Below are 57,355 nucleotides of genomic sequence, written 5' to 3'. Positions count from 1 at the left end.
CCCGAGCGAGGCCCTGGAGGACCTGGCGCTGTATCTCGACCGGATGCTGCAGAATGAAGCGCCGGCGCAGGATCAGCCTGCTGCGGGCACCGTGCTGCGCAAAAAGCAGGACCACGACCACCATGAGCAGGATGCCGCCGCGGCCCGTCTCAAGGTATCGACGCAGTGGCTCAAAAGCGTGGTCCCCTGCACGGACTACAGCTACGAAGAGATCGACGGCAAAAAGTACATCCGGGAGTACTACTGGTCCCGCGACCTTATCGAGAACCTGGTCCGGATCAAGTCCACGAAAACGACCCCTGAAGACCTGCAGTACGTAGCCAAGGAATGCTGCGACGGAGACTTGGACTGGGCCAAGGATCTGATAGCGCGGTTGAAATCCCCGAACCGCCCGGAACCTGCCCCAAAGGATCAGCCGCAGAAGGGTGGGCAGAAGGGACAAACCCAGGCAAAACAGGGAGGGCAGACCCAGGCGAGAGTCGCAGGGCAGCCCCAGGCAAGACCAGCAGCGCAAGCTCAGGTGAGACAGCCCGGACAAGGCCAGGCGAAGCAGGCCGCTCCCGGAGAACGGGTGCGCAGCCGCTCCAGGAACAGGAGGCCGTTCCGGCAAGGAGGCAAGGACGGCCAACGCAAGCCCGACCAGCCCGCCGGCCCCAAGCCGCCGCAGGCATGATATAGCGAAAAAGGGAGACGCCACAGGCGCCTCCCTTTTTTATTCTCATTCCTCGCCTTTGCGGCGCCGGGGCTTCAGGCCTCAGGCTTGAGAGCGCAGGTACCCCGCGAACGCCATGTCGGTTTTGCTGATGTGCTGCACCAGCCACGAGGAGAGGGTCTTGTTGGTCTTGATTACCAGAGGAAGCGTCGCCCCCTCTGCCGCGAATTCGCACGCCAGGCGCTCCACCTCGGCTATGAAGCTCGCATGCTGCGCCTTGTGCTCCGCGTACTGCGGGTAGGCCTCGCGCAGTTGCAGCCGCTCCTCCGCCGAAAAGTGCTCCTTCACGTAATCCTGCAAAAACAGCAGCAGCCGCAGCACCTCTTCTTTCCCTTTACCCTCGCTGCAGGCGTTGAACAGACGGTCGAACCTGGCGAAAATCTCCTTGTGCTGGTTATCTATTTCCGCTACTCCTGTCGCTAGATCGCTGGTCCACTGCATACTCATGTATTTGCTCCTCTGAAATGAAAGTTTTACTTTAAAGATCTGCGACGTTTTCCGGCGTTTCCTGTGCCGTTTCCGTTTCCCCCGGCAAGACAATCTTGAAGCAGGTACCGGCTCCCGGCGTGCTGGAAACCTGGATGTCGCCGCCGTGGTCCCTAACGATGCCGTAGGAAACGGAGAGGCCAAGCCCGGTGCCGCTGTCCCTGGTGGTGAAAAACGGGGTGAAGATCTTTTCCAGATGCTCGGCAGGGATACCTTTGCCGGTGTCGCGGATCTCAACTTCGCATCCGTTGCCGGGGCCGTGGGGCCGGGTGGTGAGCCTGAGGGTTCCTCCCTCGGGAAGCATCGCCTGCACCGCGTTCAGGATGATGTTGCTGAATACCTGCCGCAGCTGGTCGGTATCCCCAGTAACCGCACCCAGGTTCATGTCGTATTCCCACTGCACCGAGATGGCGTCCATGGGAACCTGATGCCTGATCTGCGTCACGATGTCGTCCAGGATCTCGTGCACCATGAACTCCCTCTGGTTCAGGGATTTCTGGCGCGCGAAGGTGAGCAGGTTGCCGACGATCTTCGCCATGCGCTCGGTCTGCATGCTGATGATCTCGACCTCCTCATGGTTGGGATGCTCGGGCGGAAGGCACATCTCCAGCACCTCGGCGTTGCCGCGGATGATGGCAAGCGGGGTGTTGATCTCGTGGGCTACGCCGGCGGCGACGATCCCCAGGTCGGCAAGCTTCTCGGCGCGGGCCAGGTCCGCCTGGGTCTGCAAAAGCAGGCGGTTCTTGTCGGAGAGTTGCGCGGTCCGCTCCTCCACCTTAAGCTCCAGCGCGCGGTGCAAGAGACCTATTTCGGCCTCCTGGCGGCTCAGGGCTCTGGTCATCAGGTTGAAGGCGTCGGCCAGGTCCCCGACCTCGTCCTTTGTGTGCACCTCCATCTGCAGGTTGCGCTCACCGCGCGCCACCCGGTGCGCCAGCTTCTCCAGCTCCTTGATGGGACGGGCGAGGAGGGTGGCGATGAAGCCGGAGACCGCAAGCCCGATCAGCGAGGTGACGAAGAGCACCATGTACAGGATCGAGTTGACGCTTTTTTGCATGTGGGTGTAAGGCTTCTCCAGCATCCCGACGTAGAGCGACCCGATCGCCTTTCCATGCAGGTCCAGGATCGGCTCGTAGGCGGTGAAGTACCAGTCGTTCACCACGAAGGCGCGCCGGATCCACTTCTTTTTCTCCACGATCACCCGCTGGTACACCTCTTCGGATACCCTGGTCCCTATGGCGCGGGCGCCGTCGGTCAGGCGGACGTTGGTCGCGATCCGGGCGTCGCCCAAAAAGATGGTGGCGCTTCCCACGTCCGTGCCGTTGAACTGCACCCCCTCGTACACGATCTCTTTGATCTTGTCGACCAGGGCGTTGTTGTTGTTGAGCAGGACCGCGCCGTACAGGGCGCCTATGATCTGCCCGGCATGGTTTCTCAAGGGGGCGGCGGAGACCATTACCATCCCCGTTTTTTCGATCGCGTCGTTGCGCGGACGGGCATGCGGCGTGGAGACCAGCGGAATGGTGGCGCGGCTGGATAGCGCCACACCCTCCCGGGCCAGTTCCTGCTCGCCCATAAGCGCCGTCCCCGTTACCGCCACCCCTTTCAGCGCCTGCTGCACGAAGTAGCTCTTTTGCAGGTCGCCGGCAAGGCTCGGGGTGTGGGCACGGTACAAAACCCGCCCCTTCGCGTCCACGGCGGTCAGGATGTCCAGCCGTTTCTTGTAGAGCCGCTGGCGCAAAAGAGCCTGGATTTCATGATCGCCGGCGACGATGGAGGAGGAGTTGTAGGGGTTGGTGGCGGTGAGATCGATGAACTCGCGGATCCGGTCCAGCTCGTTTCTGTAGACCTCACGCGCGGAGTTGAGGTCGGTGCGCACCTTTTCCTGCGCCTGGCTCGCGATCTTCTCGTTGATGATGTAGAGGCCGGCCAGGGAGCAGATGAAGAAGGCGACGAAAAGCGGCGCCAGCGCCCCGAAGGTGAGCTTGGCCTTGATCGGGAAACGCTTGAGCATCAGCGGGAGCCCCCGTCTTCCAGGCCGTACTCCTCGATCTTCCGGTCCAGCGTGCGCCTGGCTATCTCGAGGATCTTCGCGGCGCGGCTTTTGTTGTTCCCTGAGGCCTTGAGGACGTGCAGGATATGCTCGCGCTCCACCGTCTCCAGCGAGACCAGCCTGCTTACCCCCGTCTTCGCCTCCGCCGGCTGCGGGTTGCGCCAGACCGGCAGGGTCTCTGCGGTGATGGTGTGGCCGCGGGTAAGGATGGCCGCGCGCTCAATGGCGTTTTCCAGCTCCCTGATGTTGCCGGGCCAGTTGTAGGAGGTGAGTAGCTGCATCGCCTCACGGGTGAAGTCGGTGATCTCGCGCTTCATGCGGGCGGCGTACTTGGTAAGGAAGTGCCGGGCCAAAAGCTCGATGTCGTCGCCGCGCTCCCTAAGCGGCGGCAGGTGCAGGGAGATCACGTTGAGGCGGAAGTAGAGGTCCTCCCTGAAGCGCTTCTGGCGCACTTCTTCCTCCAGGTCCTTGTTGGTCGCCGCCACGAACCTGATGTCGACGCTTCTCGCCTTGGTGTCGCCGACGGGGATGAAATCCCCCTCCTGCAGCACGCGCAATAGCTTCGCCTGGATGGCCGGGCTCATGTCTCCCACCTCGTCCAGAAAGAGAGTGCCGTTGTTGGCCGCGTCGAGTAGCCCCTTCTGCGCGTTCACCGCGCCGGTGAAGGCTCCGCGCACGTGGCCGAAGAGCTGGCTTTCCAAAAGGGTGTCCGAGAGGGCCGCGCAGTTGATGGTAAGAAAGCGCTCCTTGGCTCTTGGGCTGTTGTTATGAATCAGGCTCGCCACCAGCTCCTTGCCGGTGCCCGACTCACCGAGAATGACGACGTTGGACTCGCTTTGCGCCACTAGCATCGCCATTTCGTGGACGCGCCTGAAACTCTCGGAGGAGAAGACGAGCGGCGTGGAAGGGGAGGGGATGCCGAGCTCGTCCTTCAGCGCGGAGTTCTCCTTCAGGAGTTCCTTGCGCTCCAGGACCTTCTCCAGGATCCCGAAGATCTTCTCCTTGGGGAACGGCTTGGTGACGTAATCGTACGCCCCCAGCTTCATCGCTTCGATGGCCGAGTTGATCGAGGCATAGGCGGTCATCATCACCACCGGGACCTCGAGGTTCATCTTCTTCACCCGCTGCAATATCTCAAGCCCGTCCAGGTCCGGCATCCTGACATCCAAAAGCAGCAGGTCCGCCGCGTCGACCCCGTGATTTTCCAGGAAGCTCATCAGCGACGTGCCGGAGCTGAACACCTCCAGGTCGAGCCCCTTGGCCGTCAGAATCTTGCTCAGATACCTGAGAATCTCGACCTCGTCGTCGCAAATGATCACCCTGCCGTTGTACATAGTCTCACCTTTATCTGCCGATGTGCGCCGCGGTTCTACCCCTGGCGTCGTGGCCTGCCCACCTTACCACCGGGCCGGATTTCGCAAAGGTTCAATATCTTTCGTGGGGGGCAAAATTGTCAAGGGAAATTCCTTTGCAGTCTAACCGGGAACACAGAGTACATGGCAGAACGCGGAGGCCTCGGAGGAAAGCAAATACTTTGAGAGACACGGAAACCTGTTATTTCTCTGTGTCCGCCCCCGTTTTTACCATGTGACATCTGTGATCCGCCTCCATCATGACGGGTTGATTCTCATAGTTTTGGAGTTTCTTTCCGTCATCCTTCCGCATTTTGTGTTATCTTTTTTCCTTTAACAATGCCGTGAGCTGCACATCAATCCAGGAGCGCACGGTTGTCTTCCTGGCAGAAACTATGGCAGTCCGTTATACAACGCTTTTTCAGATCATCCGCCTCGCACTCAGTCGGTCTTTCAACGCTCTTGCTCTGGAGAATCTTCATGCCTTGCCAACGTCCGATTATTCGTCGCTGCTTCCCGCTCGTCCTGTTCCTTTGCCTGTCACTGTCTGTCACCGCATTAGCTGCCTCAGGTGAAGTCAGACTCTCCCGGAGGCAAAGCGTCTACGTCCCGGTCTACTCCAACGTCTTCAGCGGTCCGCGCAGCCTTCCCTTCCAACTGGCGGCAACGCTGGGGATCCGCAATACAGACCCGGCCGCCTCCCTGCGCATCACCTCCATTGACTATTACGATACCAATGGGAGGCTGATCCGGCGCTACCTTGACAAGCCGGCCCTCCTCGGACCGCTGGCAACGCGCTACGTCCACCTGGAGGAAAAAGACGAAGCAGGCGGCTTCGGCGCCAACTTCATCGTCAGGTGGCAGGCCGACCGCGTCATCAACGCCCCGGTCATCGAGTGCGTCATGATCGGCGCCACCTCCGGCCAGGGGATTTCCTTCGTAAGCCCGGGACAGGAGATCCGCGAGGGCAACAGGTAGGAAGGTGACCGCATGAGCGCGCCCGATAATACCAAGCAGCAGCAAGCCTGGCATGTCCTGGAGGTCGAGGCAGTCTTGGCGGCGGTGGCGTCGACACCCCGGGGCCTCTCCTTCGAGGAGGCCCGCCAGAGGCTTGCCGAGCGTGGCCCGAACGAACTCGTGGCGGCGCGCCGTATCTCCCCCTGGTCCGTCTTCTTGCAGCAGTTCAAGAACGTGCTCATCGTCATTCTGCTGGTTTCCGCCGGGCTCTCCGCTTTTCTCGGCCACGCTGTCGAGGCGGCGGCCATTGCGGTGATCGTTCTTTTCGCTGCGCTCCTTGGCTTTATCCAGGAATACCGGGCGGAAAAGGCCATAGAGGCGCTGCGCGAGATGGCCGCCCCGGAAGCGGCTGTGGTGCGCGACGGCAAGGAGCAACGGGTGCCGGCGCGCGAGCTGGTACCGGGGGACATGGTGCTTCTGCGTGCCGGAGACCGGGTTCCCGCCGACCTCCGGCTGGTCGACGCCTACAACCTGAAGCTCGAGGAATCCGCTCTTACCGGCGAATCGGTGGCGGTGGAGAAGAATCAGGGCGTACTCGGGGACCCGACCCTTTCCTTGGGCGAGCGGAGCAACATGGCGTACGCCGGGACGGCGGCAAGCTACGGCCGCGGCAGCGGTGTCGTGGTCGCCACCGGCATGGAGACCGAATTCGGCAAGATCGCCGGGATGATTGCGGGGATAGAGTCGGGGCGGACTCCCTTGCAGGAGAACCTGGACCGGATCGGAAAGCTTCTTGCCAAGGCTGCCCTGGCAGGGGTGGCGGTGATCGTGGCCGCTGGGCTTTTGCGCGGCGAGCCCTTCGTGGAGATGCTGATCTTCGGCATCGCTTTGGGTGTCGCTGTGGTTCCGGAGGCCCTTCCCGCCGTGGTCACCATATCGCTTGCCCTCGGCGTGCAGCGCATGGTGAAGCGCCACGCACTGATGCGGCGCCTCGCCGCGGTCGAAACCCTGGGGAGCACCACCGTCATCTGCTCGGACAAGACCGGAACCCTGACCCGCGACGAGATGACCGTGCGCAGCTGCTTTGTCACAGGGGAATTCTTCGACTTTTCCGGCGCGGGTTACCAGCCGCAAGGGGAGGTGACCCAAAATGGGGCGGCCATCGAGCCGCCCCCTGCTCTAACGCTCCTTTTGCATGGGGCGGCGCTCGCCTGCGACGCCCACATCGAACAGGGAGAGGACGGGCGATTCATCGTGAAGGGGGATGCCACCGAGGGGGCGCTGGTGGTGGCCGCCGCCAAGGCGGGGCTGGCTAAGGCGGACCTGGAGGCGCGCTACCCGCGGGTGGACGAGATCCCCTTCACCTCGGAGAGCAAGCGGATGACCACGCTGCACCGGGAGGGGGAATCGATCGTCGCCTACGCCAAAGGGGCGCCTGAAGTGATCCTCTCTTCGTGCAGCTTCGAGCTTTCCGCGGAAGGGGAGCGCCCCCTGGACCAGGCGGCCAGGGAGCGGATAGGCGAGGTCTCCCGCGCCATGGCCGAGTCGGCGCTCAGGGTGCTGGCTGTGGCTCGCAAAAATGCTACGGACAGGAACGGGGCGGAAACCGGGATGACCCTCTTGGGCCTCGTGGGGATGATCGACCCACCGAGGCCCGAGGCGGCCGAGGCCATACGCACCTGCGGCGAGGCCGGGATCAGGCCGGTCATGATCACCGGAGACCACCCGGTCACCGCCGCGGCCGTGGCGCGCGAGCTGGGCCTTCTCACTAAAGGGCGTGCCGTCACCGGCGCAGAGCTCGAAGCCATGGACGAAGAGCAGTTCGAGCGGGAAGTGGAGTCGATACAGGTCTACGCCCGGGTGGCCCCTGCCCACAAGCTGCGGGTGGTCGGCGCGCTGCAGAAAAAAGGGCACGTGGTCGCCATGACCGGAGACGGCGTCAACGACGCCCCGGCGCTCAAAAAGGCGGATGTCGGCATCGCCATGGGGATCACGGGGACCGCGGTCAGCAAGGAGGCCGCCGCCATGATTCTCACCGACGACAACTTCGCCTCCATCGTGGCAGCGGTGGAAGAGGGGAGGGGGATCTACGACAACATCAAGAAATACCTGATGTACCTCCTCTCCTCGAACGCAGGCGAAATAGGCCTCATGGCCGGGGCGATGCTACTGGGGCTCCCCCTGCCGCTAAGCGCGGTGCAGATACTCTACGTGAACCTCGCCACCGACGGACTTCCCGCCTTGGCCCTGGCCGTGGACCCGGCCGAGAAAGACCTGATGCGGCGCCCCCCGCGCGACTCGTCCGGCGGCATCTTCACCCGCCCTGTGGTGACGCTGATACTTGCCGGCGGGGCGTGGTCGACGCTGGTGAACCTCATTCTTTTTTCCTGCGCGCGCGCCTCGGGGTGCAGCGACCGCGAGGCGATGACCATGACCTTCGTCTCGCTGGTCCTGATCCAGTTTTTCAAGGCGTACAACTTCCGCTCCGACCGCTACTCGGTGCTGAGAAGCCCCTTCGCCAACCGCTGGCTGAACTTGGCCGTCCTCTGGGAACTGGCTCTTTTGCTGGTAGTGGTCTACCTCCCCGCGCTGCAGCGCCCCTTCGGGACCTTCGCGCTGACTGGACGGGAATGGCTTATTATCGCCCTAGCCGCCGGGACCATTTTCCCGGTGCTGGAGCTGTGCAAGTGGCTTGAGCGGCGCGGGGCTTTTGGGAAAATCTGAAAAGCAGATAAAGGAAAGGCAGATAATGATTGAGATTAAGATTGAGATTAAGGAAAGGCAGATAAGGAAAGACAGATTGAGACTGAGATTAAGACTGAGACAGAGACTGATTGAGATCGGACGCGGTGGCGGAGGCGGGTAGCCCGCTGCGGCTTTCGTAAAGCAATATCTTCCCAGAGCGAGGTGGCATGGAATTCGTAGCATTAAGGGACATAGTGGTTCTTTTCGGGTTGGCGCTTTTAACGGTGCTGCTGTTGCGCCGTTTCAATCTCCCTTCCATCATAGGTTTTCTCATCACCGGGGTCGTGGCCGGCCCCCATGCCCTGCGCTTCATCAAAAACGCCCACCAGGTCGAGCAGATGGCGGAGATCGGCGTGGTGCTCCTTCTTTTCACCATCGGCATCGAATTCTCCTTGAAGGAGCTGATGCGCATCCGGCACATGGTGCTTTTGGGCGGCGGCCTGCAACTGGCGCTCACTATCGCGGTGGTGGCGGTCATCGGCACCCTTTACGGCTTTCCCATGTCTCAGGGGGTCTTTTTCGGCTTCCTGGTGGCCCTCTCCTCGACCGCCATCTTGCTGAAGCTGATGATGGACGCAGGCGAGACGGATACGCCGCAGGGAAAGACCGCGCTCGGCATCCTCATCTTCCAGGACCTCTGCATCGTGCCGCTCATGCTCTTCACCCCTTTTCTCGCCGGCGGCGGCAGCGGGCTGGTGGATATAGCGATCGTCTCCGCCAAGGCTGTCGCCGTCGTGGTCGGAGCCCATTTCGGGGCCAGGTTCGTCATCCCGTGGATCTTCGAGCAGGTGGTGAAGACCAGGAGCCGGGAACTGTTTGTGCTCAGCATCATCTTCATCGGCATGGGAACCGCTTGGCTCACCTCCCACGCGGGGCTTTCGCTTGCCTTAGGCGCCTTCATCGCCGGCCTTGCCATCTCCGAGTCGGAGTACAGCCACCAGGCCTTAAGCGACATCATGCCCTTTCGCGAAGCCTTCATGAGCCTCTTTTTCATCTCGGTGGGGATGCTGCTCAAGCCCACCATCCTGCTCAAGTTCCCCTTTTTGCTCATCGGGATGGTGCTAGCCATCATCCTGATCAAAACGGTCCTTTCTGCGGCGGTGGTGTTCGTACTGGGGCTCCCCATGCGCATCGCCATCATCGCGGCGCTCTCCCTGGCCCAGATCGGCGAATTTTCCTTCGTCCTTTCCAGAAGCGGCCTCTCGCACGGGCTCCTCACCCCCGAGACCTACCAGCTCTTTTTGGCCGCGTCCATCGCGACCATGGCGCTCACCCCCCTCTGCATGAAGGTCTCCGGCCCGGTCGCCGATTACCTGACGAAGCTGCTGCCGCACGAATGGACCCGGGGGAGGAGCTCCCTCGCGCAAAACGGAGATAAGGTTACCCTGGACGACCACATCATCATCGTCGGCTTCGGCGTGAACGGGAAGAATCTGGCCCGGGTGCTCAAGAACCTGGAGATCCCGCACGTCGCCATCGACACCAACCCCTTCACGGTCCGCAACCAGACCCGCATGGGGGAACAGATCATTTTCGGCGACGCTTCCAAACCCGAGATCCTCACCCACGCAGGTATCGAGCAGGCACGCATCGTCGTGGTCGCCATCTCCGACGCAGCCGCCAGCAGGCGTCTCGTCTCCCTGGCTAGGAAGATGAACCCGTCGATCCATGTCATCGTGCGTACCCGCTACCTCCTGGAGATGGAGCCTCTCTTCATGCTGGGGGCAAACGAGGTGATACCGGAGGAGTTCGAGACGTCGGTGGAGATTCTCTCCAGGGTGCTGAAGCGCTTTTTGATCCCGCAGGACGTGGTGGAGGAATGCATAGCCGACGTGCGGCGGGACGGCTACGAGATGTTGCGCACGGCGAGCAAAAGGCACAGCCATGCCGTCGGCATCACCGGCTTTCTATCGGGCGCCGAAGTGGGGAGCTTCAGGGTGCAGAAAGGGTCGCCGGTTGAAGGCGAGTCCTTGAGGGAGGGGCTATTGCGCGCGCAATCGGGGGTTACGCTGGTAGCGGTGAAGCGCGGCTCCGACATCACCCCCAACCCCGACCCGGTCTGGCAGTTCAGCGAGAACGACATCGCGCTCGTTCTCGGCACGCCCGAGCAGATGCGGGCGGCGGCAAAGCTCTTCGAGCCGGCGAGAGCCGCCGCCGGCGTAACCTGAGGTTACAGTTATCGTCGCCTCGAACCGAATAGTAGGTACACTGTAGCGGTTGCCGAATCCGGATGTCGGATTCCAGTTACCAAATTCCAGTATAAGGAGCATGACCGATGGCGAATACCGAAACTGACATCCTTTGCGCCCCCGGACTTGAAGACCTGCCTCCTCTGCCGATGGACGCGAAGAGCCTTGTGAACGATTTCACCCACCATTACTTTCATCACCTCGGAAGAGACAGGAATTGCCGCAACATCCGCTACAACTACCAGGCACTGGCCTTCACGGTCCGGGAGCGCCTGATCGAGCGCTGGAACAACACCCGCTACGCCTACATCGATGCAGATACCAAGACCGGTTACTACCTCTCGCTCGAATTCCTCATGGGGCGGGCGCTGGGAAACGCCATGCTGAACCTGGGGCTTGACGACGCCGCCCACAGGGCGATGGAGCAGCTCGGCATCCGCCTGGAGCAGGTGGCGGAGGAGGAGATCGACGCGGGGCTCGGCAACGGCGGCCTGGGAAGGCTCGCCGCCTGTTTCCTCGACAGCTGCGCCACCTTGCAGCTCCCGGTGATGGGGTACGGCATCCGCTATGAGTACGGCATGTTCCGCCAGCGCATCGAAAACGGCAGGCAGGTCGAGGAGCCGGACCACTGGCTGCGCGACGGCAACCCCTGGGAAATGGAGCGCCCCGAGTACACCCAGCGCATCCGCTTCGGCGGGCGGACCGAGTGCAGCCGCAACGACGACGGGAGCCTCACCCACCGCTGGCTCGACACCCACGACATCCTCGCCGTTCCCTACGACCTCCCCATCCCGGGGTACAAAAACGGAACCGTCAACACGCTTAGGCTCTGGAAATCTGCCGCCACCGACGCCTTCGACCTCCAAGAGTTCAACGCCGGGAGCTACACCGAATCGGTGGCCATGAAGAACGAGGCGGAGAACATCACCATGGTGCTCTACCCCAACGACGCCAGCGAGAACGGCAAGGAGCTGAGGCTCAGGCAGCAGTACTTCCTCGCCTCGGCGAGCCTGCAGGACGTCCTTGCCCGCTGGAAGCAACGGCAGGGAGAGGTGTTCGGCCACTTCGCCGAGAGGAACGTGTTCCAGCTGAACGACACCCACCCAAGCTGCGCCGTCCCCGAGCTGATGCGGCTGCTCATGGACGAAAAGGGTATGGGATGGGACGAGGCGTGGTCGGTCACCACCCGCACCATGGCCTACACCAATCACACCCTGCTCCCCGAGGCGCTGGAGAAGTGGCCGGTGCCGCTTTTCAGGCAGCTTTTGCCGCGCCTTCTGGAGATCATCCTGGAGATAAACGCGCGCTTTCTTGCCGAGGTCTCCAGCCGCTGGCCCGGCGACAACGAACGGCTGCGCAACATGTCCATCATCGAGGAGGGGCCGGTGCCGCAGGTGCGCATGGCCTACCTCGCCATCGTGGGGAGCTTCTCGGTGAACGGCGTCGCCGCGCTCCACTCGCAACTCTTGGTGCAGGGGCTTTTCAGGGACTTCTACGAACTTTGGCCGGAGAAGTTCAACAACAAGACCAACGGCGTCACCCCGCGCCGCTGGCTGGTCAAGTGCAACCCCGGGCTTGCCTCGCTCATTGCCGGCAGGATAGGGGAGGGGTTCATCGCCGACCTGGGAAGGATCTCGCAGGTGGCACCCCTGGCTGACGATCCCGAATTCCGCAGTAAATGGCACGCCGTGAAAAAGGCCAACAAGGAGCGGCTCGCCGCAGTTGTCCTCGACCAGTGCGGGGTCCCCTTCAACCCTGAGAGCCTCTTCGACGTCCAGGTAAAAAGGATTCACGAGTACAAGCGCCAGCTCCTGAACGTGCTGCACGTGATCCATCTCTACGACAGGATCAAGCGCGGCGACACCGGGGAATGGACCAACCGCTGCGTGCTGATCGGCGGCAAGGCGGCGCCGGGGTACCACATGGCGAAACTGATCATCAAGCTGATCGGCAACGTCGCCAAGGTCGTGAACGAGGATCCACTGGTCGGGGACCGGCTCAAGGTCGCGTTCTTCCCCAACTACCGGGTGACCGCCATGGAGGTGATCTGCCCGGGAACCGACCTCTCCGAGCAGATCTCCACCGCCGGCAAGGAAGCATCCGGGACCGGAAACATGAAGTTCATGATGAACGGCGCCATCACCATCGGCACGCTGGACGGCGCCAACATCGAGATCCGGGAGGAGGTGGGGGACGAGAACTTCTTCGTCTTCGGCCTGACCGCCGAAGAGGTGGAGCATCAGCGCCGCAGCTACAACCCGGCCGGCATCATCGCAGCCGATCCCGACCTGAACCGGGTGCTGCAGTTATTGACCAGCGGCCACTTCAACATGTTCGAGGCGGGGCTCTTCGACCCCATCATCCAGGCGATCGTGAACCCGGGCGATCCGTGGATGGTCGCGGCTGACTTCCGCAGCTACGTGCAGGCGCAAAAGCGCGCGGCCGCAGCCTATCTGGACCGGGAAGCATGGACCCGGATGAGCATCGTCAACAGCGCGCGCAGCGGCAAGTTTTCCACCGACCGGACCATAGCCGAGTACAACGAGGAGATCTGGCGCCTGAGGCCGGTACGCCCCTTGCCGCTCGTACCGTCGGAGCCTAATGGGAAGCTCTGACCGTTGGGCGAGCGGGACTCTTCGCTTTCATCGCCGGCCCGTACCGACGTGTAACTCTTTTTTCGCTTTAGAATTCGCCTATCCTGCCGATAATCAACAAGTAGGCAGCCAGGATCTGGGCCGAATTGCAAAAGACGATCAAGACATCCCCCGGAGGAAACACATGTCGACAGCCATAGTGCCGGTAAAAGCCGGCGAATCGAAAAGCGAACTCATCCAGCTGGTCAGCTTCAATCTCGGCGCCGAAGAGTACGCAGTCGAGGTGCTAAAGGTGCGCGAAATCATCAGGATGACGCCGATAACCCATATCCCCAATACGCCCCCCAGCGTGGAAGGGATCATTAACCTGCGCGGCAAGGTGATTCCCATCATCTCGCTTCGCAATCGCTTCGGGATGTCGAGCACCGAAGACGATCAGCACACAAGAATCATGGTAATGGACATCGACGGCAAGCTGATGGGGTTCATCGTCGACGGGGTGTCGGAGGTGATCCGCATTTCCAACGCCGAGATCCAGCCTCCTCCGAGCATCGCCGCCGGCGGCATAGATCAGGACTTCATCTGCGGGGTCATCAAGCACGCGGAGCAGTTGCTGCTTATGCTGCAGCTGGACCGGATGTTCACCAGCGAAGAGCAGGACGCCTTCGCCGGGATGGCATAGGGCTTAAACAAAGGGGACTGGCTCCGTCAGGTGCCTGTCCCCTTTGCGCCTGGGGAGGCTGGTTGAGTTGAAAGAAACGTTCCGATAGAGGGACAGGCACCTAAAGGAGCCTGTCCCTTCAACACCGTTAGCCAATACAGCAAAAAAAAGGACCCGGCGCCTGCCGGGTCCTTTTTTCATTCAGCTGTCTGTAGCGCAAGCTTCAGATGGAAAGCCTCCTGCAGCAGGTCTCCCTTGGCCTTCGCGCCGTACAACTCCACCGACATGTCCTCATCGCCTACCAGGGTCACGCGCAGCGTGTCGTCCGGCGCAAGCCGGCAGACAAGCTCTCGCACCACGCCGTTTCGGCGTCGGTCCAGCCCGTCGCAAAGCCGCAGTATCCCCCCCAGGCGCGAAACCAGCAACTGGTCGGCTGCCGGAAGCCGCACGAACTGGTCGTGCTTTTTCTTGGGGATCGATTTGCGGTGGTAGCGCGCGACGTTGGCGATCAATTCCCGTTCGCGCGGGGTGAAGCCGAAGAGGTCGGCATGGCGGATCAGGTGGTAGGAGTGCTTGTGGTGGCTGGAATAGTTGATGAAGTAGCCGACGTCATGCAAAAGCGCCGCGGCTTCCAGTAGCCGCAGCTCCCGTTCCGCCAGCTGGAATTTGGGCGCTAGCGCCTTCGCCACCTGCTGCGCCAGTTTGGCCACGTGCTCCGCATGATCCTGGTCGAAATGGCAGGAATGGCCGAACTCCTGCGCGGAGTTGCGCCAGGAGCGGGTCCTTTTCTCGTGGGGGAGCAGGTTCTGCCGCCGCAGCCCCCTCAATATCAGTCCTTCCCTGATGCCGCGCTCGTTCACCTTGAGCAGGTTCACCTGGAAAAAATCCATCAGTTCGTCGACTACGGTGACCCCGGCCACAATGATGTCGGAACGATCCGGGTTGAGCCCGGGGATGGTGCGCCGTTCCTTGTCGTTCTTTCTGACCAGCATGGCCAGAAGGTGAACCACCTCCGAGCGGAGGAGCTCGTAGCCGTGCACGGAGTCGTACTTCTCCTTCCTGGTGGCGGCAACCATGGCCGCGATCGTGGTGACGGTTCCGCCGGAGCCTACCAGGCACTGCATGCCACTGCGCTCACCGGTATAGGCTCGCTTCAGCGTCTTGCGGACGTGCTTGCGCAGCTTTTCGTGCTCGGAGGGGTGCACCGGGTCTCCCTTGAGGAAACTCTCGGTGAGGAAAACCGCTCCCAGTTCCAGGGAGATCATCTCCTCGGTATGGGAACCGAGCGCGGCAATCAGCTCCATGCTCCCGCCGCCGATGTCGAAGATAAGGTGCCTGACCCCTTCCAGCTCGAAATTGTGCGCGGCGCTTAAGGCCGCAAGCTCGGCCTCCTCCTCGCCGCTGATGACTTCCACCTCGACGCCGGTGGCGTCATTGATGGCCTGCACCAGGGCGGGACCATTACTCGCCTTGCGCATCGCGCTGGTGGCAACCGCCTCGATGGAGGCTACCCCGTAGCCGTCTATGATTTTCTTTTGTCGGGAAAGGGCTTCCAGCGCGCGGCTGCAGGCAGCGGGGGAGATGGCGCCGCTTTGGTGCAGGCCCTCGCCCAGCCGCACCAGCACCTTCTCGTCGTCTAGGATCTTGTATTTGCCGTTTCCGGAGGTCTCGATGATTATGCTTCGGATTGAGTTGGTGCCGATGTCGATGGCGGCAAGCCGGGTCTGCTTCAAGGGGTTCTCCTCGTGCCTGCCCCGCACCCTTTGCGCCGGGCAGTGGCACCAGATGCTATTGGGTCTCTTAGATGACAGGATGGCAGGGATTGTACCAAGAGAGAGCTCCTCTGGCAATGCAGTGAAGAACTGCAGACACAGTATCAGCGGAGGGCTTTCAGTACCGCCTTCTTTGCTCTCTTAAACCCCTTGCGGACTTTCTTGAGAGTTGCGTCCTCCAGCCCTGTGACTCTTTTCTCCGCCTTTAACAGCGCCTTGTCTGCGCGTTTGCCTCGTTTCTTGCCGAAATCGTGCATCTGGAGCAGCGCCATCTCGATCCGGTTCAGATCGGAGCTGAGTTTTCTGCCGCACTTGTCGCTCATCTCCTCGCCGAAGCGGTCCCGGGTTTTCTCCGCCAGGGTCTCCACCTTGCCCCGTACCTCGGCAACCCGCTGATGCATGGCGTCCGCAGGTTCGGTCTCCTGGTGCCGCTCCGTCCCGGCAAGCTGCCGTGATTGCACCACGATTGAGCTCATAGTACGCGGGCTCATGCCCCGAACCTTCTTCAGTCCTTCCTCGCCTGCCTCGGCTATCTTGGAAAAGCTGTCGAAACCTGCGTCAAAGAGACGTTTTTCGAGGGTTATTCCGACCCCCTTGAGTCGTTTCAGGTCCGCCGTTGACTGCACCATCGCGCACGCTCCTTGTCGTTCAATCGGTTGTGGTTTGAATGAAGCAGCTCATCGCCCGTCGTTTTGCAGGCGGTCCAGCGCCTTGCTGCGGGAGGTGATGATCTTCCCCGAACCGGTGACCATCTGGAGGAAAGTCGCCTCGCCCCCGTCGAACCCCCTCTTGAAGGAGATGGCACCCCCCTTGGGTAGCGCGCACGGCTCCTGCTCCCCTAAAAGCGTCTGAACCAGCAGGCCGAAGTCCGGCTCGTGTCCCACGAGGACGATCTCGCGCGCCTGCGGGTTGGTCTTCAGCAGGTCTTCCAGCGCTTCCGGCCGGAACCCCGGCGCCAACGTGCCGGATACGGCCAGCTCGCGCTTGTAGCGCAGCTTCTCCGCCAGGATGTCGGCGGTCTGCACGGACCTGACCAGGGGACTGGTGAGGATTATGTCCGGCTGGATTCCCAGCGTGTCCAGGCTCTTGGCGGCTTGCCTGAAGCGCCTTCTCCCGCGCCGGGTGAGGAAGCGGTGCTCCTCGGGTATCAAAGGACTTCTCTCTATTGCTTCTGCGTGTCTCACGATGTGTATGATCATGACAACCCCCTCATGTGAACCCGCTGAAGACTTTAACCAATCTGTATCAGTTTGCAACCGGCAGTATCAATTTGGGACTGATTCAGAGAGATGCGGCATAGCGCTTTAGAGGGGCTGTCATGGAGAAAATCGGCGGGGGAGGGGGAGCTATCTCGTCCGTATAGAGCGGAGGATCAAAGCGCCGCGCGCAGCGCAGGGACGAAAGAGGCATAAGCTGTGACTTCATTCCATGCAGTCACCGACTCAGCTCCAGCATCTCCTTGGTGCAACCAGTGAGAAAGTCGAAGACCTCAGCGCGGGTATTGAGGAAGCGGGGGAGATCCTGATTCATCAGGTCCTCCATGAAATGCAGCGTCGTAGCGTCGTCACGTTCCAGATGATCCATTGCCGCCTCAAGAACCGGTATGATGTCGTACAGGTCGTCCCGGTTGAAGGGCTCCCTGTCGCCGCTTCCGGCGAATTTGGGGGCGAACCTGGTCGAGACTACCTTCGGGTAACGGTACTTCAGATCCGATGCGCGTATGCTTATTCCCATGGCATTCCCCCGTCTAGTGGCAACCGCAGGTGGAACTGCTGCAACTGCTGCGGCAGGAAAGTTCATCTTTCGCCTCAGTTCTCTTGGGATCATAGTTTTCCACCGAGGCCCTGCTGATCATCCAGATGTCGCCGTAAAGTTCGCCCTCCAACACTCTCCGCTTCACCAGCATGAGGACCTTGGTTTCGGTGGTAGACAGCAGGACGGCTGTTTCGGCTGCGGATAAATATCGGGTTTCGTCTATGGATATGGGCATAGGGGCCACCTCCTTATGGCTGTGGAGGTAATTACACAGAACATGCCATCGCATAACTGCTTGTTTTTCAATACGCGGACAGTTCTGTACACTTGCGGGGCTCTCACAGTTGCCCGATTAACAGTCATGCCTGCACCGATGACGGCAGTTTACCGCCCGTTCAAATCACTTACTCCATGCAAATTTGTCGCAGGCTGCACATCGGCTGTTGATTAGATTTTTTATCCATAGTACCCTTGCGGCGTCCAGCGGCGCGACAGACGCTGTTATCCCCCTTACTGCCACGCAACCACAACCTCCGATACAGCAGGTGCGATTTCGTATGAACGACCAAGTAACCAGCGGCACTTTCACCGGCATGGTTGAAGCCGAACTCCCCTCCCTGGCCGCCATCTACCGACAGCTGCACGCTCAGCCCGAACTCTCGGGGCAGGAGGAGCAGACCTCGGCACTTGTCGCCGCCGAACTGCGCGCCTTGGGTTACACGGTGACGGAAGGGGTGGGAAGATACCGCAATTACGACTGGCCTGGCTACGGCGTCGTCGCCGTTCTTTCCAACGGCATCGGGCCCACCGTGCTGCTTCGGGCCGACATGGACGCGCTCCCGGTTCAGGAAAAGACCGGCCTTCCCTATGCCAGCCAGGTCAAGGGGACCTACCGCGACGGCAACGAGGTGCCGGTAATGCATGCCTGCGGGCACGATATCCATGTCACGGTCTTATTGGGCGTGGCGCGCCTTATGGCGCGGCTTAGGAGGAACTGGCAGGGATCCCTGGTTCTGGTCGCCCAACCCGGCGAAGAGGGGGGCGGCGGGGCAGACGCCATGTTGGATGACGGCGCCTACGGCTATTGCCCTAAGCCCGACTTTGCCCTGGCGCTGCACAGCACCCTGCACCTTAAGGCCGGCAGCGCCGGGTACGCCCCGGGGAACTTCATGGCGAGCTTGTGCGAGCTGGAGGTCGTAGTCCGCGGCGTCGGCTCCCATGGCTCGGCCCCCGAGTGCGGCAAGGACCCGGTCGTCATGGCCGCCCAACTGGTGCTCGCCCTGCAGACCGTCGTCAGCCGGGAGAAAAGCCCCAGAGAACCGGCAGTCTTAAGCGTCGGCTCCATTCACGGCGGCGCAGCCAGCAATGTGATACCGGACGAGGTCGTACTGCAACTCAGCGTCAGGACCTATGACGACGGCGTTCGCGACCGTATCGTCGAATCGGTGCGCCGGATGGCCGCCGGCGTGGCGCTGGTCGCCGGGGTGCCCGATGACCGGTCTCCGCTCGTGAAGGTGAAGGTCTCCCATCCGGCGATCTACAACGACCCGGAGTTGGCCGAACGGGTGGCGGCTTCGCTGCGCCTGGCCTTAGGCTCCGGCAACGTCTACCGCAGCGAACCGAAGATGGTGAGTGAGGATTTCGGCTCCTGGAGCCTGGAAGGGAAGATTCCCATCTGCATGTTCTGGCTGGGCGCAGCCGCCCCGGAAAGCTTCGAGGCGAGCCGGAAAAGCGGAATGCCGCTTCCTTCGCACCATTCTCCTCTGTTCGCCCCATTACCGGAGCCGACCATTCGGGCAGGTGTTGCCGGCCTTGCCACGGCGGCGCTGGATCTCTTCAAAACGACCTAAGAAAAAGAGGGGATAAGTCGATGACTTGTCCCCTCTTCGTTCCGATTCCTCTTTACCTTTTATCGAGTGTCTCTTTCCTCTCGCTGTCCCCCCCTCGGTTCCGCCCTTTCACCGCCGCCGCGACCGCCGCCTCTTCCAGCACCCTCTCCAGACTCGCGTTCAGGCCTTGAGGGGCGAGGCGTCTCGATCTCCCTTGGTGCATCCGGGGGTGCCGGCGCCGGAACGACCGACGGCCTGGCGGCCGGGGGTGGAGTACCCCTTCTCGGCGGTGTCTCCAGCACCCTCGCCGGCGGGGTCGCTGTGCTCGGCGCCGGGACGGTCGCGCGCGGGACCTCGGTGGTAGGCGCAACAGGCGGCCGGTTTATCTGCCTTAGTTGCTGGCGACGCTCCTTTTGCTCGGTGCCGGCTGGCTGCTGGCCTGGTGCCGCAGGCGCCTGTTGCACGGCCGGGGCCTTATGCTGCTCTATCCTCGAAGGGCGTTGCTGCTGGTTCTCGCCGGACGGCGCCGCCTCCATTCTTCCCGGGCGCTGCTGTGTCCGTCCCGGAGGTGCGCTTTCGGTCCTGCCGGGGCGCTGCTGTTCCACCCGGCCCGGAGTCGGCTGCGGTGTCTGCCCCTTGCGTTGCGGTTCAAACCGGCCCGGCCTGGGCTGGATTGCCTGCCCCGGGCGCCGCTGTTCGATCCTCGCACCCGGCGTAGCGGTTCCACGGCGCGTCTGCACGCGGGCGGGCTCGCTGCGTCCGCCTGTCCTGCCACGCCAGCGCAGCCCCTCGTCGCGCAGTTCGGTGCGATAGACCCGCGTGTCCCGCTGAACCACCCGGGTATTGACGGTTATGCTGGAGGCGCGCTGGTTGATGTAGATCCCGCGCCGGTCGTGGATGTGCGGGCGTGATCTGCTCACCCATCCGTTGCCGCGCCAGCCGTGGTAGTACACCCGGTGCTGTCGCCAGTCGCAGTCGCGGTTGAGCCAGGCCCCGATGGTGAATCCTACGCTGAAGGTGATGAAGGGGTAGGAGGGGGAGTAGGGCTCATAATAAACCACGTAGGGGTCGTACACCGGCAGGTAGACGTACTGCGGCCTGGCCGGAACGATCCTGATGATCCCTCCCTCGAAGATCACCGACTGCTGGGAGGTACTGTAGAGATTGCCGGCCGCCCGGGCGTCGTCGCGCAGCCTCTGGATAGCGTCCATGACCTCCTGGGGCTGTTCGATAAAGGCCTGCCCGAGCGACGCCGTCCAATCGAGGTTCTGATCCATCATGTAAAGGACCTGCGGGTAGTGGGCGATGGCCCTGACGCTTAAATCCCACCACTGGTAGTCGACCCGGCCGGGGCCGTAGCGCCTGACAAAGCGCGCCGCGTCGTCTATCTGGTCCACGAAGGTCGCAGCCGGCAGGATCTGCGCGATCAGCGGGTCGGGGTAGAGGGCGATGGGGGCCAGCAATTCGTCGAGTTCGTCCGGCATCAGGAGGTCCGCGCCCGGCTGATAATACTCCTGCTGATAGCTGTCAGCCCAGGCTGAAGTGCCTTGGTTCAAGATCAGTGGGACCATGAGCGCAAGCAAAAGAATAAGCAGTGACTTTTTCATTTAGAATCTCCTCGCCTGTCTTGCTGTTAAATGACTGTCCTAGTCTAGCAGACTGACTCTATTTGGGCAAAAAAAAGGGGCAAGGCTACTTATTGTGAAGTAGCTTGTCCCTTTTCTGTCTGGACGCGTGCAGCTATTGAAAGTCAGGCCGCCTGAATCTCCAGGATCTTCGCATGCAGCCCCTCCATGTTGAACGGCTTCTCGACGTAGTGCAGTCCTGGTTGAATGATGCCGTGGCTCGCAATGACGTCGGAAGAGTAACCGGTCATAAAGAGCACCTTGGTGTCGGGGCGCAGTGCGGCGATTCCCCGTGCCATCTCCAGTCCGTTCATCTCGGGCATGATGACGTCGGTCAGCACCAAGTCGATGAACGTGGTCAGATCCGCACAGATGGAAAGGGCGACTTGAGGCCCCTCGGCCTGGATGACGCGGTAGCCGATCTTTTCCAGCATCTGGGTCGCCATGGTCCGGAGCATGGGGTCGTCCTCTACGACCAAAATCGTGCCCGATCCTTTGGGCTGGTCGGGGCACGGTTTTGCTTCTTCCACGGGCTCGTCCTTCAGGCGCGGCAGGTAGATCCGGAACGAGGTTCCTTCTCCCGGCTCGCTGTCGACGTCGAGGAAACCGCCATTCTGGGTGACGATGCCGTAAACCGTGGCGAGCCCGAGTCCGGTTCCCTTGCCGACGTCCTTGGTGGTGAAGAAGGGCTCGAAGATCCTTTTGGTGAGTTCTCTGTCCATGCCGAAACCGGTATCCGCCACGGTGAGGCAGGCATACTCTCCCGGGCGCGCGTCGAGGCGGTAATCGCAGAATGCCTCGTCCACTGTAGCGTTCTCGGTGCTGATAGTCAGGCACCCCCCTTCGGGCATGGCGTCGCGGGCGTTGACCGCCAGGTTCATCAGGATCTGGTCCACCTGCGACGGGTCGATCTTCACGGTCCAAAGCGTAGTGGCAGGGATGAAGTTGAGCTTGATCTCCTCGCCGATCAGGCGGCTCAAGGTCTTTTCCGTCTCGATGCAGTGGATGTTCAGGTCGACCGCCCTAGGAGAGATGATCTCCTTACGAGAGAAGGCGAGCAGCTTTCTCACCATGTCGCGCGAGCGCTCGCCCGCCTTGACGACCTCCTGGAGGTAGAGCCAAAGCGAGCTGTTTTCCTCTACCTCTATCTGGCAGAGCTGGGCGTATCCCATGATCACGCTCAGCATGTTGTTGAAGTCATGGGCGACGCCGCCGGCCAACTGCCCGATGGACTCCATCTTCTGCGAGTGCCTGAGTTGCGCCTCGATCTTGCGGTGCTCGGTGATGTCGATCCCGAAACAGAGCGTCCCCAGCCGTTCGTCCTTTTCGATGATGGCGCTGTTGCGCCACGAGATGGTGCGTACCAGCCCTTCCTTGGTGACGATCTGATTCTCGAAGGCGCAGCGGTTCACGCTTTCGCCAACCATCCCCGGGATGGTGCACATCTTGTAGAAAGCTTCTGCCCCCATCACCGTCTCGAACCAGTTCTTTCCGATCAGCTCGTCGGTGTTGTACCCGGTCACCTCCTCGGCGGTGCGGTTCAGAAGGGTCACGTTCCCTTTCAGGTCGAGCCCCAGGATCATCACGCAGGCAGCCTGGATCAGGTTCTCGGTGTATTCCTTGGCGGCTTTGAGCTGTTCGACCGAATGCCTCCGCTCGGTGATGTTCTCCACCGAGAGCACCGTGCTGGCGATACGTCCTTCCTGGTATACCGGGGTCGCGCCGCAGGCGATGGCAATGGTGCTGCCGTCCTTTCTGAGCAGGTCGGTCTCGAACTTGACGATCTCGGCCTTGCCGCTCGACACCTGGCGCAGCTGCGCCAGGACCGTGTCGAACGATTGCGGGCAGAGCAGCCGGTCTATTTCCGAGCCGTACAGATCCTCGGGGCGGTAGCCGCTCATCTCGGTGCACCGGCCGTTAACCATGGCGATCTTGCCGTCCGGATTGAGAACGATCACCGCGTTGGCGCTGCTCTCCATGACTTTGGTAAGGAAATTGTACGAATCCTGCAGCTTACGGTTGGCGCGGTTGATGGCGCGGAAGGGGAGAAGTATGAATACCACCAGCCCGACGGAGAGACCGAAAACGGCCACCAGTGCGGTCTTCGTCAAGATAGGCCTGAGCGAGCGGCTGATTTTCATGCTGCCGGTGGTCTTCCCGGCGAAAAAGATGTCGTGCGACTTGGTGATCGTCGGTTGGGCAGGTGGCTTGCCCCTGGTGGCAAGCACCCGGCCGTCGGCGTCGAGGATCCTGCTGAAGTCCGGGTGTCCCGAATTCTGGTTCTGCGGAAGCATACCCCCCAGCCGGTGGGCCTGAGTATGCAGCGATCCGGGGGTGTCGTCGATCAACCCACCTACAATTCTGGCGTTGATCTCGGCTTCGGTCTCCAGGCTCCCTACCACATACTGGTAACTCACGACGAAGTACCCGGCAGGGAAAAAGAGCGCGACGAAGAAGGCCAGCAGCACCGTGCAGTTTGCGGTGAAATGGACTGCTTTATTTTCTGAGGCGGCCATTGGGTAACGCTCCTTGCATCAGCAAAGAAAGAATGGACTTTGGTGCGGAGGAAAACTGTTTCAACAGGTAGTGCCGGGCCATTGCAGGGCGAGACATTAACATCATTTTAAAGGAAAGAGAAGGGGATTTATTCGAAATCCTGCCGTCTAAATCTGAAGAGAGTTCTTCGTCTCCAAGCGCCTGACCAGTTTCAATACGACCCTCCAAGTAACATCGAAACCGTATACCCTATTACTGCCGTCTTGCCCCTGTTGCAGGGCAATATTGCGTTGACAGTGCTATGACCATCTTGTATATCTTGCGGTGTTACTTATGTGAGATTCGTGCTACGAGGGGGCTGGCTCCGCAAGGTGCCTGTCCCCCTTCAATTCGTCCTGATCGCCCTGCACAAAGGAGAAGGCAACATGCATATGGCGGACGCTTTGCTTTCCCCGGCGGTGGGAGGGATCATGTGGGCGGTCTCGGCAGGGACCATCGCCCTCGGTTCAGCCCAACTGCGCCGTGAGCATGACGACCGCCAGGCCCCCCTGATGGGAGTGTTGGGAGCCTTTCTTTTCGCCGCGCAGATGATCAACTTCTCCATACCGGGGACCGGTTCCAGCGGTCACTTGGGCGGCGGCCTGCTGCTGGCGGTCCTGCTCGGCCCTTCGGCCTCCTTCCTGACCATTGCCTCGGTGTTGGTGGTGCAGGCTCTATTCTTTGCCGACGGCGGCCTCTTAGCGCTTGGCTGCAACATCTTCAACCTGGGCGTCATCCCATCCTTTCTGGTCTACCCGTTCTTGTACCGCGCCCTCTCGAAGGGGGAGATGTCGAAGGGGGACAGGCACCTTGCGGAGCCAGTCCCCGGAGGCGCGCCCGGCAAATTGCGGGAGAACGCGGCCGTCATGATATCAGCGCTGGTGGCAATGCAGCTGGGCTCCTTGGCCGTCGTGCTGGAAACCGGTCTGTCGGGTATATCTTCGCTTCCCCTGGAGCGTTTCCTGTTGCTGATGCAACCCATACACCTCGCTATCGGAGCGGTCGAGGGGGCGGTGACAGTCGCCATTCTTTCCTTCGTGCGCAAGGCGCGCCCGGAACTGTTGCGGCGTGCTCCTGACAACGCCGGGCGCTCCCGCTTCGCAGTCTTGCTCGCCTTCCTCGTCATTGCCCTGGTCACCGGCGGCTTCCTTTCCCAATTGGCTTCCAAAAACCCGGACGGGCTGGAATGGTCGTTCGCCAAGGCGGGGGGCAAAGTCGCCGCTCCCGGGGCGGGTGAGGGTGTGCATGGTCTTCTCGCTCACCTGCAGGAGAAAAGCGCCTGGTTCCCCGATTACGCCGTAAAGCGTGCCGCGCCCCGCCCGCTGCCAAGCGGTGCCGGTGATCTGCCGGATGCCGCGAGCGCCGTTCCGGGAGTAGTCGGCACAATCCTCACCCTTGCCCTGGTCTGCGTTGCCGGGGCGTTGTTGAAGAGAGGAAAGGAAAGGGTGGAGACCCCCGATGCCTGAAGCCCACCTCCTTTGTGGACCGGTCCATGGCATCTATTAGTGCTGCGCTGCTGGATTTAAAGCGGCTGGATCAACTGGCCTCCGGTACCACTTTCCTGCACCGGCTCGATGCCCGCGCGAAGGTGCTCGCCACGCTGGTCTTTATCGTCTGCGTCGTCTCCTTCGACCGCTACCAGATCTCCCCACTCATCCCTTTTCTTATTTTTCCAGCGTTCCTGATCGCGGTGGGGGAACTCCCAACCCGGTACCTGTTGGGGAAGGTGGCGCTGGTGGCTCCCTTCGCCATCGCCGTAGGAATCTGCAACCCATATTTCGACCGCCAAGTGCTGCTGCAGCTAGGCGCTCTCCAGGTTACCGGCGGCTGGCTTTCCTTCGCCTCCATCGTGCTCCGTACCGGCCTCACCGTGGGCGCCGTCTTCGCGCTTACCGCCCTCACCGGTTTCCCTGCCATCTGCCGCGCTCTGCAGCGCCTCGGTATGCCCCGCCCCTTTGCCTTGCAGCTCATGTTTCTCTACCGCTACCTATTTGTCCTGGCAGAAGAAGGCAGACGCGCCGCCAAGGCCAGGGAACTCCGCTGCTTAGGCAGGAAGGGAAGCGGCCTGAAAAGCTACGCCTCGCTCCTCGGGCATCTTTTGCTGCGAACCTGGCAGCGGGCCGAGCGCATGCACATGGCGATGCTGGCGCGCGGATTCTCCGGAACCTTTCCCGAGCAGGTCAAGGCGCGCCTGCGCTTCGCCGACGTCGTATTCCTTTCCATATGGGTCTCGCTTTGCATCGTCTTGAGGCTCACCAACGTCACCCATTCCGTGGGCTCGTTCTTCACAGGATTACTGCCATGAGTCATCACATACTCGAAATAGATCGCCTGCGCCACGTCTATCCCGACGGCACCGAGGCCCTGCGCGACGTCTCCATCCGCATCGTACATGGGGAATCCGTCGCCGTCATAGGTGCGAACGGTGCAGGGAAGTCGACCCTGCTAGCCCACCTGAACGGGCACCTGCTCCCCACTTCCGGCGCCGTTCGGGTCGGGCATCTCCCCGTCGGTCGCGACACCCTGGCAGAGATCAGGCGCACCGTCGGTATGGTGTTCCACGACCCCGACGACCAGCTCTTCATGCCGACCGTGTATGAGGACGTCGCCTTTGGCCCGATGAACCTTGGCTTGAGCGGCGAGGATCTGGAGCGTTGCGTGAAGGATGCGCTGCGTCAGGTCGATGCGCTGCACCTGGCCGGCAAGCCTCCTTATCATTTGTCCGCCGGCGAGAAACGGAGGGTTGCCATCGCCACCGTTCTTTCCATGGCGCCGGACATACTGGTCATGGACGAACCCGGCAACGGACTCGACCCGTACGCCCGCCGGCAATTGATCAACCTCTTGAAGGATTTCAAGCACAGTAAGATTGTGACCAGCCACGACCTCGACCTGGTGCTGGATCTGTGCGAACGGACCGTAGTGCTAAGCGGTGGAGAAGTGAGGGCGGACGGGCCGACCAGGGAGATATTTCAGGACGAGGCGCTGCTGAAGGAGTGTCGCCTGGAAAAACCGCTTTCCATGCAAGGGTGCCCCATCTGCGGAGCATGAGGCAAGAGCTGACCTCTTCCTCCCTTGGAAACGGGTCGGTCAGATTTATCTCCCTCCCCTGGAAGGGGAGGGTTGGGGAGGGGTAGGTCTACGGCCAAGAAACGAAAAAAGGCCCCGGATTCCTCCGGGGCCTTCGATAAAGTTCTACGCTATGTGATTAAGCCCTGGAAACGTTAGCTGCCTGAAGCCCTTTCGGTCCCTTTACGATTTCGAAAGTCACGCTGTCGCCTTCGGTGAGGGATTTGAAGCCGTCGCCGTTGATAGCGGAGAAATGAACGAATACGTCCTCGCCATTTTCCTGCTCGAGAAAGCCAAAACCCTTGCTGTCGTTAAACCATTTCACAGTTCCGTTTACCATTTACTTACTTCTCCCATATTACTGCTGTGTTAGTGTTCCGGAAATCCACGGATGCGTAAACATATAGCATCTCCTGCACCATGTCAATCTTATAATTTGATTTCGATTAAAAAAATGTCTCATAAAGCGCCAGCCGGGCTGTCGCGTTGACAGGGCAGGTTCGCTGTAGTAGCGTGCAACGCTGCCTATGAGAGATTTTTTCCGCCAATCACAACGTACCGAAAGTGGTATCGCTGGAGTAGAGAATGAAGATTTGGATTGATGCAGATGCCTGTCCCCGAGTGGTAAAGGACATTGTGTTCCGCGCTTCAGAGCGTTTGAAAGTGCCGGTTTGTCTGGTAGCCAACACCGACCTTTCGCGCGCTCACACCTCGCTGATAACTTCCGTACGTGTCAAGGCAGGCTTTGACGTAGCCGACGACTACATAGCCGAGAATGCCGAGGCATGCGACCTCGTCATCACCGCCGACATTCCGCTTGCGGCCCGGGTGGTCGAGAAGGGAGGAGTTGCGCTTGATCCTCGCGGCGAGCTCTACACCGAAGAGAATGTCGGCGAGCGGCTTTCCTACCGTAATCTGATGGCCGAGTTGCGGACCGACGGGCTGCTGGTGGGGGGACCTGCCCAGTTGGGCCTCACCGACCGCAATCGTTTCGCCTCCGCCCTCGACCGACTGCTCACCAAGATGGTACGCGAGCACCGTTCCCAGTGATGCATGGATTCCCCAGAGCGTTCTGCGAATTACAGAGAGCGCTGCGTCAGTCATCTAGAGCGATATGTAATTTATCGAGAGGGACGTACGAGTCATCGAGAGCAAAATGATCGGCCTGGCCCAGCTTTATAAACCGGAGCCATCTTTTGGGGGACTCCGGTTTATTGTATCCGGATCGGTGTAGCCGTAAGCGTTTATTCTGTGAGCTCACTGTATTTTGACTGACACAAACTAGATTACCGTTGAACCACATGTGGTATGGACAGTTTCTCCGGCCCAAGGGAATTCCTTCAGCAAATTCATACGCCCACTCTCAGTTGTTTTTATATCCTCGCCCTGTCTTCTCTTTGGCGGACACTCCTCTCTGCCACTCCTCCCACCTTTTTCTGCCGTTTCCAATTCTGCTGGTGAAATTCCTTTTGTGTCGAGACCCGGGTCGTGTTAGTGTACGAAAATAAGCGGATGCTGTTAAATCAACGCTGATAGTGTGTGGGCGATATGACAGCTTGTTTTCAGGGGAAACTCCCGGAAGAAATCGAACTGGAGCAAAAACGCTCCGAGCTCGCATCGCTGCGCGCCCGGCACGCTGAGCTAGCGGCGGAGCTGCAGCAACTGCGCGAGGAGATAGCCGGTTTCGAGAAGAACTACCAGGCGACTCTTGGGCTGCGCATGTCGGAACTGGAACGACTGGAAGCGGAGATAGCACGCCTGAACGGCGGCGGCGCTTTGGACGATGCAGAGATCCAGGAGGAGTACCTGGACCGCGAAACCTACAGCCGCGGCAAAACCTTCAAATCGGATGCCGGCGCCGGATCGCGGGGCAGGGTCTGGAAGGCTGAAGAAGAGGACATCAAGGCGCTTTACCGGGAGGTCGCCAAGGCGATCCACCCGGACCTTGCCGGGGAGGGCGCCGGCAGCTTGAGGCACGAACTGATGTTGAAGGCGAACCAGGCGTACGCCGACGAAGATTCGCGCGCCTTGCGGGAGATACTGCGCAGTTGGAGAAGGCACCACCCGGAGCGGCAGCCAGAGTCGAACGACACCAAGGCGGAACTGGCGCGGGTGAAACGGGAGATAGCGGTGGAAGCGCAGGCGGTGCACGATCTGAGCGCCCAGGTGGAACAGCTTAGGTCGAGCTACGTCTGCCGCTTTAAACTGCGGGTCGACAATAGCCTGGCGGAGGGGAGCGATCTTTTCGCCGAGATGATCGCGGCCGCGGATATGAATGTCGTTAGGGCGCAGCGCAGGCTTGCCGCCTTGAGAAGCGAGAAGGCACGGGAGGCGGCGGGGCGCACCAGGGTGAGGAGAAGCATCCAATTCCCCGAAGGCCTTTCTTGTGGAACCTTATACATCCGGGATCTTGCTTCGGCGGACTTCAGCCAGTGGAAGAAGGCTGGGCCTGCGGTGGGTAGGGTGGAGGTGTACATCGACCAGGCGGTGCGCCTGGACGTGAAGGAGCAGGCGGAGCCGAGCCTCGAGCTTTTGCAGCAATTGAGTGCTGACGATCTGCAGGCGCTCTTCCTGTACGAGGTGACCGACGCGGACCTCGACAACATCGTTCACCTGAGCGGCCTGGAGGAGCTTTACCTCTGTGGGCGGGGGTTGACCGACGCGGCGCTTCTTTGCATCTCATCGCTCACCAACCTGAAAAGGATCTACTTGTACCAGACCGCCATCTCCGACCGTGGGCTCGTTTACCTCCAGGGGTTGCAGGGGTTGAAGGGGCTCACCAGCAGCGGCAACAGCATCACGGAAGAAGGGCTCGCCATATTCCAGAAAGCCATCCCCGGCGTCAAGACGGTCAGCTTCAAGTGGAGACGGTGAGGCGGTAAGTACAGATTGTGCAATCATAAAAAAAAGCCCGGAGATCCCGGGCTTTTTTTTATGCTAAAAGGCACTCACCACAGAGGGACACAGAGGTACACAGAGGAAAGACTAAATACGACCAAGGCGGATGAAAGGGATAAAAGCGAACGGCTTTTAGCTTTTTCTGGTTCCCTAGCTCCAGCTTGGGAACCCAATGCGGAGAAAAGCTCCAGCTTTGATCTATGTGAAGCTGGAGCTTCAGGCAGGCCTTGCGTTCCCAAGGTGGACCTTGGGAACGAGATAAAGAGGCTTTTGGGTTTACCACAAAAACCTCGGTGACCTCCGTGGACCTCCGTGGACCTCCGTGGACCTCCGTGACCTCTGCGTTCCGCCTTTCGGTTTTCCGCCTGCAGCTTATCTAAGGGAACTCTCCATGTCGGCGATCAGGTCCTCGGGGTCCTCTAACCCTACCGACAGACGCACCAGCGTGTCCTTGATTCCCCTGGCCTCGCGCTCGGCGGGGGGCATGGCGGCGTGCGACATCTTGGCGGGGTAGGAGAGGATGCTTTCCACCCCTCCCAGGCTCACGGCGAATGCGGACAATTTCACCCCTTCCAGTAGCTTCCTGGTCACTTCATAACTGGACAACTCGAAGGAAAGTACGGCGCCCGGGCCGGCGGACTGGGCGTTGTGGATCTCGTAGCCGGGATGCTCGGGAAGCCCGGGGTAGTAAATCTTCGCCACTTCCTTCTGCTCTTTGAGCCAGGAGACGATCACCTTGGCGCTTGCCTGGTGCTCTTCCATGCGCACCTTCAAGGTTTTCAGTCCGCGCAAAACCAGCCAGCAGTCCTGCGGCCCGAGGACGGCGCCGAAGGCGTTCTGGATGAAGCGGATCCTTTGGCCTACTGCCGGGTCCTTGGCGACGGCGAAGCCGCAGAGGACGTCGGAGTGGCCGTTCAGGAACTTGGTGCCGCTGTGGAGCACGATGTCGCACCCAAGTTCCAGCGGGCGCTGCAAGTACGGGGTCATGAAGGTGTTGTCGACGATGGTGAGGATCCCCTTCTCCTTGGCGAGCGCCGCGGCTCCCTTTAGGTCGGTGATCTTGATGAGCGGGTTGGAGGGGGTCTCCAGGTAGAGCGCCTTGGTCTCGGGCCTGATGGCGGCGGCGATAGCGGCCGTATCGGTCGCGTCGACGAAGGTGGCGTTCAACCCCCAACCCTTCAATACGGTGGTGAGGGCGCGGAAGGTCCCGCCGTAGACGTCTTCGCAGACAACCAGATGGTCGCCCGGCGCGAAGATGAGCAGGGTGGAGGAGATGGCTGCCATGCCGGAGGCGAAGGCAAGGCCGACGGCGCCTTTCTCAAGCCCGGCCACCGCCTCTTCGAGCGCCTCGCGGGTGGGGTTCCCCGAGCGGGAGTAGTCGTACCTGCCGAAGTGCTCCATGGAGCGCTGGGCAAAGGTGGAGCTCAGGTAGATGGGGTGGCTCAGGGAGCCGTGCTCCGGGTCAATCGGGGCTCCGCCGTGTATCAGTTCGGTCGCGAATTTCATTCCGGTTCTCCTCCTGCGAACGCCTGCGCCAGGTCGGCGATCAGGTCGTCCTTGTCTTCTATCCCCACCGAAAGGCGGAGCAGTAAATGGTTTATGCCGAGCCGCTTCAGCGTCTCCGGCTCGATGTCCGCGTGGGTCTGCACCGCGGGGAAGGTGATCAGGCTCTCGACGCCCCCCAGGCTCTCGGCGAAGGAGATCAGACGGGTCTTCATCAACAGCGTGTTGACCAGGTGCGGCTCAGTCACTTCGAAGGCGATCATGGCGCCGAAACCTTTGCCGCGCTGTTTCATCAGCTCGTGGCCGGGATGATCGGGAAGACCGGGGTAATGCACCTTCGCGACTTGCGGGTGGAGGGTCAACCACTGCGCTATGGCAAGGGCGTTTTCCTGCTGCCGGTCCATCCGGATGGTGAGGGTCTTGATCCCCCTGACGGTTAGCCAGGAATCCTGCGGGCCTAGGACGGCGCCGGCGCCGTTCTGGTGGAAGTAGACCTGCTCGGCAAGCGCCGGGTCCTTTACTGCCACCAGGCCGCAGACGGTGTCGTTGTGGCCGGCCAGGTACTTGCTCCCGGAATAGACGGTGATGTCGGCGCCAAGGTCCAGACAGCGCAAGAGATACGGAGTCAGGAAGGTGTTGTCCACGATGCAGAGCATGTCGCGCTCTTTGCAGAGTGCCGCAAGTTTCTCGACGTCGGCCACCTTCAAAAGCGGGTTGGTGAGGGACTCTACGAAGAGCGCGCGGGTGTTGGGCCGGATGGCCTGGCGCACCAGTTCGATGTCGCTCGTGTCGACGTAGCTGAAGCTGAGCCCGAACTGCTGGAACAGCTTCTCGAAAAGCCGGTAGCTCCCGCCGTAGAGGTCCTCGGTTACTATCAGGTGGTCCCCCTGCTTGAAGAGGAACATGAGGCTCGTGATGGCGGCCATCCCCGAGGCGTAGGCGAAGCCGCGGCACCCTCCCTCCAGGACGGCGAGCCCTTCCTCTAACGCCTGGCGCGTGGGGTTGCCCGACCTGCTGTAGTCGTAGCCGGTGCTCTGACCAAGACCGGGATGGCGGAAGGTGGCGGTCTGGTAGATGGGGACGGTCACCGCTCCGGTGCGGGTGTCGCGCTGCAGGCCTATCTGTGCTGCTTCGGTTGCGATCTTCATTTTTTCTTTGCCTCCAATAGGAAAAAGTCCCCTTCCGGGGTCGGAAGGGGACTTTTCTATAGTAGGTCCGCGCTTCCTTATCTTCCGAAGCGTCGCCGCTTCGCTGGATTTGGCACCTTCCCTTACGGGAGGTTGCCGCGACGTCGTAGGGCCAGTCCCTCGGTCGCTCGTGATAAGTTAGTGCTATTAAATTGTTTGTCCAGGAGCAGCCGCTCCTTTTCGATGTCCATATTAATACTGAATCGCTCCACTTCTGTCAACGGTAAACTTGACGCGTTGGATAGGTTTTTATTCGCCCATGACGTTGGCGGAGCAATCGCTGCAAACCGGGGAATGGGTGGATAGCAGCGTTATGGAATCTTTCGGTCACCAAGAGGATAACTTTAGGCAGCGGTTAACCCAGTCCTCGTGACTGTACCTCGTCGTTTGCAGTAAGTCGCAAGGTCGCTTTGGTAACTTCAGCTGTGCAATCATTGGCATCAAAAACAGTCCAACTGAGAGAAGATGATACTTTTAGTAATACCCTCATTGACAAAGCGGAATTACCTGCCAATACTATGTCAAGGCAGATAATGATCTATGGAGGGACAGTCAATGGCAACCTTGGTAGAGATCGCGGCTCAAATTGTAGCGTCACATGCGTCAAGCACTCCGATGACCTCAGATCAGCTGATATTCGAGATCGGTAAAGTTCATACCGCTCTCAAAAACCTTGAAGCAGGCGAGCCTGTAGAGGGATCTGAGGAAACTAAAACTTCTCTGACGGTAAAAGAGGCATTCAGAAAAGGCGAGGTAGTTTGCATGATCTGCGGCAAGGGCGGTTTCAAGACCCTGGCGAGACACTTGAACACCGCGCACGGCATGAAACCGGGCGAGTACAAGAAACAGTTCTCAATTCCCGGGAAACAACCGCTCGCCGCAAAGAATTATTCCGACGCCAGGCGCAAGATGGCGCTGGACCGCGGGCTCGCTGACAACCTCGCTAAGGCGCGCGGGGTGCGCATGGCCAACATCGAAGCGAAAAAAGTCGCTCCCGCCAAACCCGCCAAACCCGCCAAACCGGCCAAGCCGGCCAAGCCCGCAAAACCGGCGAAGGCCGCTAAGGCTCCCAGGGAAGCCGGCGCCAGGGCCGCCAAAGCCAAGACAGCCTGATCCATACAAATTCAGACTGAAAGAAAAGCCGTCCTCGAAAGGGGGCGGCTTTTTTATTTTCAGCATCCACAGCCAACCGGTTGCCAAAGCCGCCCGATCATGTGACAATGCTCAGTCGTGAAGATGCAGCAGATGAGAGCATTACGCCGTGTTGTACCTGCCTTGTACATTGTTGATTCCACCAGATAGTATCCCCAGTGACCGGTCGATTATCGATATAGGGAGCATCCCATGCAGACACTGGCTGATCTATTCCATAGCTTCCCCAAGCGCGGCGACAAGACAGCCCTGGTCAACCGCACCGGGGTCAGGCGGCTGCCGGTTTCCTACCGCGAGCTGTACGACCTTTCCCTCAAGATGGCTTCGCTTCTGGCCCGCAACGGGGTGGTCCCCGGCGACCGGGTGCTCCTCTGGGGGCCGAACTCCTCTTGGTGGGCGGTCGCCTACTGGGGGATCATCATGCGCGGCGCCGTCGCGGTACCGGTCGACTTTATGTCCGAGCGCGGGCGCGCCGACTCGATCCGGCAGTTGACCCAGGCCCGCATCGTGCTGCAGAGCCGGTTCAAACCGGAGAGGATCGACGAAGGGGAAATCCTCCTGCTGGAAGACCTGCAGTACCTGCTGGAGGGGGTGGAGCCGATCGCGGACACGGCCGCTCCTGCTCCCGATGACATGGCGCAGCTCATCTATACCTCCGGGACCACGGGTAATCCCAAGGGGGTGATCCTCACCCACAAGAACCTGGTGTCCAACATCAAGCAGATCAACCAGCAGGTCCCCATCATCACCCCTGAGTTCACCTTCCTGTCGCTTTTGCCGCTGTCGCACATGTTCGAACAGATGGGTGGCTTTTTCACGCCGCTTTACCAGGGGGCAGCCATCGTCTACCCCCGCACCCTGAAGCCCTCGGCCATCATGGAGGCGTTAGCGGAAGAGGACATCTACGTCATCATGTCGGTGCCGCGCCTGATGCAGCTTTTGAAGACGACCATCGAGCGCGAGCTGGCGGAAAAGGGGCTCTCCAAGGTGTTCGCCTCGCTCTCCGGCTTCGCGCAACGGCTTTCCAAGCCGCAGCGGGCCAAGCTCTTTTTCCCGGTGCAGCGAAAGTTCGGCAAGAACTTCACCGTCTTCGTCTCCGGGGGGGCGCCGCTCGACCCCGACGTCTTCCGCTTCTGGGATTCCATGGGGTTCACCGTGCTTGAGGGATATGGCCTGACCGAGTGCTCGCCCGTCCTTTGCGTCAATACCATGGAGCGGCAGCTGGCAGGTTCTGTGGGGCCGGCGCTGCCGGGGGTGGAGCTCAGGCTGGATGGGAAGGAAGTGGTGGTGCGCGGCGACAACGTCTTCTCCGGCTACTACCAAAACGAAGCGGCGACCCGGGCCGCGTTCAACGCCGAAGGGTGGTTCAGGACCGGCGACTTGGGGGAGATCGCCCCGGACGGTTGGCTCAGCATCAAGGGGCGCGAGAAGGAACTCATCGTCACCGGCGGCGGCGTGAACGTCTACCCGGACGAACTGGAGGCGGTGCTCAACAAGGTCCCGGGGGTGAAGGAGTCCTGCGTCATCGGGCTGGACAGGGGGGCGGGGGAGGAGGTGCACGCCGTACTGCTCTTGGACGAAAAGGCGCAAAGGCCCGAGGAGATACTGTCGCGGGCGAACGCGCAATTGGACGCCATGCATCAGATAACCGGCTACACGCTTTGGGACGAACCGGAATTCCCGAAGACCACGACGCTCAAGGTGAAGAAATTCCAGGTGAAGGAGCATGTGAAAAAGGGTGCCGCCACAGACGCCTCCGGGCCGGGAAGGGATCATCTCATCAACCTCGTGGCCAAGGTGACCGGGACCGGCGCTGCCGAAATCAAGGAAGAATCGTACCTCGTGGCCGACCTGGGGCTTACCTCGATTGGGCGGCTGGAACTGGTCAACTACCTGGAGCAGGAATACCGGATGGATATCGAGGACTCCCAGATCGGGCCGCAAACGCGGGTGTCGGACCTGCGCCGCATCATCTCCCGGCGCGAGAAGGCAGGGCACCGCGGCCATTACCGGTTCTGGACCAACACGCCTTTTGTCCGGGCGCTACGCATGACTGCCGACGCGCTTTTCAACTACCCTTTGTACCGCCTCTTCGCGACGCTTGAGGTGCGCGGCGCCGAGCGCCTGGAGAAAGTGCAGGGGCCGGTCCTCTTCATCTCCAACCACCTGGCGTATTTCGACCAGCCCTCGCTGATGTTTTCGCTTCCGAGAAGGATCCGCTACCGCACCGCAACAGCCGCCTACGAGGAGTTCTTCTTCGGCCCCGACCGCGGCCTGATCCGCCTCTGGAAGCTCTTTACCTACGAGTACGGCACGCTTTTACTAAACCTCTTCCCGTTGCCGCAGACCAGCGGTTTCAGCGGCGCGGTGCGCTTCATGGGGAGACTCGCGGACAATGGGTTCAACACCCTGATCTTCCCCGAAGGGGAGCACTCGCGCGACGCGAAGCTGCACGACTTCCAGGCGGGGCTAGGCGTCATCGTCAAGGAATTGGGCGTTCCAGTGGTGCCGGTCAAGATCGGCGGCACGGACAAGATCCTTCCTCCGGACCGGGTGGGGCTGCCGCGAAGAGGGCGGGTGACCGTGACCTTCGGGGAGCCGCTTAATTTTCGCTTCGAGGAGCCGGCCGAGATCGTCAAGAAAGCGCACGCGGCCGTGGCTGCGCTATAAACCACTCGCCTGCCGGGGCGCCGGCCCCGGATGTTATGCAAGTCATGGAAGTTATGGAGGATGAAAACGGATGCAGGCAGAACAGATCCCTCTTTCCTACCGAAGATACGCGCTGGGACTGCTCCTGGCGGTCAACCTGCTCAACTACATCGACCGGCAGGTCCTCTTCGCGGTATTCCCCCTGATCAAGGCGGACCTCAACATCAGCGATACCGAACTGGGGCTTCTCGGTAGCGCCTTCATGCTGAGCTACATGGTCATCGCCCCAGTCTTCGGCTGGCTTGGGGACCACTGGGACCGGGTCAAGCTTGCCTCGTCCGGCGTCGTCGTCTGGAGCCTGGCCACCGTACTCGCCGGCTTTGCGCCCGGCTACCGCACGCTTCTTTCGGCGCGGGCCACCGTCGGGGTAGGGGAGGCAAGCTTCGGAACCGTGTCCCCTGGGCTCATTGCCGACTTCTTCCCGAAGGATCAGCGCGGCCGCATCCTTTCCTGGTTTTACGTGGCTATTCCCGTGGGGAGCGCCATGGGTTACCTCCTGGGGGGTGTCCTGGGGCACCGTTTCGGCTGGCATGCCGCCTTCCTCATGGTGGGCCTGCCGGGCATGCTCCTGGCGCTGCCGCTTTGGTTTTTGCGCACCCCGGAGCGCGGGGGGGACCGCTCGAGCGAGGAGGTCGCCGAGGAGAAGGGGATGGCTGGCTACCTCCAGCTCTTCAGAAACCGCGCCTTCGTCACCAACACCCTTGCCATGGCCGCCATGACCTTCGCCATAGGGGGGCTGGCGCAGTGGATCCCCACCTTCCTGTTCCGGGTGCATGCCCAGGACGTCGAGAAGGCGAACACGCTCTTCGGGTCCACCACCGTGCTGGCTGGGATACTGGGGACCCTGGCCGGCGGGTGGCTCGGGGACCGCTGGCAGAAAAAGAGCAGCAAGGGGTACCTACTCGTATCGGGATGGGGCTTCTTCATCGGCGCCCCTTTCGCCGCCTGGGCCATCATGGCGCCGGCGCTACCGGTCTGCATGGCCGCCATCTTCGTGGCCGAGTTTTTCCTCTTCCTTAACACCGGGCCGCTCAACACGGTGATCATCAACGTGACGCGCCCTGCCGTGCGCGCCATGGCTTTCGCGGTGAACATCTTCTTCATCCACGCCCTGGGGGACGCCGTCTCGCCGTCGATGCTCGGTTGGCTCTCCGACCAGTGTGGGCTGAGGCTCGCGCTTCTCTCCACGCCGCTGGTGATGGCGCTGGCCGGGGTGCTTTGCTTCGTCTGCGGCAGGTATGTGGCGCACGACATGGCGCAGGCCGAGCCCTGATACTGACTGGAGGTTTGCATGTCCTTTTTCGTCCGAAATCTTTTACTATCCCTACTGTTGCTGCCGGCGCTTCTCTCCGGCTGCGCCACTGCCCAAAAACCGCTCACCGGGCTCGTCCCGGGACGCACCGTTGAGACGGTCCAGTCCTCCATATCCATCTCCGTCAGTGCCGGCACGCAAAGTACCGGTGGGCGCGGGTACCTGGCCTACCAGGCCCCGGCGCTCTTTCACCTGGTGCTCCTTACTCCCTTCGGCCAGACGGTGCTGGAGGCGTTCAGCGAAAACGACCGTTTCACCTGCGTGGTCCCCGACCGCCGCGTCGCCTATACCGGTCTTGTCTCGGAACTTCCCGACAACAGCGTCTTGAAGAGCGTTGACCTCCTCAAGTGGGTGATGGCTCCGGCGCCTTTCCCTGTCCCCGCGCCCGCCGCCGGAGAAACGGTGCAGGTCTCAGGGGTGAGTTACCGCTTCGACAAGAACGGCATGCTGGAGCGCAAGGTCTCAAGCGAAGGGGACCAAGTCTCCTACCGGAATTACCAAAGTATCGAAGGGGTTGCCTTTCCCGAGTCGGTAGAGGTGCAGAACCGCTACGGCGCCAAGGTCCGCATCGTCTTCGACGAACCGCAGCTGAACGCGACTGTGGAGGAGTCGACACTGAAGCCGGATCTCACAGGTCTTTCGGTGCTCCCCCTGGCGGAGTTCAAGTCGCTTTAACTGTCATAGCGGGATTATTTTTGGGCAAAGCGGCAGTATTCCCAAATTCCGAACTGTCAATTGTGCCAATAATTTGTTAAGCTTAGGTGCAACCGTCATTGAGAATGATTGCACCTGCCAGTTCGATTCGGCTCCCGGGGCAACCAAGTATTAGGAGAAAGAGTCATGAAATATGCCGGTACAGCAATACTCATCGCCTGCCTTTCATTTACCAGTGGCTGCGCCCTTTATGGGACACACGATCCGGCCGCTCCTCATGTGGCCCAACCGAAGGAACTTTCCGTACCGGTAGGAAAACAGTGGAAGGTGGTGGAAGAAGCGCCGGCACTTCAGAACGAGCGCAATGACCGCAAGCCGTTCCAGACCGAGCAGTCGCTGCAGCCTGAAGGGGTGCAACGCCCCGCCGCCACCGAAAAGGGGCGCACGATCGAGACTCCTCGCTAAACCTTCCATTTCCGGCAGGCGGTGGCAGTATTCCCGCGCCGCCTGCCGCTTACCAGCTGTCCAACCGGGCCACTTCCCGTGCACTCCGCGGCAATCCTGATATCCTATGCCAGTCCAACTACAGGGGGAGACCAATGGATAAAAAAACCTATTTCAGCATTCTCGCCGCTTTTTTGACCATAGCTGCCATAGCTCTCATCGTCCTACTCGCCGTCCCCATACTTAAGCCCCTCGCCTGGGCGCTCATCATCGGCATCGCCACCATGCCCCACTACAACAGGATCCTCAAGCGCTTTCCCGAGCGTGCCGGCCGTGCGTCGGGACTTATGGTGCTGGCGGTGAGCTTGTGCCTGGTGCTTCCCGCGACCTGGCTGGTGGTGACGGCCGCCGTCAGCGCCCCCGACTGGTACCGCCAGGTCGAGCAACTAGTTCAAGATTTCAGCAAGACAGGAAGCGGAGCGCTGAGCCAGTTGCCGTTCTACGACCGGATCATGGGCCTGGTGCAGAAGTTCGGCATCGATCTGGCCGGGATCGGTCAAAAAGCCGCCTCCAGCGCTTCGACCATCGTCCTCAACACCGCCACCGACATGGTCCGCAACCTTTTCGATCTCATCTTCACCCTGCTGGTCGCCCTGTTCCTGCTTTTCTTCGTTTACCGCGACGGAGAACGGGCAGTCTCGGTCTGCATCGCAAAGCTCGCCCCGGACCAGCGCAGGGCGCAGCACTTAGCGGCCCAGATCCGTTCCATCACCACGGCCGTCACCGTCGGCACCCTGCTTACCTGCGCCACCCAGGGGGTCCTCGCTGGTCTCGGCTACTGGGTCGCCGGCGTTCCCGCGCCTATCTTTTGCGGCGCTCTCACCGCCATCGCCGCTTTGGTGCCGGTGGTCGGCACAGGCGTCGTCTGGGTCCCGCTGGTCGCGCTTATTGCAGTGCAAGGTTCCTACCTTAACGCCGTCCTTCTTGCGCTATGGTGCATCCTCTTCGTGGGTGTAGCCGATAACGCCATCCGGCCGCTCGCCGTCGGCGCCTCCAGCGACGTCTCGGTCCTCGCCGTCGTCGCCGGGGCCATCTGCGGCGTGGTGATCATGGGGGTCCTCGGGCTGATCGTGGGGCCGTTGATCTTCGCGGTCCTGTTCAGCATCTGGGACGATGTCGTTGCCGAACCGGGATCGATCGAATACGGCGGCGAAGCCCCCTGACGCCCGGAGGTATTGTCATATGAAACGCGAACGCATAGGAGAGTTACTCTGCGCCAGAATCGCCGCCGGCGTCCTTGCGCTGGCACTGGTTTTATCCGCCGCCTCCGGTTGGGGAGCTGAACCGGGGAGCGACGCGGAACGAGCCCTACTGGCCAAATACTCCTCCATAAAGGACAAGCTGGAGAAAAACCAGTTCGGCGCTCCCATCTACCTCGAATCCACCGACTCCGAAGGGAAGGTGCGCGTCGACATGTACGGGGTGGTCCCGCATCCCTTCGAGACGGCACGGGAGGCGTTGCAGTCCCCGGCAAGCTGGTGCGACATCACCTCTCTGCATCTCAACATCAAGGCCTGCACCTTCAAGGCCAGTACCAACCCGCAGCAGGTCACCCTGTACAGCGGCCGGAAATACTACCAGCCCCCCTCAGACGCCTACCCGCTCAAGTTCGCCTTCACGCTCGTCTCGCAGACGCCCCGTCTCCTTGAGGTGAGGCTGGAGGCGGAGGAAGGGCCGTTCAGGACCAAGGACCACCGCATTGTGCTGCAGGCCGTTCCTCTCGGCGGCGCGACGACGCTGCTTCATTTCAGCTACACCTACAGCCAGGGCACCGTCGCGCGCTTGGCGATGAACGGGTATTTTTCTACCCTGGCGCGCGGCAAGGTCGGGTTCAGCGAGGTCACCGATAAGGGAGGTGAGCAGCATCTCGTCGAGGGGGCGAGGGGGGCCGTGGAACGGAACACCATGCGCTACTACCTCGCCCTGGAGACCTATCTCGACACCCTAAAGTACCCCGAGAACCAGCGCTTCGAGCAGCGCATCAACCGCTGGTATGACCTGACGGCGAAGTACCCCAAGCAACTGAAAGAAAACGACAAGAGCAGCTACCTTGCCGCCAAGAGGATGGAACATAACCGGCAGGTGGAGCTGCAAAAAAAACTGGGTAATTGAAGGATTTTTCGTGGCCGATCCGATCATCGAGCTGACCGGGATATGCAAATCGTTCCAGGAGGGGGAGCGGGAGCGGGTGGTTTTCCGTAACGCCTCTCTTGCCGTGGAAACGGGCGAGTGGCTCTTTTTGTTAGGGCGCAGCGGCTCGGGTAAATCAACCCTGCTCAACCTGTTAAGCGGCATCGACCTTCCCGATTCGGGCGAAGTGCGGGTGGCGGGTCAGCCCCTGAACCGCCAGAGCGAACGCGAGCGGACCCTGTTCCGGCGCAGCAGCATCGGCTTCGTCTTCCAGTTCTACAATCTCATCCCCACCTTGACCGTCCTGGAAAACGTCCTGCTCCCCCTGGAGCTGGCCGGCCTCCTCAACCCAGAACACGATAAATTGGCGCGCGACCTGCTGGAGCAGGTGGGACTCGCGGACCGCGCGGCGAGCTTTCCGGACCGGCTGTCCGGCGGCGAGCAGCAGCGCGTTGCCGTGGCACGCGCCCTGGTGCACCGGCCCAAGCTGGTGCTGGCCGACGAGCCCACCGGCAATCTCGACGCCGAGACGGGGCGGCAGGTGCTCGACCTTTTCCAGCGCCTGTTAAGGGAGAGCGGAACGACGCTGGTGCTGGTGACCCATAGCGCCGAGGTCGCGGCCCTGGCCGACCGGGTGCTCACCATCGAGAACGGGCTTCTGGTCGAGGCCGGGCGCCGCTCTGGTGGTAAACCATGATCCTTTGGCGGGCGGGGGTGCGCAACGTGCTTCGCCATCCCTGGCTCACGGTGCTGGCGGTGCTGGGAGTCGCCCTCGGCGTCGCCGTGGTCACAGCCGTCGACCACGCCAACCAGGCCGCGCAGCGCGCCTTCCAGATCGCCGCGGAGACCGTCGCCGGGCGCGCCACCCACCAGATAGTCGGCGGGCCTTCCGGGCTCCCGGAACAGCTTTTCCGCACCATCAAGGTCGACCTCCGTTTCCGCGCCGCTGCTCCCGTGGTGACCGGGAACCTGCAGCTTGCAGGCAAGCCTGGGAGAACCTTCCAACTCATCGGCGTCGATCCCTTCTCAGAATCCCCCATACGCTCTTTCAGCTCCCGTTTCACCGACAAGGAGATCCTGCCCAAGCTCATGGGACGCCCCGGCACCGTCCTTATGCTGCGTCGCAGCGCCACGGAGCTCGGGCTCGCGCGCGGACAGAGCTTCGCCGTGGACGTCGCCGGGTGGAGGCGCCAACTGATCCTGGCGGGATACATCGAGCCGCCAGACGAGGTGAGCGGGGTCGCCCTTGCTTCCGTCCTGGTGAGCGACATCGCCACCGCGCAGGAGATACTCAACAGTACCGGACGCCTGTCACGCATCGACCTGGTCGTCCCCGAGGGGAGGGAAGGGGAGAAGGTGCTGCGGCAGTTGGGCGCCGTGCTCCCCCCCGAGGCCAGCATCGTTCCCGCTGGCGCCCGCGCAGGCGCGATGGAAAAGATGACCCGCGCCTTCCGCCTCAACCTCACCGCCTTGAGCCTTTTGGCACTCGTTGTCGGCATGTTCCTCATCTACAACACCATGACCTTTTCGGTGATCCGCAGAAGACGCCTGATCGGCATGCTGCGCGCCCTGGGCGTGAGCCGCAGGGAGATCTTTGTGATGATCTGCGCCGAAGCCCTCTTGATCGGCGCGGCAGGCACCGTCGCCGGGCTATTTTGCGGGGAGATCCTGGGGAGCGAACTGACGCGCCTGGTAACGAGGACCATCAACGACCTGTATTTCGTGATGGAGGTGCGCAGGGTTCCTCTGCTCCCCTTGGCACTTTGGAAGGGGGCTCTGCTCGGCGTAGGGGCGACGCTCGTCGCGGCCGTCCCCGCCGCCCTGGAGGCGACCAGCGTGCCCCCCCGGGCGGTCCTGTCGCGCTCGCTGATCGAGGCGCGGCACAGGAAGCTGGTGCCGCTGGCGACCCTTGGCGGGGTGCTGCTGATGCTAACCGGTTGCGGCCTTTTCCTTTATCCGCTAGGGGGCGTGGCAGGAGGCTTTGTCGGGCTCTTCGCCGTCATCGTCGGCTATACCCTCCTGGTTCCCATGGCGCTGCTGGCCTTTTCCCGGGCGCTCCGCCCGGCGATGGGGAAGCTCGCAGGGTCGATAGGGAAGATGGCTGCGCGCGGGGTGGCGGTCTCGCTGTCACGTACCGGGGTGGCTACCGCCGCGCTGGTGGTGGCGGTCTCGGCAGGGATCGGGGTCGGGATCATGGTGGGGGGCTTCCGCCTGACCGTCCAGAATTGGCTGGCCAACTGGCTGCAGGCCGACGTCTACCTCACCTCCGCCGACAAAAGCGGCGGACGCTACCGGCCTCCGCTTAATCCCGCCCTGGTGCGGCGTCTTTCCTCATTGCAGGGCACAGCCGGGTTCACCCTTTCCCGGCGGGTCTCACTGGAAGGGGCCGGCGGGGCGACCGAACTCTTTTCGGTCTCGGTGCCGGAGGCGACCTTCGCCCGCTATCCCTTCAAGGAGGGGAATCCCAAGGTCGCCTGGAAGAGCTTCCAGGAAGGATACTCGGTGCTGGTCTCCGAGCCGTACAGCTACCGCCACCGGGTGCGCATCGGAGACCGGGTCGCGCTCCGCACCCGGTATGGGATGAAGCTGTTCCCGGTCTCCGCCATCATCTACGACTACGGCACCGATACCGGCATCGTGATCATGAGCCGCAGGGGGTACCTGGAAAACTTCGACGACCCTTCCGTCGACGGGATGTCCTTTACCGCTGGACCGGCGCAGAGCGTTGCGGCACTGATGCAACTGATCCGGGAGAGGGCAGGGGAAGAGAGGATCAACGTCATCTCCAATGCGGAGCTGCGCCGGGCGACGGTCGAGATCTTCGACCGTACCTTCGCCATCACCTCGGTGCTCAGAATACTCACCATGCTGGTCGCCTTCGTCGGGGTTCTCTCCGCGCTCATGGCCATGCAGGTGGAGCGCGCAAGGGAGTTGGCAGTGCTGCGGGCGGTGGGGCTTACGCCGGGTCAGGTCTGGGGGGTGGTCTGCGGCGAGACCTTCCTGATCGGGCTCATCGGCGGGGTGCTGTCGCTTCCGCTGGGCATCCTGGAGGCGCTGGTCCTCATTTACGTGGTGAACCTGCGCTCCTTCGGCTGGACCATGCAGCTCTCCATCGACCCCGCCTACCTGTTGCAGGCCTTGCTTCTTTCCGTGTCAGCGGCGCTTCTGGCCGGCATCTACCCGTCGCTCAGGATCGCCCGCAACTCTCCCGCGCTGGCCCTGAAGGAGGAGGATTAGCATGCGCCGCCTCTATTACCTCATGGCCGCCTTGGTGATCCTCCTGTCTGCTTTGGGATACTTTTATGCCAGGAAAGGGAAGGAACCCGAGGCGGAGAAAACCTACAGCCTTAACGAGGCCTTGGGTGGGAGTGCGGCGGAAGGGTTCAATAGGGCCGAGAGGGCTAGGCGCTTCAGTTTCCCCGCGGATCACGGGCCGCACGAGGGATTCAGAAACGAGTGGTGGTACTTCACCGGGAACCTGACCGGAGCCTCCGGGCGCCGCTTCGGCTACCAGCTCACCTTCTTCAGATCGGCCCTCACCCCGCATCCGGTAAAGAGGGAGTCTGCCTGGGGGACCAACGAGGTCTTCATGGCGCACTTCGCAGTGACCGACGTGGAGGGGAAGCGGTTCCGCTTCGGCGAGCGTTTCACCCGCGCCGCCCTTGGGCTCGCGGGTGCTGGAGGGCGCCCCCTTGCCGTGCGCCTGGAAGATTGGTCCGTCCTGGAGACGGGGGCAAAGCCTTGGAGCGCCAAACTGACCGCGGCCGATGGCGCCATGGCCATCGACCTGGACCTCACGAGCCTGAAGCCGGTGATACTAAACGGGGAAGGGGGGCTCAGCCGAAAGAGCGGAGCTTCGGGAAACGCCTCCTATTACTACAGCATCCCCAGGCTTAGCACCTCCGGTACCATCCGGATCGGCGAGGACTCCTTCAAGGTCTCTGGCATCTCCTGGCTCGATCGTGAATGGAGCACAAGCGCCCTGGACAAGGACCAGGCCGGCTGGGACTGGTTCGCGCTGCACCTTTCCGACGGCCGCGACATCATGTACTACCAGTTGCGCAGGCGCGACGGCAGCCGCGATCCATTCTCCGCAGGCACCCTGGTAGGTACCGGCGGCAGTTACCGGCATCTAAAACGCGAGGAGGTCCGACTTGAGCCGTTGCGGCGCTGGACCAGCCCGAAGAGTGGCGCCAGCTATCCCTCCGGCTGGCGCCTGAAGATACCGTCGCAAGGGATAGACATCGAGGTAGCGCCGCTTTTGGCCGACCAGGAATTGGCTGCAGGTTTCCGCTATTGGGAAGGGGCGGTGGAGGTGCGAGGGAGCACAGGCGGTTCGGGATATTTGGAGATGACGGGGTATTAGTACGGTAGCTGCGCAGGGCTTGGGGAGGGGCTTGCTGGATCTTTTGGCGGGCCGGAAAAACAAAAAAGCGGTTAGCTTTCGCTAACCGCTTTGTGATTGATGGTGGAGCTGATCAGGATCGAACTGACGACCTCTTGAATGCCATTCAAGCGCTCTCCCAACTGAGCTACAGCCCCATCGAAGGAGTCCTGTTTATAGCAAACGGGCTTTCGGGTGTCAACATTTTTATTCCGGATGAAAAGATAATTTGGGCTATGTCAGTAGTTGATTTCAGCGGATCGTTGGAAGTGTAGGTGCTATAAGGATTTTGCTTTTTGGGGCTCAGTAGCAGAGGGGAAGAGTTGGCGCCATGTACTGTAGCTCGCGTCGCCGCTGCCAATGACGATGGAGGTAATGCTGAAGAAAGCTGTAAAGTTACTTGACCCAAGCGAGCTTTATTGCTATAAGAGTCATCTCTTAACATTGGCTATGTTAAATGCCGGAGTGGTGAAACTGGTAGACGCACTGGACTCAAAATCCAGCGGGGCAACCCGTGTCGGTTCGATTCCGACCTCCGGCACCATCAATAAACAAGGGCTTAATCCGAAAGGATTAAGCCCTTGTTGTTTTTGTGTCTGCAATGTCCAGACCTGACGCTGATCTCCTCTGTGCTATCCGGCCTTCCTACTGAGACACGTGAACGAATATCGGGTTCGAATAAAACCAGAGATCGGCATACGCATTCGCAGGGGTATTCCCCCCCATCAGGTCGTCGATTAGCGGGTTACCCTGGGCATCAGTCTCATTGGCGGTATTCGACGCCAGATTGGTGCCGCGGAGCCTGAAGTAGGTGGCCTTCTTCAGGTGTTTCACGGGATAGACGATGGTGCGGTAGCCGTCCTCGTCCACCTCGAAGTCCTTCTTGGCAAAGGTGGCAACCACGCGGGTCGACTTGTTGGTATCTTTGCCGTAGTTCGGGTTAGGGGTCACGCCGTCTTCCATGAACTTGGCAACCTTACCGGTTATTTCGCCTGCGATCAGGTCGATGTGGTCAACCGCGACCGCATCGCCGTTGTTGTTGCGCTCGGGACTCTTGAAGCGGATCTTGATGGTCAGGTTCGCACCTTTGTCCAGGTGGAGTTCGCTTCCCATGGCGGCACGACGGTCGCCGTGCCCGGCGGTAAAGTCGAGGGCGGAAATCAGGTCTCCGTGCACCGCGAACGAGTTGCCGGAGCGGAGGCCGTCGACCAGTTCGTCGGGCGAAATGTTACCGTCGTGGTTCTCGTCGCGCGCAAAGGTGTAGGACTTCGCATACTCGCCGGGCCAGAAATCGCCGCCGACACTGTGGAAGTCGGAGTTGACGAAGCAGTAGAAGTGACGCCCTTCGCCGAGCAACGCGTCCCACAGCCCTCCCACCTTGGCGACCATGTAATCGGCGCCGCCATAGGTGCGGGACTTGGGCGAGGCGCCGCCGTAGCCGCCACGCTGGGCCTCTTTCTGGTGGCCGGGAATGCCCTCGAAGCCAAAAGCGACGTCAGGTGCGGCATTGTTGAAATCGCGGATGTCGGCGATGCTATATTTCAGGGTACGGGACGGGTGGTTTAGCAGAAAATAGCTGGCTTTGGAATAGTTTTCCTCCAACCACCTGGCCCCTGCTACTGCCTTGTCGTGGGAATTGGCAACGACTTTGCCGGTGACGCCGAGGTAACTGTCGCTGGTCGATCCGCTATCTCCGGCATCGAAAAGGTATTCATGCTGGGCAATAGCCTTGCCCCCCTGTTCTGCCGAGCCGACTATGCCGACACTGGCGTGTTCGTGGGTCGGCACGTTCCACTCATAGCCTTGGACGATCAGCTTGTCCGGGTTGGTTGTACGCGCCTCGGCGATGATCGGATACGAGTACTGTTCGAGCGACTGCCAGCGCCACATCTTGCCTGCAGGAGGGTTGCCGAGAAAAAGGGTATCGGTCGGCCATGCCGCTCCCTGCGGGCTGCGTGCGGAAGTGCCGCCATGCTCGGAATTGGCGATCCAGCCCAAACCAAACCTGAAGGCATTGGCGAGCACGTCGGCCTCGACGTTGCTGCCGTCGGTCAGATAGGTGTGGTTGTGAAAGTCGCCGGCAATCCAGCGTCCTGCCGAAACCTGGTGATGAACCTGGTGGCGCTCTTCTTCTGCAGATGCAGTCGCGGCAACCATAACCGACAGCAGAACCGCCACCCCTAGGCCTCTTCGTACCTTCAATGCTTTGTCTGTATTCATCATTTCCTCCTCCCTGAAATATCCCGATCTTTTGCCGGGTGCGAGAGGATTATGAACCTCTTCTATTTCAACCCAATGACAATCTATTAACAATTCTGGAACGACGGCATTAAAGCCTTCATTTAGCCTCGTTTGCTTTTACCGAGAGGCACACTGGCATAGCGGATGTCATCGCTATACCTTGTGGACCTTTTTTTTATTTCTGTTGTATTTATGAACTCCGTATTATTGACACATCCTTACTGATAAGGTAATTTGCCCTATCACACATTTCTGGAGGTACGATGAAGAAACTCATGGCTGTGTCACTTCTCTCGACTGTTCTGCTTGCTGCCTGCCAACCTGCCAACATCACCGCCGTAAAATGGGACACCGGGGAAAAGGGAGCCAATGTCCAGACCAGGTGCGAGCGCGTCGATATGAGGGATCACTCGGAAATGCAGAGCGCGTTTGCCAAGTACGATGGCTGGAAACTGATCTACATCTCCGAGTACACGACCGGCAACAAAAGCGGTACCGACGGGGCAGTCTGCTTCGAGAAGGTGAAATAATATAGCTGGCTGACCCGCACACCGAAAGTCTCCCTCACCCCGACCCTCTCCCATAGGGAGAGGGAGAATGGACCCCTGCTCCGGGGGAGGGGAAGTGTGGACAGGAAGCCTGCTAAATAGGCAAGCGGGAAGGGCCAGACGTAACCGACCCTTCCCGCTTTTCGTCATCGCATCGACGTAACTGTTTCAAAGGAGAACGCATGTTCGAGGACCAGTACAACGAGGAGATGGAGGCTGAGGTAAGGCGGCTTGAGGCGAAGAAAAGAGCCGCAGATGCCGGCCACCCCGAATGGGACAACGCCTGCGCACGCTGCGGCTGCGAACTGAAAGGAAGCGCGGACCAGTACTGCGATAAGTGCCGCAACTGACCCCGCCTTACTTTATCTAGTCGAACTCCACGCTGAGAACGTCCGACTTCCCGCTTTAAACCCCGTCGGCATCCTCGGCCGAAACCCGCACTCATTCGTCCCACTGGTGACTTCCAAAACGAAGCGATATGTAGACCGGCTGCAGTTTCTAAAATATCCCGACCAAATTCTTCCTGTACACGATATAGCGCACCACATACTTCTCCGGGCTCGGCTCCCACGGAATCTAGCTTGACGCTGTTTTGGTCCTTCGCGTTCAGCACCCACGGCGCCTTGTGCTCGGTTAGCACACCGATGCGGCGGAGACGAAAAAGGCCCCCCTTCCGGGAGGCCTTTTTTGTGGACACTTTGGCAGCAGGGATCACATCTGCAACCGCTGCTCCGCGCTGTTCCAGTCGATGTTCTGAAAGAAAGCGTTGATGTAGTCGGCGCGCTTCAGGCCGTAATCGGTCATGAAGGCATGTTCGAAGACGTCCATGATCAGGACCGGGGTGCACCCGGCAGGATGGCCGGCGTCATGCTCGTTGATCCAGAAGTTGAGCAGCCTGCCGTTGCTGAGGTCCTGGTACATGATGGCCCAGCCTATGCCGCGCATGGCCCCGACCGACTTGAAGTCCTGTACCCACTCGTCGAACCCGCCGAAATCCTGGTGGATCCTGGAGGCGAGCCTCCCGTCCTGGTTTATCGGCTGATTCCCGCCCAGGTTCTCGAAGTAGTACTCGTGCAGCCTCATGCCGTTGAACTCCCAGCCGAAGCGGCGCTTGAGCTCGGCGAAGCCGGGGTCGCTCCCCTTGCCGGACTTGCGCAGCTCCGTCAGGGCGTCGTCGAGGGTGTTGGTGTTCTTTACGTACCCCTGGTAAAGGGTGAAATGGTTGTTGAGGAGTGTCTCGCTGAACCCAGGCATCCCTATCAGCCTCGAGTAGTCCTTTGCCGTGAACGCTGTCATAACTCTCTCCTTTTACAAGATATTTTGCCCCAAACAGCCCTGTAGAAAAATACCGACCAAGTGTAACCGCAAGGTTAGTGATGTCAAATACTTCAGGGCCGATTCCGTAAGCATGACAGCGTAAATAAACGTGGAGAATTAGGCGGTTGGCGAAGGGGGATGACGGGGGATGAAAGGTCCCCCTCCTCTCTGTCACAATTTTCATTGACCGCTCATGATAGGACCGTTAGAGTGTCGATTTGTCCGGCCTTTGGACTGGGAGTGTGGCTGTATAAGGCATTCGGGCATGAGAAGAATAATTTCTCGGGTTCATTATTCTTGCACAATCGCCGTTTAACCTGTTTCCCGTCCTGCGCCGGTTCCTTCCGGCATTCCGAAGGCGATTTCATCGAAGGGGTGCACCAGTGAAAAAAATCATAGGCGCCGTTTTACTGCTGCTGGTCCTGAGTGTGGCCGGCTACTTCTACTTTAAACAGCCGCCGCAACCGCAATACAAGACGCAGAAGGTGGAGCGCGGATCCATCGTCTCTACCGTTTCGGCGACAGGGACGCTCAACGCCGTGGTGACCGTGCAGGTGGGAACGCAGGTTTCCGGCACCATCGCCAAGCTTTACGTCGACTTCAACTCACAGGTCAAGAAGGGGCAGCCGATCGCGCAGATCGACCCGGCCCTGTTTCTCTCTGCGGTGCAGCAGTCCCGCGGCAACGCCCTGAACGCCGAGGCGAGCCTCGCCAAGGCGCGGGTGACCCTAGCCGATGCGAAGAGGACCTACAACCGCAACAAGGCGCTTCTGGTCGAGGGGATCATCGCCCAGAGCGACCTCGACGCCGCCCAGACCGCCTACGACGCGGCACTCACCGGGGTGCGCGGGGCCGAAGCGGTGCTCTTGCAGACCCGGGGCGCCCTCAGGCAGGCGGAGACGAATCTCAACTATGCCACCATCAAGTCGCCGGTCGACGGCATCGTGGTCTCCCGCAACGTGGACGTGGGGCAGACTGTCGCTGCCTCCTTCCAGACGCCGACCCTCTTCACCATCGCGCAGGACTTGACCAAGATGCAGATCGACACCAGCATCGACGAGTCGGACATAAGCCGGCTGAAGGTGGGGCAGAAGGCTGAATTCACCGTGGACGCTTATCCCGAGCAGACCTTCGAGGGGACCGTGGTGCAGATCCGGAACGCGCCGGTGGTAACGCAGAACGTGGTCACCTACGTGGCCGTGATCGGCGTCGACAACCGGCAGCTCCTGTTGAAGCCTGGGATGACGGCCAACGTGGCAGTGCAGACCATGAGAAAGGACGACCTGCTCAAGGTCCCCACCGCGGCGCTCAGGTTCAAGCCCAAAGCGGAGAAGGGGAAAGAGAAGGACAAAGGGAAGGGTGGCAAGGGCGCCGGCATGACCGCGGCAGCCCCGAAGGGGAGTGTCAGGATGCAGGGCGAGGGGAGGAGCGCCGCCGCCAACGGTACGAAGCAGACCGTCTACCTGTTGAAGGGGGAGGGGAAAGCCGTTCCCGTAGCCATCATCACGGGCATCAGCGACGGGGCTTCTGTCGAGGTGGTAAGCGGGGCCGTGAAGGAAGGGGACGACGTCATCATCGAGCAGGTGAGCCAGGATAAGAAGAAAAGCGGCATGGGCGGCTCGCCGATGGGACCGAGGTTCTAGATGAACGAAGTGGTTCGCCTCATCGACGTCGCCAAGGTTTACACCATGGGCGAGGAGCGCGTCGAGGCCATGAAGGGAGTCTCTTTCGCCGTCAGCCGCGGCGAGTTCGTCTCCATCATGGGCGCCTCGGGGAGCGGCAAATCGACCTGCATGAACGTCCTGGGTTGCCTGGACGTCCCCACCCGCGGTCAGTACCTCCTGGACGGCATGGACGTGGGGAAGCTCTCCCCCGACGCGCTAGCCGAGGTGCGCAACAAGAAGCTTGGCTTCGTATTCCAGGGGTTCAACCTGCTGGCCCGGACCACGGCGCGTGAGAACGTCGAGCTGCCGCTGGTCTATTCGCATATCCCTGCGGCGGAACGCCGCTCCCGCGCCCACGAGGCGCTGGAGCGGGTGGGGCTTGCCGGGCGCGAGGGGCACTACTCGAACCAGCTTTCCGGCGGGCAGCAGCAACGTGTCGCCATAGCGAGAGCCCTGGTCAACAGTCCCTCCATCATACTCGCCGACGAACCGACGGGGAACCTGGATTCCAGGACCACCGTGGAGATCATGTCCATTTTCCAGGAACTGAACCGGCAGGGGATCACCATCATCATGGTTACCCACGAACCGGACGTGGCCGAATTCACCGGGAGGCACATCATCTTTCGCGACGGCCTGATCGTTTCCGACACCCCTCATGCCGCGAAGAGCGCGACCGTACCGGGGGAGGTGGCCAGGCCATGAGCACCCTCTACCAGAGTTTCCTGATAGCTGTGCGCGCGCTCAGGGTGAACAAGATGCGTGCGCTGTTGACCATGCTGGGGATCATCATCGGCATCGCCGCGGTCATCGCCATGGTGGCCATCGGCGCGGGCGCGAGCAAGATGATCTCCGACCAGATCTCCAGCATCGGGTCGAACCTGCTCCTGGTGCTCCCCGGCTCCACCACCAGCGGGGGGTTGCGCTCCGGCGCCGGGTCCAACCAGACGCTCACCTACGACGACGCCATGGCCATCAAGGCCGAATGCCCGTCGGTGGGAGCGGTGGCGCCGCAGGTGCGCGGCTCGGGGCAGGTGGTCTACGGCAACCAGAACTGGTCCACCGTCGTCTACGGCGTGACGCCGGACGTGATCCAGGTGCGCGACTGGACCATCACGGCCGGGCGCAACATCACCCAGTCCGATGTCGACGGCGCCACCAAGAGCTGCCTGATCGGGCAGACCGTCGCCGACAACCTCTTCGGAGCGGCCGATCCAATCGGGAAGATCATCAGGATCAAGAAGATACCCTTCACTGTAGTAGGGCTTTTGGGCCAAAAGGGGCAGTCCCCTCAAGGGCAGGATCAGGACGACGTCATCTACGTGCCGCTTCGGACCGCGCAGCGAAAGCTATTGGGTAGCCAGTTCCCGAACGTGGTCGGCTCCATCATGGTACAGGCCAAAAGCGGCGAGGTGCTGGATCAGGCCGAGGAGGAGGTGACGGCGCTCTTGAACCAAAGGCACCGCATCGGCCCCAGCCGCGAGGTCGACTTCACCATCAGGAACCTCTCCGAGCTCCTGGCTCTCACCGCCCAGTCCTCGAAGGTCATGTCGATTCTCCTGGGGGCGGTCGCCTCCATCTCCCTCGTGGTAGGCGGGATCGGCATCATGAACATCATGCTGGTGTCGGTCACCGAGAGGACCCGCGAGATCGGGATCCGGATCGCCATCGGCGCCAAGAGGCGCGACATACTGCTGCAGTTTCTCACCGAGGCGGTGCTCCTCACCACCTGCGGCGGCATCATCGGCATGCTGCTCGGCGTCGCGGGGGCGCGGCTGGTCGCCTCTCTGGTGGGGTGGCCTACGCTGGTATCGGTGAACACCATCGTCATCGCCTTTGCCTTTTCCGCCGGGGTCGGGGTCTTCTTCGGGTTCTATCCGGCCCGCAAAGCGTCCTCTTTGAACCCAATAGAAGCGCTGAGATACGAATAAAAGCTAACCGCTGCTTGAAAGGATCGTAGCCATGAAGATAACCGCCAAAACGACCGCCGTTGCCGCCCTTTGCCTGCTCCTTGGTATGGCCGGCTCCGGATTCGCTCAGGAACCCACGGTCAACCTGACGCTGAAAGACGCCATCAGGCTCGGTTTCGAGAGAAACCTGGACCTCAAGGTCGAACTCTACAATCCCGCCATGGCCGAGGCCGACATCCGCCGCACCCTCGGCATTTACGACCCTCTCCTTACCCTGGGCGCCAACTACAACCGCACCAACAGCAACAACACGCTCACCTTCCGTCCCCAGGCGATCGACCAGGCCACGGTCAACGCCGGGGTGAGCCAGCTGCTGCCGACCGGGACCGTCGTCGGGTTGACCGCCGAAAGCGGCTGGGTCGACAGCTCTTTCAATAAGTACTACTCCAACGGTGTCTCCCTGACGCTCAACCAGCCGCTACTGAGAAACTTCGGCCAAGAGGCTACCGAGCTCCAGATCAACGTCTCGCGCCTCGCCAAGGAGGAGTCGATCGAGAGGTTCAAGACTCGTTTGAGCGACACGGTGGCCCAGATACGCAGCGACTACTTCAAGCTCTACAACCTGCGCGAGGTGCTCTTGGTGAAAAGGAACTCGCTCGCGCTGGCGCAGCGGATACTGGCAGATACCCAGGGACGCGTGAAGGCAGGCGTCCTTCCGGCCATGGAGATCCTGAACGCCGAGTTCCAGGTGGCGACGCGCGAGAAAGAAGTAATAGACGCAGAAAGAGGAGTAAGGGACCAGATGGACGTGCTGAGGACGAGCCTGCAGCTCCCTCTCGGCGCCGAGATCGTCGTTGCGGACACGCCTTCGCGCGAGCCGTACCAGATCGCCGAAGATGCCGCCCTGACCACGGCGCTCGTCAATCGCTCCGAACTCGCCCTGCAGCGGGCCGTGGTACGCACCAACGACCTGCAGCAGCGCGTGGCGCGGAACCAGACGCTTCCCGATCTCTCCCTGAACGCCAGCGCCGGGATGGGCGGGTTCGACCGCGGATTTCTGCGGGGGCTGGAGAAGACCGCCACGGTAGAGGAGCCTAACTGGGGCATCGGCCTGCAGTTCAGCTTCCCGCTGGGGAATCGCGCCGCCGAGAACAGCTACATCAGGAGCAAGCTCGCCATGGAGCAGTCCACGGCCCAGTTGCAGAGTCTCGAAGTAGGCGTTACGCGGGACGTGAAAGCGGCGATTCGGCAGGTCTCCGCGAACTACAAGCAGATCGAGGTTACCAACCGAGGGAGGGCCTATGCCGAGGACAGGCTGCGGGCCTTCGAGAAGCGGCAGGCGGTAGGCCTTGCCACCACCAAGGACGTCTTCGACGTGGAAAACGATCTGGTCACCGCCAAGGGGAACGAGATCCAGGCACTGGTGGACTACAACAACTCTATTACCCTGCTTTGGCGGGTGACCGGCGAGATTCTGGACCGCCAGGGGATCCGCGTCACCGACAAGCAGGCCGACCCGCTATACGACAGGTTGAAGTAGCGGTGACGGTTTCTCTGTCATAATTTCCGACGCTAAGACTGCCGGTTGTCTCAGGCCGGCAGTCTCCCACTATTCCACAAAGAACCCTTCTTTTGACAAAAGGTTTGCCTCCCGCTTAAATCCCCGTTACAATTAGCTACCTTTAATATTGATGAAGGGAGGTAGCTATGTCTGGATTGCGCTATGAGCATGTACATCCGATCAAGTTCACAGCCGTCGGCGCCAGAACTATCGGTGACCTGATCCAGAACTTCGAAGAGAACCTTGCGTTGTTCAAGCGCTGGGACGAGAAGGGGATCAAGCTGGACCCGCACGGCGTGGGGAGCAGTTACGCCATCTTCTACACCTACGACGAGCAGGTGGCGCGTGAAGAGGGATTCGAACGGATCCGCACCGAATCGGGGAATCCCTTGCCGCGCCGCTGAGCCGGGCGTCCCTTTATAATGAAAGTTTCGCTTCCAACTTTCGACCCACCTATGCGATACTTTGCCAGTCGCGTGGCCCACAGCCGGGGGCCGTCGGATCAAATACGCAAGCTTCAAGGGCAAAGTAAACATGTCGAATCTGCACCGTTTTTCCCGCACCGAACTCCTTATCGGCCCCCAGGGCCTCAACAAGCTCGCCGAATCCACCGTCGCCATCTTCGGGCTGGGCGGGGTAGGCAGTTACGCAGCCGAGGCACTCTGCCGGGCAGGCGTGGGCCGCCTGGTCATCGTCGACTTCGACGAGATCTGCCTCACCAACGTGAACCGACAGCTGCACGCCATGGACGGAACCGTCGGCAAGGCCAAGGCCCAGGTCATGGCCGAGCGCATGCGCCAGATCAACCCCAAGGCCGAGATCGTCCCCTACCAGGATTTCTACTCCGCCGAGAACAGCGACTTCCTCCTTGCCGACGGCTACGATTACGTCGTCGACGCCATCGACCATATCACCAGCAAACTGCACCTGATCCGCACCTGCCGGGAGCGCAACATCCCCATCATCTCCAGTATGGGTGCCGCGGCGAAGCTCGATCCGACCAAGATCGGGGTGGCCGACATCTCCCAGACCAACAAGTGCCGCATGGCGCGCTCGGTAAGGAAACTCTTGAAGAAGCAGGGGATCGAGACCGGCGTGAAGGTGGTTTTTTCCACCGAGGAGTACCGCGAGCAGCTGATAAAAGACGGCGGCTGCAAGGGGAACTGCATCTGCCCCAACAAGGACGAACAGAAGTTCTCCTGCGAGCACCGCCGCGTCATCCTGGGTAGCGTATCCTTCATCCCCTCCATCTTCGGACTCACCATGGCAGGCGTCGTGGTGAACGACCTTCTGGCGGGAACGGCGAGCTAGCGGCAGCAATCGTGAATGTAAAACAAATGCCCGAGGGGGCGGTTCCTCTCGGGCATTTCGTTTATTGCAGCTTAAAGGTAGGTGACGCCTTCATCCGCACAACGCCCTCATCCTCAGCGCGTTCTTCACGGCGCAGCCGCAGCGGCAGTTGTTGAACATGACGAAGGTGAGCCGCGCTTTCGTGCTCAGCCGCCGGGCCTCCGCCGCTATCATTCTCAGCTCGGGCTCCGTATAGAGATATTCCTCCGCGGCCGTGGCGCGGGCCTGCCAATCTTCGGCGCTCCTGCCGTGCAGCCTCAGATAGGCGACGGAGGTGGTGGCCTCGGGGCGGAAGGGGGCTGTGGCCAGCGTCCCCAACTGCGGCTCGTCGCAGGTGATGTAGGTGATCTTGTGCTCCCGAAGGAAGGCGAATAGTTCCTCCCGGTTGCGGCTGGTAAGCCAGCTGCCGTGCCGGAACTCCACCGCTATCGGGTGACCCGTCATCAATTCCCTGCAGTAGAGGAGATATTCCCGGTTCTCTTTCTTGTAGCCGTACCACGGGGGGAACTGGAAGATGATGAAGCCGAGCTTGCCGGCCTCCTTGAGAGGGACGAGCGCCTCGGTCATGGCCTTTGCAATCGCCCTCAGCGCAGCCGGGTCGGAGACGTGCACATCCTCCTTGTCCCGGTCCTCCTCGGGAAGCATCTGGCGCAGTTCCGGAGAGAGCCCGCGGGAGTCGATGTTATGTCCGGTGAGGGCGCCGTAGGCCTTAACGTGGAACAGGAAATGGTCTGGCGTGCGTTCGGTCCAGGCGCGCGCCATCTCAAGGGTGGGGATCTGGTAGTAGCTGCTCTCTATCTCGACCGTGTCGAACCGGGTGGCGTAGAACTTGAGGCGCGCCTTGGGCGTGCTGGCGCCGTGGGGATAAAAGAGCCCCCCTTCGACGAGGCTTTTCTCCGTCCAGGAACAGGTCCCTATGCGGATGCGTCCAGGGGACATGCCGTGCACCTCCGCGTAACTGATGCTTGCCAATTTAGGGGTTTGATTCCAGTCTGTCCCCCCCTCCCTTAACGGGAGGGGGACTCTTGAAACCTGCCCGCGGGCTCAGAAAGGAGCTACATGGACCGATCTTCCAAAAACCGCCTGACCCCGCACCTGCTGCCGCGCTTTGCCGGCGACACGCTTTTCGACCGCATAGCCCGCGCCGTTTGCCGCGCCGGATGCCTCCCCAGAAAGGAACTGTACGAGGCGTGGGAGGTGGCGCGCCGGGTGCACCGCCGCTTCCAAGGGGGGAGGGTGGTGGATCTAGCCGCGGGACACGGGCTGCTCGCCCAGATCCTGCTGATCCTCGACCGCGACCTAACGTCCGCGCTCGCCGTCGACCTCCGCATCCCGGCAAGCGCGGAGCTGTTGACCCGGGAACTCCAAGCCGACTGGCCACTCCTCTCCGGGAAACTGAGCTTTAAGGAGCAGAATCTAAACCTTCTGCCGCTTGGCCCCGAGGACCTGGTGGTCTCCGCCCACGCCTGCGGCTCTTTGACCGACCTGGTATTGGAGCGGGCGGTTGCCGCCAGGTGTCGCGTCGCCGTGCTCCCCTGTTGCCACGACTTGGACCGTGCCGACCAGGGGGGATTGCAGGGGTGGCTGGATGGGCCGCTCGCCGTCGACGTCACCCGGGCCGCTCATCTCAGGGCCCATGGGTACCGGGTCTACACCCAGACCATACCCGGCGACATCACACCGAAGAACCGCTTGCTGCTGGGGGAGCCACTTTAGAAAAATATGGCGTTAAGGATGTAGTTGACGACCGCGAGCACCAGGCCGAATAGAAGCGCCCACCAGAACCCCCTGACGGTGAAGCCGGGGACGATGGCCGCGACCAGCATTATCATCAGCGCATTGACGACCAGGGTGAACAAACCGAGCGTTAGGATGTTGATGGGCAAGGTGAGGAGCAGAAACAGGGGCCTGATCAGGATGTTGACCAGGCCCAGCACCAGCGCGGTGACGAGCGCCGCGAAAAACCCGGATAACGCCACACCTGGGAGCAGGTAAGCGGT

Annotated in this window: 48 protein-coding genes, 2 tRNA genes and 1 riboswitch (2 of these 51 only partly in view); of the genes, 32 read left to right on the top strand and 18 right to left on the bottom strand. The window is 61.1% G+C overall.

The window, feature by feature from the left end; genetic code table 11:
- Positions 1–673: the 3' portion of a hypothetical protein gene (locus GBEM_RS11230; protein ID WP_012530676.1), read on the top strand. It extends 269 nt beyond the left edge of the window; only the last 673 of its 942 coding nucleotides appear in the window; the start codon falls outside the window, past its left edge; the stop codon is at positions 671–673.
- Between the two features lie 81 nt (positions 674–754).
- On the opposite strand, the gene GBEM_RS11225 is transcribed toward GBEM_RS11230, so the two are convergent.
- The 3 genes from GBEM_RS11225 to GBEM_RS11215 are packed head-to-tail and all read right to left on the bottom strand — an operon-like array spanning position 755 to position 4,582.
- On the bottom strand, positions 755–1,159 hold the full coding sequence (locus tag GBEM_RS11225) for a bacteriohemerythrin (RefSeq protein WP_012530675.1): 405 nt from the start codon (positions 1,157–1,159) through the stop codon (positions 755–757).
- A 31-nt stretch (positions 1,160–1,190) separates the two neighbouring features.
- Positions 1,191–3,209, bottom strand: a complete 2,019-nt coding sequence (locus GBEM_RS11220; protein ID WP_012530674.1) for a cache domain-containing protein — start codon at positions 3,207–3,209, stop codon at positions 1,191–1,193.
- The gene (locus GBEM_RS11215; RefSeq protein ID WP_012530673.1) at positions 3,209–4,582 is read right to left on the bottom strand and encodes a sigma-54-dependent transcriptional regulator; all 1,374 of its coding nucleotides are present in this window, start codon (positions 4,580–4,582) and stop codon (positions 3,209–3,211) included. Before GBEM_RS11215 ends, GBEM_RS11220 begins: the two co-directional genes overlap by 1 nt.
- A 498-nt stretch (positions 4,583–5,080) precedes the next feature.
- Between GBEM_RS11215 and GBEM_RS11210 the strand changes: the two genes are divergently transcribed.
- The 5 genes from GBEM_RS11210 (at position 5,081) to GBEM_RS11190 (ending at position 13,767) form a co-directional block, all read left to right on the top strand.
- Positions 5,081–5,578 carry a DUF3124 domain-containing protein gene (locus tag GBEM_RS11210; RefSeq protein ID WP_012530672.1) on the top strand — a complete coding sequence of 166 codons (498 nt, stop codon included), beginning with the start codon at positions 5,081–5,083 and terminating at the stop codon, positions 5,576–5,578.
- Between the two features lie 12 nt (positions 5,579–5,590).
- Complete coding sequence (locus GBEM_RS11205; RefSeq protein WP_012530671.1) at positions 5,591–8,281, top strand: cation-translocating P-type ATPase; 2,691 nt, start codon at positions 5,591–5,593, stop codon at positions 8,279–8,281.
- Between the two features lie 188 nt (positions 8,282–8,469).
- Positions 8,470–10,470: a monovalent cation:proton antiporter family protein gene (locus GBEM_RS11200; RefSeq protein WP_012530670.1), complete on the top strand. Its 2,001-nt coding sequence runs from the start codon at positions 8,470–8,472 to the stop codon at positions 10,468–10,470.
- 107 nt (positions 10,471–10,577) lie between these two features.
- Complete coding sequence (locus GBEM_RS11195; RefSeq protein WP_012530669.1) at positions 10,578–13,106, top strand: glycogen/starch/alpha-glucan phosphorylase; 2,529 nt, start codon at positions 10,578–10,580, stop codon at positions 13,104–13,106.
- 163 nt (positions 13,107–13,269) lie between these two features.
- Positions 13,270–13,767: a chemotaxis protein CheW gene (locus GBEM_RS11190; RefSeq protein ID WP_012530668.1), complete on the top strand. Its 498-nt coding sequence runs from the start codon at positions 13,270–13,272 to the stop codon at positions 13,765–13,767.
- Between the two features lie 176 nt (positions 13,768–13,943).
- On the opposite strand, the gene GBEM_RS11185 is transcribed toward GBEM_RS11190, so the two are convergent.
- The 5 genes from GBEM_RS11185 to GBEM_RS11165 all read right to left on the bottom strand — a co-directional run bounded on the left by GBEM_RS11185 (position 13,944) and on the right by GBEM_RS11165 (position 17,508).
- Positions 13,944–15,479, bottom strand: a complete 1,536-nt coding sequence (locus tag GBEM_RS11185) for a Ppx/GppA phosphatase family protein (RefSeq protein ID WP_012530667.1) — start codon at positions 15,477–15,479, stop codon at positions 13,944–13,946.
- Positions 15,480–15,622: 143 nt separating this feature from the next.
- Positions 15,623–16,147 carry a helix-hairpin-helix domain-containing protein gene (locus GBEM_RS11180; protein WP_012530666.1) on the bottom strand — a complete coding sequence of 175 codons (525 nt, stop codon included), beginning with the start codon at positions 16,145–16,147 and terminating at the stop codon, positions 15,623–15,625.
- Between the two features lie 48 nt (positions 16,148–16,195).
- The gene (locus tag GBEM_RS11175) at positions 16,196–16,717 is read right to left on the bottom strand and encodes a SixA phosphatase family protein (RefSeq protein ID WP_012530665.1); all 522 of its coding nucleotides are present in this window, start codon (positions 16,715–16,717) and stop codon (positions 16,196–16,198) included.
- A 235-nt stretch (positions 16,718–16,952) separates the two neighbouring features.
- The gene (locus GBEM_RS11170; protein ID WP_012530663.1) at positions 16,953–17,252 is read right to left on the bottom strand and encodes a hypothetical protein; all 300 of its coding nucleotides are present in this window, start codon (positions 17,250–17,252) and stop codon (positions 16,953–16,955) included.
- 13 nt (positions 17,253–17,265) lie between these two features.
- Positions 17,266–17,508, bottom strand: a complete 243-nt coding sequence (locus GBEM_RS11165; RefSeq protein ID WP_012530662.1) for a hypothetical protein — start codon at positions 17,506–17,508, stop codon at positions 17,266–17,268.
- Positions 17,509–17,830: 322 nt separating this feature from the next.
- Here GBEM_RS11165 and GBEM_RS11160 point away from each other — a divergent pair, with 322 nt between their 5' ends.
- Positions 17,831–19,123, top strand: a complete 1,293-nt coding sequence (locus GBEM_RS11160) for an amidohydrolase (RefSeq protein WP_012530661.1) — start codon at positions 17,831–17,833, stop codon at positions 19,121–19,123.
- 59 nt (positions 19,124–19,182) lie between these two features.
- Here GBEM_RS11160 and GBEM_RS11155 read toward each other — a convergent pair whose 3' ends face one another.
- On the bottom strand, positions 19,183–20,709 hold the full coding sequence (locus GBEM_RS11155; RefSeq protein WP_012530660.1) for a DUF3300 domain-containing protein: 1,527 nt from the start codon (positions 20,707–20,709) through the stop codon (positions 19,183–19,185).
- Between the two features lie 143 nt (positions 20,710–20,852).
- A complete protein-coding gene (locus GBEM_RS11150; protein ID WP_012530659.1) occupies positions 20,853–23,243 on the bottom strand; it encodes a PAS domain-containing hybrid sensor histidine kinase/response regulator in 2,391 nt (796 codons plus the stop codon).
- A gap of 405 nt (positions 23,244–23,648) precedes the next feature.
- Between GBEM_RS11150 and GBEM_RS11145 the strand changes: the two genes are divergently transcribed.
- From GBEM_RS11145 to GBEM_RS11135, 3 genes are read left to right on the top strand one after another with little or no spacing between them, the layout of a single operon-like run.
- The gene (locus GBEM_RS11145; RefSeq protein ID WP_012530658.1) at positions 23,649–24,728 is read left to right on the top strand and encodes an energy-coupling factor ABC transporter permease; all 1,080 of its coding nucleotides are present in this window, start codon (positions 23,649–23,651) and stop codon (positions 24,726–24,728) included.
- 26 nt (positions 24,729–24,754) lie between these two features.
- The gene (gene cbiQ, locus GBEM_RS11140) at positions 24,755–25,567 is read left to right on the top strand and encodes a cobalt ECF transporter T component CbiQ (protein ID WP_012530657.1); all 813 of its coding nucleotides are present in this window, start codon (positions 24,755–24,757) and stop codon (positions 25,565–25,567) included.
- Positions 25,564–26,313: an energy-coupling factor ABC transporter ATP-binding protein gene (locus tag GBEM_RS11135; protein WP_012530656.1), complete on the top strand. Its 750-nt coding sequence runs from the start codon at positions 25,564–25,566 to the stop codon at positions 26,311–26,313. The genes cbiQ and GBEM_RS11135 overlap by 4 nt, the downstream gene beginning before the upstream one ends.
- A gap of 157 nt (positions 26,314–26,470) precedes the next feature.
- Here GBEM_RS11135 and GBEM_RS11130 read toward each other — a convergent pair whose 3' ends face one another.
- The gene (locus GBEM_RS11130) at positions 26,471–26,671 is read right to left on the bottom strand and encodes a cold-shock protein (protein ID WP_012530655.1); all 201 of its coding nucleotides are present in this window, start codon (positions 26,669–26,671) and stop codon (positions 26,471–26,473) included.
- Between the two features lie 245 nt (positions 26,672–26,916).
- Between GBEM_RS11130 and GBEM_RS11125 the strand changes: the two genes are divergently transcribed.
- Positions 26,917–27,381: a YaiI/YqxD family protein gene (locus tag GBEM_RS11125; protein ID WP_012530654.1), complete on the top strand. Its 465-nt coding sequence runs from the start codon at positions 26,917–26,919 to the stop codon at positions 27,379–27,381.
- Between the two features lie 498 nt (positions 27,382–27,879).
- A complete protein-coding gene (locus tag GBEM_RS11120) occupies positions 27,880–29,205 on the top strand; it encodes a molecular chaperone DnaJ (protein WP_012530653.1) in 1,326 nt (441 codons plus the stop codon).
- A gap of 396 nt (positions 29,206–29,601) precedes the next feature.
- Here the strand turns inward: GBEM_RS11120 and GBEM_RS11115 are convergent, their stop codons facing one another.
- On the bottom strand, positions 29,602–30,735 hold the full coding sequence (locus tag GBEM_RS11115; RefSeq protein WP_012530652.1) for a trans-sulfuration enzyme family protein: 1,134 nt from the start codon (positions 30,733–30,735) through the stop codon (positions 29,602–29,604).
- Positions 30,732–31,880 carry a trans-sulfuration enzyme family protein gene (locus GBEM_RS11110; RefSeq protein ID WP_012530651.1) on the bottom strand — a complete coding sequence of 383 codons (1,149 nt, stop codon included), beginning with the start codon at positions 31,878–31,880 and terminating at the stop codon, positions 30,732–30,734. The genes GBEM_RS11115 and GBEM_RS11110 overlap by 4 nt, the downstream gene beginning before the upstream one ends.
- A gap of 74 nt (positions 31,881–31,954) precedes the next feature.
- Positions 31,955–32,059: riboswitch (SAM riboswitch) on the bottom strand.
- 415 nt (positions 32,060–32,474) lie between these two features.
- Here GBEM_RS11110 and GBEM_RS11105 point away from each other — a divergent pair.
- From GBEM_RS11105 to GBEM_RS11060, 10 genes are all read left to right on the top strand, one after another.
- Positions 32,475–33,032, top strand: coding sequence for a MucR family transcriptional regulator (locus tag GBEM_RS11105; protein WP_012530650.1), 558 nt, complete (start codon positions 32,475–32,477; stop codon positions 33,030–33,032).
- Positions 33,033–33,263: 231 nt separating this feature from the next.
- Positions 33,264–35,741 (top strand): AMP-binding protein, encoded by a 2,478-nt coding sequence (locus GBEM_RS11100; protein WP_012530649.1) that lies wholly within the window; start codon positions 33,264–33,266, stop codon positions 35,739–35,741.
- Between the two features lie 70 nt (positions 35,742–35,811).
- On the top strand, positions 35,812–37,053 hold the full coding sequence (locus GBEM_RS11095) for a spinster family MFS transporter (protein ID WP_012530648.1): 1,242 nt from the start codon (positions 35,812–35,814) through the stop codon (positions 37,051–37,053).
- An 18-nt stretch (positions 37,054–37,071) separates the two neighbouring features.
- Positions 37,072–37,767 carry a lipoprotein insertase outer membrane protein LolB gene (locus tag GBEM_RS11090; RefSeq protein WP_012530647.1) on the top strand — a complete coding sequence of 232 codons (696 nt, stop codon included), beginning with the start codon at positions 37,072–37,074 and terminating at the stop codon, positions 37,765–37,767.
- A gap of 165 nt (positions 37,768–37,932) precedes the next feature.
- On the top strand, positions 37,933–38,211 hold the full coding sequence (locus GBEM_RS11085; RefSeq protein ID WP_012530646.1) for a hypothetical protein: 279 nt from the start codon (positions 37,933–37,935) through the stop codon (positions 38,209–38,211).
- A gap of 134 nt (positions 38,212–38,345) precedes the next feature.
- Positions 38,346–39,413, top strand: a complete 1,068-nt coding sequence (locus tag GBEM_RS11080; protein ID WP_012530645.1) for an AI-2E family transporter — start codon at positions 38,346–38,348, stop codon at positions 39,411–39,413.
- Between the two features lie 19 nt (positions 39,414–39,432).
- Positions 39,433–40,362, top strand: a complete 930-nt coding sequence (locus GBEM_RS11075; RefSeq protein WP_012530644.1) for a hypothetical protein — start codon at positions 39,433–39,435, stop codon at positions 40,360–40,362.
- Positions 40,363–40,372: 10 nt separating this feature from the next.
- Positions 40,373–41,077, top strand: a complete 705-nt coding sequence (locus GBEM_RS11070; protein WP_012530643.1) for an ABC transporter ATP-binding protein — start codon at positions 40,373–40,375, stop codon at positions 41,075–41,077.
- A complete protein-coding gene (locus tag GBEM_RS11065) occupies positions 41,074–43,617 on the top strand; it encodes an ABC transporter permease (protein WP_012530642.1) in 2,544 nt (847 codons plus the stop codon). Before GBEM_RS11070 ends, GBEM_RS11065 begins: the two co-directional genes overlap by 4 nt.
- Position 43,618: 1 nt before the next feature.
- Positions 43,619–44,746, top strand: a complete 1,128-nt coding sequence (locus GBEM_RS11060; RefSeq protein ID WP_012530641.1) for a lipocalin-like domain-containing protein — start codon at positions 43,619–43,621, stop codon at positions 44,744–44,746.
- A 100-nt stretch (positions 44,747–44,846) separates the two neighbouring features.
- Here the strand turns inward: GBEM_RS11060 and GBEM_RS11055 are convergent.
- Positions 44,847–44,922 (bottom strand) — tRNA-Ala (locus GBEM_RS11055).
- A gap of 301 nt (positions 44,923–45,223) precedes the next feature.
- On the opposite strand from GBEM_RS11055, the gene GBEM_RS11050 reads away from it, so the two are divergent.
- Positions 45,224–45,308: transfer RNA gene (locus tag GBEM_RS11050), tRNA-Leu, on the top strand.
- Positions 45,309–45,409: 101 nt separating this feature from the next.
- On the opposite strand, the gene GBEM_RS11045 is transcribed toward GBEM_RS11050, so the two are convergent.
- Complete coding sequence (locus GBEM_RS11045; RefSeq protein WP_148212908.1) at positions 45,410–46,987, bottom strand: CehA/McbA family metallohydrolase domain-containing protein; 1,578 nt, start codon at positions 46,985–46,987, stop codon at positions 45,410–45,412.
- Positions 46,988–47,268: 281 nt separating this feature from the next.
- On the opposite strand from GBEM_RS11045, the gene GBEM_RS11040 reads away from it, so the two are divergent.
- Together GBEM_RS11040 and GBEM_RS21470 are read left to right on the top strand one after the other, a co-directional pair.
- Positions 47,269–47,535 carry a hypothetical protein gene (locus GBEM_RS11040; RefSeq protein ID WP_012530639.1) on the top strand — a complete coding sequence of 89 codons (267 nt, stop codon included), beginning with the start codon at positions 47,269–47,271 and terminating at the stop codon, positions 47,533–47,535.
- A 200-nt stretch (positions 47,536–47,735) separates the two neighbouring features.
- The gene (locus GBEM_RS21470; RefSeq protein WP_012530638.1) at positions 47,736–47,903 is read left to right on the top strand and encodes a hypothetical protein; all 168 of its coding nucleotides are present in this window, start codon (positions 47,736–47,738) and stop codon (positions 47,901–47,903) included.
- 361 nt (positions 47,904–48,264) lie between these two features.
- Here GBEM_RS21470 and GBEM_RS11035 read toward each other — a convergent pair whose 3' ends face one another.
- Entirely contained in the window at positions 48,265–48,849 is a 585-nt protein-coding gene (locus GBEM_RS11035; protein WP_012530637.1) for a superoxide dismutase, read from the bottom strand.
- Positions 48,850–49,253: 404 nt separating this feature from the next.
- Between GBEM_RS11035 and GBEM_RS11030 the strand changes: the two genes are divergently transcribed.
- From GBEM_RS11030 to GBEM_RS11005, 6 genes are all read left to right on the top strand, one after another.
- Positions 49,254–50,513 (top strand): efflux RND transporter periplasmic adaptor subunit, encoded by a 1,260-nt coding sequence (locus GBEM_RS11030; RefSeq protein WP_012530636.1) that lies wholly within the window; start codon positions 49,254–49,256, stop codon positions 50,511–50,513.
- A complete protein-coding gene (locus tag GBEM_RS11025) occupies positions 50,514–51,239 on the top strand; it encodes an ABC transporter ATP-binding protein (RefSeq protein WP_012530635.1) in 726 nt (241 codons plus the stop codon). It begins immediately after the preceding gene.
- Entirely contained in the window at positions 51,236–52,465 is a 1,230-nt protein-coding gene (locus tag GBEM_RS11020) for an ABC transporter permease (protein ID WP_012530634.1), read from the top strand. Before GBEM_RS11025 ends, GBEM_RS11020 begins: the two co-directional genes overlap by 4 nt.
- Before the next feature lie 31 nt (positions 52,466–52,496).
- Positions 52,497–53,984 carry a TolC family protein gene (locus GBEM_RS11015; RefSeq protein ID WP_012530633.1) on the top strand — a complete coding sequence of 496 codons (1,488 nt, stop codon included), beginning with the start codon at positions 52,497–52,499 and terminating at the stop codon, positions 53,982–53,984.
- A gap of 167 nt (positions 53,985–54,151) precedes the next feature.
- Positions 54,152–54,409, top strand: coding sequence for a hypothetical protein (locus tag GBEM_RS11010; protein WP_012530632.1), 258 nt, complete (start codon positions 54,152–54,154; stop codon positions 54,407–54,409).
- A 130-nt stretch (positions 54,410–54,539) separates the two neighbouring features.
- Positions 54,540–55,316, top strand: a complete 777-nt coding sequence (locus GBEM_RS11005; protein WP_012530631.1) for a tRNA threonylcarbamoyladenosine dehydratase — start codon at positions 54,540–54,542, stop codon at positions 55,314–55,316.
- A gap of 90 nt (positions 55,317–55,406) precedes the next feature.
- On the opposite strand, the gene GBEM_RS11000 is transcribed toward GBEM_RS11005, so the two are convergent.
- On the bottom strand, positions 55,407–56,294 hold the full coding sequence (locus GBEM_RS11000; protein WP_012530630.1) for a DUF72 domain-containing protein: 888 nt from the start codon (positions 56,292–56,294) through the stop codon (positions 55,407–55,409).
- Positions 56,295–56,414: 120 nt separating this feature from the next.
- Here GBEM_RS11000 and GBEM_RS10995 point away from each other — a divergent pair, with 120 nt between their 5' ends.
- Positions 56,415–57,071: a methyltransferase gene (locus GBEM_RS10995; protein ID WP_012530629.1), complete on the top strand. Its 657-nt coding sequence runs from the start codon at positions 56,415–56,417 to the stop codon at positions 57,069–57,071.
- On the opposite strand, the gene GBEM_RS10990 is transcribed toward GBEM_RS10995, so the two are convergent.
- A protein-coding gene (locus GBEM_RS10990) for a phage holin family protein (RefSeq protein ID WP_012530628.1) crosses the window boundary here: on the bottom strand, positions 57,068–57,355 show its 3' portion. The gene runs 48 nt beyond the window's last position; 288 of the gene's 336 nt are visible here — the last part of the coding sequence; its start codon lies off the right edge, out of view; it ends in the stop codon at positions 57,068–57,070. The genes GBEM_RS10995 and GBEM_RS10990 overlap by 4 nt on opposite strands.

It is taken from the genome of Citrifermentans bemidjiense Bem (genome assembly GCF_000020725.1).
GTDB lineage: Bacteria > Desulfobacterota > Desulfuromonadia > Geobacterales > Geobacteraceae > Geomonas > Geomonas bemidjiensis.
This window is presented reverse-complemented; position numbering and strand designations above follow the sequence as displayed.

Bases quoted from the DNA above. Each gene is read 5' to 3' on its own strand.
- GBEM_RS11015 (WP_012530633.1), top strand. From the start codon at position 52,497: ATGAAGATAACCGCCAAAACGACCGCCGTTGCCGCCCTTTGCCTGCTC.
- GBEM_RS11010 (WP_012530632.1), top strand. From the start codon at position 54,152: ATGTCTGGATTGCGCTATGAGCATGTACATCCGATCAAGTTCACAGCC.
- GBEM_RS11175 (WP_012530665.1), bottom strand. From the start codon at position 16,717: ATGATCATACACATCGTGAGACACGCAGAAGCAATAGAGAGAAGTCCT.
- GBEM_RS11085 (WP_012530646.1), top strand. From the start codon at position 37,933: ATGAAATATGCCGGTACAGCAATACTCATCGCCTGCCTTTCATTTACC.
- GBEM_RS11120 (WP_012530653.1), top strand. From the start codon at position 27,880: ATGACAGCTTGTTTTCAGGGGAAACTCCCGGAAGAAATCGAACTGGAG.
- GBEM_RS11155 (WP_012530660.1), bottom strand. From the start codon at position 20,709: ATGAAAAAGTCACTGCTTATTCTTTTGCTTGCGCTCATGGTCCCACTG.
- GBEM_RS11105 (WP_012530650.1), top strand. From the start codon at position 32,475: ATGGCAACCTTGGTAGAGATCGCGGCTCAAATTGTAGCGTCACATGCG.
- GBEM_RS11080 (WP_012530645.1), top strand. From the start codon at position 38,346: ATGGATAAAAAAACCTATTTCAGCATTCTCGCCGCTTTTTTGACCATA.
- GBEM_RS11225 (WP_012530675.1), bottom strand. From the start codon at position 1,159: ATGAGTATGCAGTGGACCAGCGATCTAGCGACAGGAGTAGCGGAAATA.
- GBEM_RS11220 (WP_012530674.1), bottom strand. From the start codon at position 3,209: ATGCTCAAGCGTTTCCCGATCAAGGCCAAGCTCACCTTCGGGGCGCTG.
- GBEM_RS11150 (WP_012530659.1), bottom strand. From the start codon at position 23,243: ATGGCCGCCTCAGAAAATAAAGCAGTCCATTTCACCGCAAACTGCACG.
- GBEM_RS11160 (WP_012530661.1), top strand. From the start codon at position 17,831: ATGAACGACCAAGTAACCAGCGGCACTTTCACCGGCATGGTTGAAGCC.
- GBEM_RS11020 (WP_012530634.1), top strand. From the start codon at position 51,236: ATGAGCACCCTCTACCAGAGTTTCCTGATAGCTGTGCGCGCGCTCAGG.
- GBEM_RS11165 (WP_012530662.1), bottom strand. From the start codon at position 17,508: ATGCCCATATCCATAGACGAAACCCGATATTTATCCGCAGCCGAAACA.
- GBEM_RS11065 (WP_012530642.1), top strand. From the start codon at position 41,074: ATGATCCTTTGGCGGGCGGGGGTGCGCAACGTGCTTCGCCATCCCTGG.
- GBEM_RS11005 (WP_012530631.1), top strand. From the start codon at position 54,540: ATGTCGAATCTGCACCGTTTTTCCCGCACCGAACTCCTTATCGGCCCC.
- GBEM_RS11045 (WP_148212908.1), bottom strand. From the start codon at position 46,987: ATGATGAATACAGACAAAGCATTGAAGGTACGAAGAGGCCTAGGGGTG.
- GBEM_RS11180 (WP_012530666.1), bottom strand. From the start codon at position 16,147: ATGGTGCAGTCAACGGCGGACCTGAAACGACTCAAGGGGGTCGGAATA.
- GBEM_RS11040 (WP_012530639.1), top strand. From the start codon at position 47,269: ATGAAGAAACTCATGGCTGTGTCACTTCTCTCGACTGTTCTGCTTGCT.
- GBEM_RS11200 (WP_012530670.1), top strand. From the start codon at position 8,470: ATGGAATTCGTAGCATTAAGGGACATAGTGGTTCTTTTCGGGTTGGCG.
- GBEM_RS11135 (WP_012530656.1), top strand. From the start codon at position 25,564: ATGAGTCATCACATACTCGAAATAGATCGCCTGCGCCACGTCTATCCC.
- GBEM_RS11195 (WP_012530669.1), top strand. From the start codon at position 10,578: ATGGCGAATACCGAAACTGACATCCTTTGCGCCCCCGGACTTGAAGAC.
- GBEM_RS11170 (WP_012530663.1), bottom strand. From the start codon at position 17,252: ATGGGAATAAGCATACGCGCATCGGATCTGAAGTACCGTTACCCGAAG.
- GBEM_RS11025 (WP_012530635.1), top strand. From the start codon at position 50,514: ATGAACGAAGTGGTTCGCCTCATCGACGTCGCCAAGGTTTACACCATG.
- GBEM_RS11100 (WP_012530649.1), top strand. From the start codon at position 33,264: ATGCAGACACTGGCTGATCTATTCCATAGCTTCCCCAAGCGCGGCGAC.
- GBEM_RS11215 (WP_012530673.1), bottom strand. From the start codon at position 4,582: ATGTACAACGGCAGGGTGATCATTTGCGACGACGAGGTCGAGATTCTC.
- GBEM_RS11090 (WP_012530647.1), top strand. From the start codon at position 37,072: ATGTCCTTTTTCGTCCGAAATCTTTTACTATCCCTACTGTTGCTGCCG.
- GBEM_RS11115 (WP_012530652.1), bottom strand. From the start codon at position 30,735: ATGAAATTCGCGACCGAACTGATACACGGCGGAGCCCCGATTGACCCG.
- GBEM_RS11210 (WP_012530672.1), top strand. From the start codon at position 5,081: ATGCCTTGCCAACGTCCGATTATTCGTCGCTGCTTCCCGCTCGTCCTG.
- GBEM_RS11130 (WP_012530655.1), bottom strand. From the start codon at position 26,671: ATGGTAAACGGAACTGTGAAATGGTTTAACGACAGCAAGGGTTTTGGC.
- GBEM_RS11110 (WP_012530651.1), bottom strand. From the start codon at position 31,880: ATGAAGATCGCAACCGAAGCAGCACAGATAGGCCTGCAGCGCGACACC.
- GBEM_RS11035 (WP_012530637.1), bottom strand. From the start codon at position 48,849: ATGACAGCGTTCACGGCAAAGGACTACTCGAGGCTGATAGGGATGCCT.
- GBEM_RS11095 (WP_012530648.1), top strand. From the start codon at position 35,812: ATGCAGGCAGAACAGATCCCTCTTTCCTACCGAAGATACGCGCTGGGA.
- GBEM_RS11205 (WP_012530671.1), top strand. From the start codon at position 5,591: ATGAGCGCGCCCGATAATACCAAGCAGCAGCAAGCCTGGCATGTCCTG.
- GBEM_RS11145 (WP_012530658.1), top strand. From the start codon at position 23,649: ATGCATATGGCGGACGCTTTGCTTTCCCCGGCGGTGGGAGGGATCATG.
- GBEM_RS11125 (WP_012530654.1), top strand. From the start codon at position 26,917: ATGAAGATTTGGATTGATGCAGATGCCTGTCCCCGAGTGGTAAAGGAC.
- cbiQ (WP_012530657.1), top strand. From the start codon at position 24,755: ATGGCATCTATTAGTGCTGCGCTGCTGGATTTAAAGCGGCTGGATCAA.
- GBEM_RS10995 (WP_012530629.1), top strand. From the start codon at position 56,415: ATGGACCGATCTTCCAAAAACCGCCTGACCCCGCACCTGCTGCCGCGC.
- GBEM_RS11060 (WP_012530641.1), top strand. From the start codon at position 43,619: ATGCGCCGCCTCTATTACCTCATGGCCGCCTTGGTGATCCTCCTGTCT.
- GBEM_RS11075 (WP_012530644.1), top strand. From the start codon at position 39,433: ATGAAACGCGAACGCATAGGAGAGTTACTCTGCGCCAGAATCGCCGCC.
- GBEM_RS21470 (WP_012530638.1), top strand. From the start codon at position 47,736: ATGTTCGAGGACCAGTACAACGAGGAGATGGAGGCTGAGGTAAGGCGG.
- GBEM_RS11190 (WP_012530668.1), top strand. From the start codon at position 13,270: ATGTCGACAGCCATAGTGCCGGTAAAAGCCGGCGAATCGAAAAGCGAA.
- GBEM_RS11000 (WP_012530630.1), bottom strand. From the start codon at position 56,294: ATGTCCCCTGGACGCATCCGCATAGGGACCTGTTCCTGGACGGAGAAA.